The sequence below is a fragment of the Kordia sp. genome, assembly GCF_050633145.1.
Lineage (GTDB): Bacteria > Bacteroidota > Bacteroidia > Flavobacteriales > Flavobacteriaceae > Kordia.
In genome coordinates this window covers 1-53,077 of sequence record NZ_JBOEFY010000068.1, presented here as the reverse complement: position 1 = coordinate 53,077, position 53,077 = coordinate 1, and the positions used below count along the sequence as shown (strand labels likewise).

The window sequence follows — 53,077 nt, the reverse complement described above, 5'->3', positions numbered from 1 at the left end:
AAAATAAATTTATTAAAAAAATACTCAAAAATAGAAGACTTTAAAATAAATGATAAAGTAATAGGGTAATGTAGTAAAATAGGTCATAGACTGAAAAATAATTTTAAAACACTAAAAACCAATGATTAAAGCAAAATTTGATTATTGGTTTTAAACGTTCTTTGATATGTTAGTAAAAAAGAAAATCTCTTAGAAGGCTTAAAATATAGTTTTCTTAAATCGACATGTAGTAAATTAGGTCATGGAAAAAACAAACTGTCCTAATTGTCATAAAGAATCTGTTAAGAATGGTTTTCAAAATAATAAACAACGTTATAAATGTAAATCATGTAACAAGCGATTTCAATTGAATTATAATTACAAAGCTTATAATTCAGGAACAAATAAGCTAATCAAAAGTTTACTTAAAGAAGGCTGTGGAATCAGGAGTATTTCGAGAATAATTAATATTTCTAGTAAAACAGTTCTTTCAAGAATGTTGAAAATAGCTAACGAAATTAAGATTCCAGTGCAATCTCTACGACAGTTTTAAAATAAACTGTCCCATTTATGGGAAATCACTCAAATAGNNAAATAGAGTGAGTTAAGAATTACTATTTAAAATCCACTATATTTATAAAAAGGGAGGTGTCAAAAAGATGCTTCTCTTTTCTTTTTTGTTTAGTGAATTGGTTTTAGATACATCCTTTACATCTATTTTTCTTGTTTTCTATACGTCTTAGCTGTTTTTGTTGTACAAAAGATGCTTTGTAGGTATCAAAATTGCTAGGAATTCCATGAAAAGATTCCTCGGGTGTGTTTCCGTTCAGACTCATCTGTGGTCGTATTTGGTTATATATAAGAACAGACTCTTCAAGAATAGCATAAAGTCTATTTCCATTAGGAATTTCCTGAGGAAATAGAAATTGGTGTTTTATCACTTTGTTAAGAGCTTCTACCATAGAGTTAGAAAACACTACATCTTTTTGAGCAATAATATGTTCAATAGGAACATCAGAAGAATTAATGAAACTAGAAACGATGGTGTTTACATTTTCACTTCCACCATCAGTCAAAAATTGTAGCTTCTCGGGTTTGTGTATTTCATTAGCAGAATGAAGTAACTCTTTAATTGCTAGAGCAGAAGGGCTTTTACAGATTTTATAACCAATAATGTACTTTGAAAAATGATCTATCAAAAAATGAATATAATGTTTTACGTTGTCTTTCGTTTTAAAAATGGTCACATCGGCACACCAAAGTTCGTTGGGTTTTGTTGTTCTAACAGGATGATAATGATCAGATTTTCGTTTTCGAGGTCTGTTCTTAAACCCAAGCAGTCTACAGTATTTGTAAAAGGTAGCAATACAACACTTCAATTTTTCATCACGAACAGCTTTAAGATATATCGAAGCTTTTGACCAATGTTTGTAATGGTCATCATTCATATATTGTTTAATCGTTTCTACTTCTGTTGGTAATAATTGATTTGAAAATCGCTTCACACACCATTTAAAATATGAAGCATTGCACTTGTGAATTATTATAGACTTATAATTCTCAAAGGTACTTCTTGAAATATTAAACACCTTAATAGCTTTTTCAACAGGGATTGTATCTTTAACAGAGAGAATCGTATTTACGACCAACTCTTTTTGTTGTTTAATAACCGATTTAATTCCTGTTACCTTAGAAATTACCTCATGAAAGGTATCGCATAGTTTGAAGTAACTTTGATTCCCCCGCTCCCGCTAGCTTGTAGCTAGTGGCGGCAACAGTAAGAAACCTATGTTATTTAAAGTAACATCAACAATAAGTACAGTGCAATCTCTACGACTGTTTTAAAATAAACTGTCCCAATTATGGGAAATCACTCAAATAGAGTGAGTTAAGAATTGCTATTTAAAATCCACTATATTTACAAAAGGGAAGTGTCAAAAAGATGCTTCCTTTTTCTTTTTTGTTTAGTGAATTGGTTTTAGATACATCCTTTACATCTATTTTTCTTATTTTCTATACGTCTTAGCTGTTTTTGGTGTATAAAATCTGCTTTATAGGTATCAAAATTGCTAGGGATTCCATGAAAAGATTCTTCGGGGGTATTTCCATTAAGACTCCCCCGCTCCCGTTAGTTTATAACTAGTGGCGGCAAGAGTAAGAACTTATGTTACTTTTACAACAATAAGTACAACAAAAAGCTATGCGTTATGTATAGCTTTTCGTATTTTAGATTTATGAGCAGAAACTACAAATTTCATAATAAAAGCGGTCTTTACTTTGTAAGTTTTGCTACTATAAATTGGATCGATGTTTTTACACGGCAAGTATATTTTGACGTATTAGCAGAAAGCGTAAATTATTGCAGAAAAGAAAAAGGCATGGAATTGTATTGTTATTGTTTTATGCCAAGTCATGTACATTTTATATTTCGATCAGCAAATGATCAGCCTTCAGAATTACTCAGAGATTTTAAACGACATACATCCAAAGAGATCATAAAAGCCATACAAAACAATCCACAAGAGAGCAGAAAAGAATGGTTGCTATGGATGTTTGAACGTGCTGGAAAAAAGAATGCCACTACAAGTAAATACCAATTTTGGCAACAGCATAACAAACCTATCGAATTATGGAGTGAAAAGGTCATCAATCAAAAAATAGATTATATACACAACAATCCTGTGCAAAGTGGTTTCGTTATAAATCCAATTGATTGGAAATATTCAAGTGCTCAAAATTATCAAGAAGATGACACTATTTTAGAGATTGATAAAATTGGTTTTTTAGCATAATCAAGAATATACTAATCTAGCTTTAACATCATAATTAATAGTATCACGCGATTCATTTCTAGACATTGCTTTAAGCTTCGGTAGACACCAATGTAGAAGCATTTTATATCAAAGATTTTGCTATCTTTACCGTGGTAGAAACCCAAGAAGTTACTGGTTTTTTACCAGACGTTCTTTCATATAACGATTACTATCCGTATGGAATGTTACTTCCTAAAAGACATGCATCCGATGAATCCTACCGTTATGGCTTCCAAGGACAGGAAAAAGATGATAAACTAAAAGGGAAAGGGAATTCTTTGAACTATAAATATAGAATGCATGACCCTAGGCTTGGAAGGTTCTTTGCTAGGGATCCGCTTGCGCCTATATACGCATACAATTCTCCTTATGCTTTTTCTGAAAATAGAGTTGTTGATGGTGTGGAACTTGAAGGTTTAGAGTTTGTGCTTCCAATAAACCCAGCAGCATATAGACAAGGAACAGAAGCTGTGGCTACTAATATATTAGGGTTAAAAGGTGATGAAAAGGACGAGTACGTAGAGCGTGAAATGAAAATTATGTTTACTGGAGCACGAGATGGAAGTTTAATCGCTGGCGCAATTATATTCGATCTTTTTGTTACTAAAGGAAAAATGTCAATGGCTTTGGCAACTTCAGATATGTTCCAAGCTATGAATGAAACAGACAAGGCACATGCAGCAATAGTAAGGGGAGATTTAGTAGCAGCAGAGCAACATTATAAAAAATCTGCGGAATATTCTCAAAGCATGATGTTTGAATTGTTAGGAGGTTTAACTGGGTATGGTTTAGGAAAAATTACTAAAGTTGTAAGAATAAGAAGGTCATTAGGAGTTACTGCTGAAATGAAACCTTGTGGATGTTTCACTTCAGGAACTCAGGTATATACTAATGATGGATATAAAAATATTGAAGAAATAAAAGTTGGGGATTTAGTATGGGCTTATGATGAAAAAACTGAAGGTTTAGCATTAAAAAGAGTTTCTGATACTTTTAGCCGTGAATTTACACAGGTCTATAAAATATATTTTGAGGATGAAATAATAGAAGCTACGTATGAGCATCCATTTTTTATTGGAGGTAAGTGGGTAAAAGCTCAGGAAATTAAGGTAGGAGATAGTTTAACATTATATGACGGAACTACCACCACTGTTGATAAAATTGAGCTTGTAAAAGGGAAATTTAAGGTTTATAATTTTACAGTTGAAGATTATCATACCTATTTTGTTTCTCAAAGCAATGTTTTAGTTCATAATAATGACCCATGTAAGTGGATTGCAAAGTCTACTAGAGCTGGAGATGTTTTCACAGCAGATACAGCTAATTTGTTAGAAGCATTTTTCCCTGGGAAAATTAAGGTAATAGATAAGATTGTTACTAAAAGAACTGCTAGAGGGCTTATGCAAACTGATATAGATATAAATTGGGCAGATGAAGTATGGGTTGAGATAAAATCAAGTGCTAGTAGAGAAGGATATGGTACGCCAAGACAAATTAAAAATCAGTTGACATTAGCCAAAGAAAGGGGTATGGATTACATATATTACAATAAAGAAAGGCTTTCACCCCAACAATTAAAAAACTTAGATGAATGGGGAGTTGATCCAAAAAATATCATTCATGGTGATAATATAGAACTTTTAGCAAAAAAATTAAACGGTAATTAATTATGTCTGGATTTAGCACAACTATAATTTTTAAAGAAAAATTTAATAAAAAAGATTTAGTAAATATTTTAAACAATCTAACCGAAGTAAAATACTATGATTCTGAATATGAAAAAAATGGTTATGATCTTTACATTCATATAGGAGATGAAACGGATGAAAATATTGGACAGTTTGCTACAATAAATTATTATGATAATTTTTTGTCAGATGATTCTACTACTGAATCTTTTTGGGATGAAATAAATTCCTTTGAAGAAAAATTCACCTATTTTATAGATATCTTTTACATGTCAGCTAACCCATATACCAATCAGCATATGTTCAAACTATTAGGTTTACTAGGTGAAGTGTCTAAATTCTATTTTACAAATCAAATAATAGAAGGCAATGGAGTAGAAAAGCATATTATAAAAGAATTAAATTCTTATAATGAAATTCTTCTTTTATCATCAGACATAATTCCTGTAATAAACAAAAATGAAAAGTTAATTGAACAATTGGGTGTTAGTTAAAACGGATAATGGTTCAAACTGGTGCTGTGCAATCTCTACGACTGTTTTAAAATAACGTGTCCCATAAATGGGAAATCACTTAAATAGAGTGAGTTAAGAATTACTATTTAAAATCCACTATATTTATAAAAAGGGAAGTGTCAAAAAGATGCTTCTCTTTTCTTTTTTGTTTAGTGAATTGGTTTTAGATACATCCTTTACATCTATTTTTCTTGTTTTCTGTTCGTCTTAGTTGTTTTTGGTGTACAAAAGATGCTTTGTAGGTATCAAAATTGCTAGGAATTCCATTAAAAGATTCTTCAGGTGTATTTCCATTCAGACTCATCTGTGGTCTTTCGTAGTTATAAATCTGAATAATTTCTGCTAATATTTTTTCAAGACTCGTTCTCGATAAAATATGTAATGGATATAAAACCTGTTTTTTAATAACTTTGTTCAATGCTTCTACCATAGAATTTGAAAATGCCTCTAATACCTTTATAGTCAGAGGAAAATTCCATAAAAGAAGACCTGATGGCTCAACTCATCATGTATTTAACGCAGTTAAAAAAGGCAGAACATGATTTTTTGAAGATTATCAATTAGGAAAGGTACTTACAAGACAAGAAATGAATAAATTATTTTCTAATTTAGAAGCAATAGATGCTAGATAATGAAAAAACAACTTAAAAAAAATCCATATTATAAATCCATAATAGACAAAGAATATGACCAAAACTTCAAATATTATGAAGATTTTGAAGTAGGCAATTATGTGTATTTATTTTTTTATCATCATAGGTTAATTTATCCATTAACTCATGATCTTTATGGACGTGTATTAGATAGAGGTCCTATCTTAATAAATAAAGCAACCAATAGCTACGAAAAAATTCACTATAATGAAAAAATTGTTGATCATTTTGAAAAAATTAAGCCTCTTATTTCGAATATGTTAATTCAAAATGATAGTAATTTTATCAAAAATATAACATACGATTTATTAATAGACTTAGTAAAAGAAAGGAAATACTTAAATTTACATGATCTTGATCTCATTGCAAAACTTTATAGCTTAGATGAAGATAAAATACGATATAATAGTGTTAATATGGATTTAAAAAAACCGCATACCAACTATGAACACATTGCACTATATTTATACGACAACTTTTCAGTAAAATGTCATACTGATTTTTTAGATGAACTGCATATAAAATATAGTATAATTGAAGTAGATAATACACCAGTACTTCTGATTCCAGATAAAAATTTACATTATTATGAAAATGAAGATAATGGGTAATGTATGTCTTGCAGTACTGTACTATCTCCGATAGTTTTACTATGATCTGTCCTATCTTTATGGACGGCAGATTGTTAAAAAAAGCATAGTATACCTTTTTAGCGAGTGAGCCAGTTGGAAAGAGGGGAAAACAACTTAGAGTTTCAAAATCAAAATCAAAATTCTAATATAAAAGGGAAGTCTTGAAAAAGTCTTCTCTTTTTACATATAATATTTCATAAGATACGGATATCTTTTTTTATAAAAAACGCCACCTCAGAAGAGAGATGGCGCTATCGATAATTAACCTTTAGTTTAATTATCTACCATAATTATAAAGCTAACAACAACTTTATAAGTTTTTATTCCTTTATTATTTTAATTGTTTTAGATCCATTTTCAGTATATAGCTTTAGAATATACATTCCACTTTGTAATTTGTTAATTTGTATCGTTTCAAGATTATTTTTAGTAGAAAGTACTAATTGTCCATTCATATTAAACACTTCAGCCTTTGTTAAAGCTATTTCTGGACTAGAAATATATACAACATCTTTAGCAGGATTTGGATGAATTGATAGCGTTGCTAATTCATCACTTTCTATAGAAAGTGTGGTAAAAGTATACGAAGTTGTTCCAGACAATCCTGATGCGTTTGCGTTTACTACAGGAGTAAATATTGCAGTTCCATCATCTTCCATATCGGCAGACATAAAACTTTTTAAAGGCGTTACTGTCGTTGCTAGTGCAGAATTGTTTTCCAAAATACTGATGCTTCCAGAAGTAGGAGATTGGTTCAATTGAATATCCACCATTGGAGAAGCCGTTCCACTAACCGGTGAAGGCAGTGAAATAGGACTTCCCAAGGTTTCCGTAATTAGATAACCATCAATAGATGCTTGTCCTACGGCACTTCCGTCGAAATAGGTCGCTCCAGCCCCATTTCCTAAGGAAGATGTTATTGTAGCTGTAATTCCATCAGGCAAAATAATGGTAAAACCATAGCTTTGTACTGAGGTTGCAAAGTTGTTAGCACTTGTATTTGGTACAGCAGTAATTGTATAATTAAAGCTTCCATTGTCAACTAAAGAATAGGTATATCCATCTTGTGCTTGTAGTTGACTAGAAAATAGACACAAAATAATGATGTATGTTAGTTTTGAAATTAATTGTTTCATGATGCTTTGTATTTAGTATTTTTTATCAATTTGTAATTGTTTTTTATTTGATAGCGATTAATTTGATATTGTTAATTTTATTATGAATCATATTTTAATTCCTTATAATAATTGTTTGCAAGGTATAATAGATATCATTTTTTTAAAATAAGAGATAGTACGTATATACTACGTATTGGTACTTATATTTAGGGTTTTAGTCCGCCTTGCTATTAGATTTTAGATCGTGCTTTCATACTGTTAGACTTTTTTTAGTTGTTATTAGGTACTTGTTCAGTGATTTGATAGGTACTAAAGTTTAAGAAGTTTCCAGGGTGTGCCAATACATTTTGTAGAATGAAAGGCGTATCAGGAATCATTAATTGAACTTATGCAAGGTTTTGTATTGTACTCTAGTAATCGAGTTAAAAAAGAAATTCAATTCGAGGGGTGGATAACAGATAGACCCGATTCGATTTTTTATGGACTGGAAATACTGAAGTCGTTACTGCTAAGTGTAGAGCAATTAAACGAATTGATCGTGAGTAAAATAAAAGTAAAACGTAAAAAGGAAGAACAGCGAAAAAAGGAACTTAAACTGTTCCAAAAAAAAGTAGAAAAACTCCATGAAGAGAACGAAAAGGAGTGCGAAGAACTAAAAAAAGTGGGTGTTCAAAGCCCTCTTTTTTTAGTTCAAATATTGGCATCCGTGGCACAATACCAGGACAAATATAATATTTTTAAAACAGGATCCTTTTACAAAAACTACAGATAAAAAGCTCGCGAGTACTTTTGCTTGTAAACACCAACCAGCAATAAATTATACACCATTTTGACAACTGTTTTATATTACTTCAAGATTCATCGGTATAGCATAATTTTTTAAAGCTTCATCAAAAGTTACTATTGAATCTGTTCTCAATTTATCATCTTCAATCATATACAACCTTTCTTACTGTAAAAAATTGCATTTACTCAAATATGTAAATGAACATTTTTCCTTTTATGGTATCGGAGAACCTACAATTTTCGGAGTCCATAAAAAAGGTTATTTTTAAAATGTTGACTAGATGTTGACTAGGATAGTAAAAATAAACTGCAATTAATTAAAATTTAACTAAATACGGTTTTTTGTTGTGGAGTCGGAGAGAAGGAGTTCGAACTTTTTGGAGGCGAATTTGAGGTTGATTAATTCGATGTTAAAAAAATAAAAATATCATAACTAAAAATAATATGAGTCATAAATTTAGAGTAGTTTTTCTTTTTCTAAATCTTCTTTAAGCTGTTGATGTTTTTCCCAAAATTGCATTTCTATTTTCTCAATAGTTTCCTCGTATTTTGGATGATTTTGCAATTGCTTTAATAATGGGTCTTCATTCATAAACAAAATTACCCAATATTGGAAATCATCTTGTAAACTAAATTTATCATAAGCTTCTATAGCTTTGTCTGGTATATTTTCATAAAGATAAAGCACAGCTAAACTGGCTTCTTTGTATATTGACTCTTCTTTTTCTAAGTAGTCTTTATATTTATTGAGGTATTGTTCAGCTTTCTTGGAAAACCCCATTTTATTATAAGTGTATGCAATTTTTATATTCTCTGCAGGATATAAATCAATTTTATTGGCAGCAAGTATGTCAATATATTTTTCATAATATAATAGTGCACTATCATAATCTTCTTGAAAATAATACAACTTCGCTAATTCTTGTGTGATATCAGTACGTGTTGTATCTTTTTTCCATTCTATCAGCATTTTACTTGTCAAGGATTTTAAATCTTTATTATTAGCATAATCTATAAAGTTTTTTAAATAGGGAGCGTACGGATTACTAGGATTATATTTTAAAGATTCTTCAATGTATTGTGAGGCTTCTTTAGTAAACCCGTTTTGAGCTAAAGCATTACTCAAATTTAGATAGATAAAGCTCTTAGATACAGAATCATTAGCTTCAATATTCAATTTAATCCCTTTTAATGCATAAGTGAGATATTTATTTGTATTTGGAATAGCTCGAGCATATAAATCCGATAAAATTAAAACTACTGATGAAGCATTAGGGTTGTATTCTAATGCTTTTTCCAAGTAAGGTATTGCCAACTTAAACTCGTTTACATTAATATAATATAGCGCTTTTGCAATCAGAGGTAATTCAGAAGTAGAATCATACAACAAGGAATTGTCTGCATATTCATTTAATTTGTCTAAATATTTTTTATCAATTTTATTTAAATCCAAATAAAAGTAACAAATAGCAATCTGTGCATAAGCGTTAGCATATTTGGAATCTTCTTCAATAGCTTTTTCAAAATTAACGATAGCCTTATTTAATCCTACTTCACTTCGTTCATTTTGCTTTTCCAAACCTTTTAAATAAAAATCATATGCGATGATATTTTCTGTTGGTTTTTTATCAATTAGCGCTAATTCTTTTGGTGTTACATTCGCTTCTATGGCAATAGCAATCTTTTTTGCAATAGTATTTTGAAGCTCAAAAACATTATCAAGTTTGTATTTGTATTGTTCAGACCAAATAGGACTATCGGCATTAACGTCTATCAATTGAATACTTAAAAGTACTTCACTTCCTATTTTTTGTCCACTTCCTTCAATCAAATAGTTTACTTGTAATTCTTCGGCAATTTCTGAAACGGTTTTAGGGTTACTTCTATATTTTTCTGTAGAAGTTCTACTGATCACTCGTAAATCTTTAATTTTTTGAAGATTATTAAGTGAAGATTCCATAACGCCATTTATAAAATATAAATTAGAATTGTCTTCACTTAAATTTTTAAAAGGTAAAAATGCAACCGACTTTTCCTTATTTACTTTAGATTCAACCGAAGTGAATTGGTCTTTAAAAAAGTAAATAATTGCAATAATTAATATGGCTGCGATTGCTATAATATATTTACTAACGTTTGTGTTTTTTATGATAGCTTCTTTCGTTTCTTCTTCATTTTTTTGTTCTGCATTCGACTCTTCTTCCTCTTTTTTCGTTTTTGTTTCACCAGGAGGATAGCCATAATATTCACGATAGCATTTTGTAAAATATGACGGGTTGCTAAAGCCAACTTCAAATGCAATTTCTGAGGAAGTATGTTCAGTTTCTAGTAATAACTCTGCTGCTTTCTGTAAACGTATTTCTCGGATAAACTGACTCGCAGATAAATTGGTTTGCTTTTTTATTTTTCTAAGCAAACTAGAGCGACTCATATTCATTTCACCTGCCAACTCAGAAACACCAAATTGCTCGTTAGAAATATTATCTAAAACTAAGGATTTAGCTTCTGATAAAAATGAATTTGAAGTATAATTTGAAGCCATTTTTTTGTTAACTGAAACAAATATAAGTAAAATTTAAAAACGGAATTTATCCAAAGGCATTTTTTGACAATATTATAAAATGCGCCATAATTTATAGTCTTGCTGCATAATTTATACTCTTGCGTTAAACTTCATAACTGTTGATTCATAGCTGTTTACTGTTGCTTCGAAGTTGGTCGCATCTTTGTGTTATCAAATTGAAACAATAATTCTTAAAACTTAAAATCATGAAAAAATCAATTAAAATTCAAGTAAGATACTTGGCTATAATAAGTATAATGGCAATGTTGTTAACTTCCTGTTCAGAAAAAAGCGGAGCCAAAAATACAACAGCCATTTCAGAAAAGGAAATAGCTAAACCAAATATAGATATTCATGGTGCTGTATTAACCGGAAATTTGAAAGCAGTTAAGCAACATATTGAAGCTGGAACTGATATTAATCAAAAAGAAGCGATGTCTGGATCTACACCTTTAATGTCAGCAGCCACTTTTAATAAACCTGAGATTGCTAAAGTATTGATCAATGCAGATGCAGATTTGTCTGTAAAAAATAATGATGGAGGAACAGCTTTGCACACGGCAGCATTCTTTGGACGTATCGAAATTGTACAATTACTTATTGATGCAAAAGCAGATAAAACTATTCGAAATAATTTTGGAGCTACACCCAGAGAAATAGTAACGGGCGATTTTGAAGAAATGAAACCTATTTACGAAATGCTAATTCTGCAATTACAACCAATGGGTTTTACATTAGATCTTAATGAATTACAAAAAGCACGTCCTGTTATAGCAATGATGCTACAATAAACATAAAATAAGATGACAACAGAAAGAAGATACGATATCGATTGGCTTAGAGTCATTGCCATAGGTTTATTACTAATTTACCATATAGCCATTATATTTCAACCTTGGGCATTGTTTATAGGGTTTATAAGAAGTGAAGACGCTTTAGAAGGACTTTGGAAACCAATGACAATGCTTAATGTTTGGCGGATACCTTTACTGTTTTTTGTATCGGGAATGGGCTTATATTTTGCAATGCAAAAAAGAAATTGGAAGCAATTATTAATAGAGCGCTCAAAGCGAATTCTATTACCCTTTGTGTTCGGGATTTTGGCGATCACGCCTTTACATTTTTTAGTTTTTCAGAGCTACTATAATTTGCCACTGAGTTATTTTCCACACATGGGACATTTATGGTTTTTAGGAAACATTTTTGTCTATTTAGTAGTGTTGTTACCTGTTTTTTTCTATTTGAAGAAAAATGAAAATGGAAAAATCAGGAAAGCAATATCAAAAGTTATGACCTATGCTTTAGGACCATTATCTATATCAGCATTTTTTATGTTAGAAATAGGTGTTGTAAAACCACAGCTATTTGAAATGTACGCTAAAACTTGGCATGGATTTTTTATAGGCTTTCTTGCATTCTTTTTTGGTTTTCTTTTTGTGTATAGTGGTAAAGCATTCTGGCAAACCGTTTCAAAGTGGAAATGGTTGTATGTCGCTTTGGCAACCATCCTCTTCGTGATTCGTTTCACAGGGTTTGAGTCCATATCAAATATGTATATCACCACCATAGAATCAAATGCTTGGATATTAGGTTTATTCGGAATAGGCTACAGTTACCTTAATAAACCAAGTGCATTGCTAAACTATTTGAGTGCAGCTGTATATCCTGTTTATATCATTCACATGTTTGTTTTATATGCAGGTGCATTACTGATTTTGCCTTTAGACCTTCATCCTATGTTAAAGTTTATAGGAATCACTCTATTTACGTTTATCGTCTGTTTTCTTATCTACGAATTCATCCTTAAAAGAATCGCAATCTTAAGACCTTTATTCGGGTTGAAATGGAAATTTAAAAGTGTCGTACAGAAAAAATTAAAAAGTATTTAGAGTCATATTCAACACTAGGTGTTTTAAGTTGATAAACAATAAAGCCATGATAAAATTATTTAGAAAAAATAGACGAAAAATGCTAACTGAAAATAAGTTCGCCAACTATTTTGCTTATGTAGCTGGTGAAATTATTCTAGTTATTGTTGGAATCCTTATAGCCTTGGCAATTAATGAACACTCAAATAACGAGAAGAAATTAGAGTTGAGGAATTCATATATTATTCAGTTATATGATGAAGCAGATCGCAACCTAAAAAAGTTGACTCTTCTTGATGATGAGGCAGCTACAATACTAAAAGAACTAGATTCAGTATTTAAAATGTTATTGAATAAAGATTATGATAATCCAAAATTATCATCAAAATCATTTTTTCTAATTATTTCTAAAAAGTTTTACCCAGAAATGATAACCTATGAAAATTTAAAATTCTCTGGTGATTTAAAATTATTCAACGATTTAAACTTACGTAACGCCATATCTGAATCCTATGAAACATTCAATCCTATAGAAAAACTTGAAGCTTCAGAACAACAAACAATCGAAGCTTATTATGAGAATTTTTTGATGCCAAAAGTTAAATTCAGGGATATGGGCATTTCTTCAGACACTTACGGAGAAGACATTTATTTTGAGAATATGGTTTTAACTAGAATCACAACAATAGCGCAAAATAGAGAGGCTTACATCAATTCGATTGCATCATTGCAAAAATTGAAAAATACGTTTACTGAATTAATAAATACAAATTAAAAAATGAAGACTAAAAAAAACAGTTCAAAAAAGAAATCTCATCCCTTTTGGCAATTTTTCTGACTTATTTTTCTTGTCGTTTCGCTTTGGTATGCTTGGTACTCATTTTATGCACCTTCAAATGATATTACTTGGAAAGATAACCTTGAATCTGCTCAAAAACTCGCATACACTTCTGAAAAAAAAATTATGGTATTCTTTACAGGAAAATGGTGTTCTCCTTGCAGAATTATGAAGCGTGAAGTTTTTGCTGATCATGAGGTTAAGAAAGCTATGGATGCTAAAGTCGTATCAATAGAAATTGATATTGATGACCCGAATGCGGAAGCACTAGTAAAACAATATAATATTGGCGCTACACCAACAACAATTTTCATTAATCCTGAGGGAAAGGTAATTGATTACGCTGTTGGAAAAGTTGGGAAAATAAAATTCCTTGAAATGCTTTTTAACTTATAATTAAAATAGAAATCATCAATCAAAACAATCAAAACAATCAAAAAACGAACAGTAATAACATCAATTAAAATGAAAACAATCAAAAAACAAATCTTATCAAAAATGGCTTGTGTGGCCTTTGCATTAATATCTAGTATAACATACGCTCAGAACACAAATCCAGAAACAACAACACAAAGAGATGGTTTCATCTTCGAATTCGTAGTAGGTGGAGGTATTATAAGTCTAGAAGATAATGCAGGTAATCAAACGTTCGATAAATCTCAAGGAGCATTCGTTTTTCCAGATTTAAAATTTGGTTACATGCTTAATAAAAGACTCGCCATTACGGCCTCTTTACCAGGAAACATATACGAATTTCAGGATAATGATAGAAACTTTGGAGGTTTTATTCCATCGCTACAATATTGGGTAAAAGACCGTTGGTGGATTCATGGAGGAATTGGTTTAGCCATAGATTCGCCAGCACTATATGATATTAAAGATAATGTAAATGACGATTGGAATTTTGGTTGCGCTGTTATGGCAAGTACAGGTTACGAATTTTACAAAAAGAAAAACTTTGCGCTTAATGTTCAGTCTAAATTAGTGCTGGGTCGTGCTTTTTTAGATGGAGATACACATAGAGATGCAGTAATCTTTAATATAGGATTAGGATTTAGTTGGTTATAAGCTTTCACTCGAATTATGCAATAGAAAGTCATATGTAAACTTTAGCATTTACAGTATTTCTATGCTGAATTGGATTTTGTATTGCATAATTCGGGTTTGATATTAATTATTAATAAAAATGAAAACACTAAGAATTTATCTATTCCCATATATTCTATTTTAGCACTTATTTGAAAAAATGAAACGATTAACCAAATTTATAGAAAAGAATATTTCAGGAAAAAAAGTTTTAGGACTTTTTATCTTGACAAATGTTGTTTACACCTTTATGCTGACTGTTACAATTCCCAAAACTATGGAATTCTCTAACGGAATGGAATTACTGGATATGATGCCTACAGGATATGATTTGGATTATGTAAGTGAATTATTCAGTTTGCTTGGAGAAAATGGACGTTTGACTTATCTAAACAACCAAATACCTGTGGATATGATTTACCCACTACTATTCGGACTTTCTTACTGTTTGCTTTTGGGATATTTCTTAAAAAAATTGAACAAATTAAATTCCCCTTATATCTTCCTCAGTCTATTACCTATAATTGCAGGGATTGCGGATTATTTGGAGAATTTTGGAATTATTACAATGCTTAAAAATTATCCCGAATTGAAAGAGACTACAGTTTATGCAACTAATATATTTTCGGTTATAAAAAGCATTTCAACAAGTGTATTTTTTATTGTATTGATAGTAGTGTTAATAGCACTTGGAATTAAAGTATTAAACAGAAAAACAAGTACTAACAATGTATAAAAACAATTGCTTGGTCTGTACCTACTCGGAATATCCTACGGATTTTTCTTTTGTTAAATAGGTTACTTAACCACGCAACTATTCTTATACGAACCGTTATCAAACATATAAAACAAATGCTATAAAACAATTAACAACAGCTTTTTCTTTCATTTTATTTTTGGAATACAAACCCTATTTGCGCAACAAAAAACTGCAATTGATTTTAGGTTCAATCTCCATATTTCTTAAAAATAGATTTGATTTTGAATGGAATCTCGAAGAACAGATAAATCGAACAGAGGAATTTGAAAAAAACATTCAAGCAAAATTGTAACAATTGCCCTTGTAAATCTTCTTAATTAAATAATCAAGAAGTAAATATGAAAAAAGTAATTATATCAAGTCTAATCATATTGTTTTTTATAAATATTAATTACACTTTCGCTCAAACTGAAAATAATAGAATTGAAAATTCTTTAGACTATTTTAATCAGAGAAATGAGGCTTTAAGCTTAGTTAAAAGTAAAAAATGGAAGGAAGCTATTCCAATTTTAGAAAACTTGACCAAGCAATATCAAAACGATCCAGATCTCTTTTATGTCTCAGGGATTGCTTACTATGAGTTAAAGCAATATCAAAATGCAATTACATCACTCAAGCAAGTACTTAAACTAGGAGGAACAAATTTGAGAGGAATTCCAACAGGTTCTTCACCTTCCAATGATTTGATGATTAAAATTGCTAAAGCCTATGCAAAACTTAATCATAAGGAAAATGCAATGCTATGGTTACAAAAAGGCTTTGCTGCGAGGTACGACGAAAAACCGTTTTTAAAAGAGGATGATGCTTTTGAGAATTTTAATAAAGATGAAGATTTTTTAGCACTTTTTGGAGATGCTAGTCAGAAAGATATTTCAAGAGAGGAAGCTTGGATTAAGGATGTTTCGTATTTAGAAAAACGAATTACTGAGCTTCACTATAGCCCTTATCATCTTGTTTCCAAAATAGAACTAGCAAAAGCATTTCAAAAATTAAAAACAAATATAGCCACGCTAAGCGATAAACAGATTGTTGTAGCGCTATTGAAAGTTGTTGGTAGTTTAGGTAATGGACATAATTTAATTATTCCTACTTCACCTACTAAAGGGGCATTAAAAAAGCTTCCTGTTCAGTTTTATCAGTTTAATGATGGTTTATTTATTGTCGATGCTGAAGAAGACTTCGAGCAATGGATTGGTTATAAAGTAGATTTGATTGGTAATACACCAGCTGCTGAAGTTATTCAAAAAACAAATGCTGTTAACGCTAGGGATAATGATATGCAAACACTTTGGTTAGGGCCTTATTACGCAGGATTACCAGATGTATTGGAAGGCATAGGGATTATTGAAGATGCAAACAAGGTAACTCTCACTTTAAGTGACTTAAAAGGGAATACCAAAAAAGTAATCTTGAATCCAGTTGACTGGAACTTTGCTGGCTTTCCACTACTGCCTAAGCTAAAAAAAGAAAATCAGCCTTTATTTTTATCGAAAACAGAAGATTTTTATTGGTCGAAAGTATTGCCCGAACAAAATGCAATGTTTGTACAATTTAACTTAGTTCAGCAAAAAGGAGATCTGAGTTTTATGGATTTCAACATAAAGCTTCGAGAAAACATCAAGACAAATAATTCCCAGAACTTAATTTTAGACTTGCGTTTTAATAGTGGTGGAAATGGGGCAATCTTACCTCCAATTATAAAAACATTAATGATGTTTGAAAGCCTGCGACCAGAAAGAAAAATTTTTGTTTTAATGGGTAGAGGAACATTTTCTGCCGCTCAAAACTTGCTAACAGAAATAACAAAATATACGAATCCAATTCTTGTAGGTGAACAAAGCGGATCTAAGCCAAATCATATAGGAGAAGCGGGTTGGTTTAAATTACCTTATTCAGGGTTAATGGGGCTTATTTCAACTCAGTTTCATCAAACATCAAAAGCAGAAGATTTTCGCCATTGGATTGCTCCTCATATTCCAGTAAGCGTGTCATCCACAGATTATTTTAATGGAAATGACAAAGCTTTAAATATCATAATAGACATAATAAATTCTGATAAAAACTAGATATAATAATTGTTACCAAACATATAAAACAGACTAAATAATAAAATCCTATGTAGTATTTCAAAAGATTTAATTACGTTTTTCATTGGTTTCATAAGAGAAAAAATTATCCATATTATCTTTAAATTTCTCTTTTATATTTTAGTCTAATAAAGGGAACGCAGAACGGAAGTCTATTAGCACCTCTAAAAAAAAATGAAACCTTTAAAAACAGCAGATTGAAGGGGTTTTTTTGTGGAGTCGGAGAGAAGGAGTTCGAACTTTTTGGAGGAGGATGTTGAAGTCATTGTGAATATGAAAAATATAATTTCGCAAAAGCAAAAGGACTATTCAAATGAATGAATAGCCCTTTTTTTTCATAGTAAACTAACCTACGTACTACAAAATTATTTTTTTATAAACTTTTTGGAGTTGCTGCCGTTTTCTGTAAATATTTTTAAAAAGTACATTCCGTTTTGTAAACGACTGACATCTATTTTTTCCAAATTGTTGTTTTTTGTAAGGACTAATTGTCCGTTCATATTAATCACTTCTACTTTGATTAGATTTTGCACTTGATTGATGTATATATTGTCCGTAGTAGGATTCGGATATATTGAAAAATCTAGCACTACGTTATCAATAGTACTCAATGGGTCGTAATCGTGTGAGGTCGTTCCTGATAATCCAGATCCGTTCGAATCGACTACGTTAGGGAATACTGCCGCACCATTATCAATCATGTCAGCCGCCATAAAACTTTTTAAAGGAGTAACCGCAGTAGCCAAGGCTGAATCGTTTGCAAGTATGCTAATTGTTCCAGCTTCGATAGGAGTTGGTTGTAACTCAAGAGTGACCATTGGCGTTGCAATTCCGTTTGCAGGCGCAGAAAGTGAGACAGGACTTCCTAAAGTTTCGGTGATAAGATAACCGTCAATAGTTGCTTGTCCAACCGCGCTTCCATCAAAAAAAGTAGCTCCAGCTCCGTTTCCTAAAGAAGATGTTATAACGGCTGTTACTCCATCGGGTACTATAATAGTGAAACCATAGCTCTGTACTGAGGTTGCAAAGTTGTTAGTACTTGCATTTGGCACAGCTGTAATTGTATAACTAAAACCTCCGTTGTCAACTAAAGAATAGGTATATCCATCTTGTGCTTGCAATTGATTTACTGTAAAGCAAATGATAATTATGGATGCGATTTGTGAAATTAAATTTTTCATAACTTTTATTTTTGTATCGTTTTTTAGTTGTTATTAGGTAGTTGTTCTGTGATTTGATAGGTACTAAAGTTTAAGAAATTCCCTGGATGTGCCAGTACATTTTGTAGAATGAAAGGCGTATCAGGATTGGTCCCTGAGTATTGTGTCTTTCCATCCATGTTGATATCATTACTACTATATCCATTTACTATATGAGTAGGCAAATTCAGGAAGTTTCCAGGATCGTTTAATACTGTTGAAAGAATGTCTGGCGTATCAGGACTGGTTCCTGAGTACTGTACCACAGCATCTCCATTTACATTTCCTGCCCACATTCCGACAACTCCAGCGCGCATACCAAAATCAGTTTGTGCATTGCTTCCATGCGTAATTTGAAGGATAGCATTGCTAAAGTCTACAGTAGTTGTTGTACTATTTAACGCAACGGTATTGGCAGACATAATGCTTAAGTGATTACGATGTTGAATGCTTATATAGTAATTTCCGCTTGCCAAATCAAAAGATAGGGCAGAAGTACCATCAACCGAAACGACATCTCCATCACGTTGTAAGAGTGCAGATTGTCCATCGAGAACCACTGTATTATCACTTGAATTTCGCAATTCAATCCAAACCCAATCTACAATTGCATCATTTCCAGTAGTATCAAACACAGTTGCTTCACACGTAATCATATCTGCATACGGACTTCTTGTTGGAATGATTCCAGCTACACGCAAATCGTCACGCATTAAAGGTTCTTCTCCTATATTCGGATTTATACTTGCGCCTTGTAGATAGACTTTTGGTGAAATAAGGATATTGCAACCATCAGTTTGTCCAGCATCACCAATCGCCCATTGATGCGTATTTATCAATTCTTCTCTAGCGCCACCACCTAGGCAATATTTGCTGTCACCACCATCGAAATTTAAACCTGTTGGTATTGGTCCTTCTCCAGTTTCTTGGGTTGCCCAGCCTATTAATAATGCATCATAGTTTTCTGTAGAGAGTGTTACACTATAGAACATATTATCTGCAAAATCTAAACTTGTGATATCCCAATCACCTATATCTTGATCAAAAGAAGTAGCGCCATAAAACATATAACTCATATTGATTACATTAGACACATCCCAAGAATTAATATCTTGATTAAATGATTCTGCTTCAAAAAACATATAACTCATATTGGTTACATTAGACATATCCCAAGAACTAATATCTTGATCAAAAGAAGTAGCACCATAAAACATATAACTCATATTAGTTACATTAGACACATCCCATGAATTGATATCAGTATTAAATAATTCGGCTTCATTGAACATGTAAGACATGTTATCCACGTTAGATAAATCTGGTACATCTGTTGCGTTTACTATTAAGTTTTTACATTTAGAAAAAGCATAATGCATAGAAGACCACTGTATATTTCCCCATTGGTTCACCTCAAGTATTTTTTCTGGACCAGATGGATCGATAAAAGCCTCAAAATAAATTCTAGGAAAATCACCATAAATTTTCACTTCGTAAACACCTGGTGTAGTATAATCATGAAAGGCGTTACCTGTTAAGCCTTCGTCTATGGTGCCGTCTCCCCAAAGAACCGTATAATTATATACTTCTCCAGAAAATGTTGGTATTAGAATTGTAGAAGTGTTAGTTATTCCGGAAACATCTGTATTCCAAGTTGTTATAAAGGGTTCAGGATTAACACATGTTGGGTCTTGTAGACCATCATCAATAGACCAACTAAAATTTGTTATTAAACGAGCCCTTTCAATTTCTCCATTACAATAACGACTATTTCCTGCATTGAAATTAACGTTACTTGGTATTGGACCTTCTCCTGCTTCTTGAGTAGACCAACCTATTAACAAAGCATCGTAATTTTCTGTTGAAAGTGTTACACCTCCAAACATACTAGAAGCATTATCTAAACTTGTGATATCCCAATTATCTATATTTTGGTTAAAAGAGATTGCATTATTAAACATGTTTATCATATTAGAGACATTTGAGACATCCCAATTGTTAAACGAATCATTTCCTACTAGCGATGTGCATGAATTAAACATGCCCTGTAAGCTGGTTACATTAGACAAATCTGGCGTGTCAGAAGCGGTTACACTTAAATTATTACACTCTGTAAAAGCATTTAGCATAGTAGACCACTGTATATCTCCCCATTGGGTAACTTTTCTTATTTTACTTTTATTTGCTCCAGTAGAACTACTGAAATCTATTCTTGGAAAATCGCCATAAATTTTAATTACGTATGTACCTGGTAAGTCATACTGATGAGAAGCATCCCCCGTTTGATTATATTCTACAGTAGCATCTGCTATATCACTACCATCTCCCCAATCTATTACATAATCATATCCGCTACCAGTTGTTGGTATTTCTATAGTTTGGAATTCACCTGTAAGTTGCCATTCGGTAATAAAAGGCCTTCCTAAACCACAAAAGTCATCTGGACCATCACCAAAAATGTTCCAAAAATGATTAAACAATAAATTTAATCTAGCATTTTCACCATTACAATATGTATAGCCATTGGCAATGAATGAAACGCTATTTGGTATTGAACCTTCTCCTGCTTCTTGTGTTGACCAACCAATTAAGAGTGCATCATAATTATCATAAGTGAGTGCTGTATCTGTAAACATATTATTGGCGGTAACTAAACTTGTAATATCCCAATTACCAACGTTTTGATCAAGATTAGTTGCTGATTCAAACATATTATTCATGTTTGAAACATTAGACATATCCCAATTATTAAACATATCATTTTCTGTTAAAGAAGTACAATCTTTAAACATAGATGACGTATTTGTAACATTAGATAAATTTGGTATGTCAGTAGCTGTAACTTTTAAATTACTGCATTCTAAAAAAGCGCCTGCCATTGAAGACCACTCTATAGCTCCCCATTGTTTAACTTCTCTTATTTTAGTTCGATTTGCAGATGTTGAGCTTCCAAAATGAATTCTTGGGAAGTCTCCATATATTTTCACATCATATTGTCCAGTAGAAGTATACTCATGAGAAACATTACCTGTTTGATTATAACTAAAAGTACCGTCACCCCAATCTACTTGATAATTATAGCCATTTCCACTTGTAGGTATTTCTATAATTCTATTACCATTTGCATTCCATTCGGTAATAAATAATTCTTCTTCAGTAACACCACAAAATGGATCTCGGCCACCATCGCTAATAGCCCAACCGTATGTGCTCATTAATTCGGTTCTTGCAGCTTCTCCATTACAATAGAGACTCTGAGGTGCATCAAAAGCTGAACCTGTAGGTATCTGCGTTTCTCCTGCATCTAAATTTGCCCAACCTATTAATAAATTATCATAATTAGTAGTTGATAAGCTAGTATTACTAAACATTGCAAAAGCATTATTTAATGAGCTGATATCCCAAGCTCCAAGATTCTGATTAAATGACGATGCACTAGCAAACATACCATTAGCACTAACTAAATTTGATGTATTCCAAGTAGTAATATCTCCATTAAACGCATATGCATCTAAAAACATTCCAGTCATGTTAATTACATTAGATACATTCCAGTTATTAAGAGGTTGATTAAATTCTGTGGCGGATAAAAACATTCCTTCCATAGTAGTTACATTAGATACATTCCAGCCATTTAAGGGGTGATTAAATATTGTGGCAGCAAAAACCCCTTCCATATCAGTCACATTAGATACATCCCAGTTACTTATATTTTGATTGAATATACTCGCCTTAGCGAACATATGATTCATATTTGTAACGTTAGATAAATTTGGTGGCGTGACTGGCAAAGATTCTAGGTTACTACATCCATTAAATGCCTCTAACATGGTTTCCCAAACATTATCTCCCCAACTTACGACGCTTTTTAATGTTGGAGCATTTGCATCATTTAGATCTACATCTGAGAATCTGAAATAGGAAATATTTCCATATACTTTTATAGTATACTCTGCTGCAAGAGCGTAAGTGTGGTTAGTATATCCTGTATGTCCTGTTGTAGATGTTCCATCTCCCCAATCTACAGTATATGTTTCACCTGTATATGGCATAAATGGCAACTGAAAATCCTGGTTTGCTGTAGGTGATATAATTAATTCTATTGGACAACTAATATTAGATACTGATACTGATGCCGTACAAGTATCTGTATTACCTACTCCATCAACAGCAGTAATTGTAACATCATCAATATTTACAGTACTACAATCAATAAACATTGGTAAAGACGAGCTTATACTTGTATCTACAGACATTGTTCCTGTTAAATTCTCAAAAGTTGTACTTGTACTTGATGCTGCATATATGTGCATATAGTATTTTACACCTGCACTTAAGGTTGTGGTTGTATTTCCACTTACAACTTGACCTGTAGCAATATCAATTGTTGTATCGGCAATAAGACCATCTCCATTTTCTGTTGGCGGAATATTCCATATACTATACCTAAATTGAGGCACGAATGTTCCTGATCCTTCATCGTTTTTGATAAGGTCAAAATCAAACGTATACGCACCATTAGATGGCACCATGAAGATTGAAGATTGATGGTATAAGTTTGAATGTACAGGACTTGTATTGTCTATATTGATGTAAAATTGATCATACTCTGCTAAAAAATCTAATTGACTAGAATTATCGGTAGAGCCATTGTCAAAATCTGAAGGTGAAATGATATATCCAATATCAGTTGTTGGAAGTTGTGGAAGAGTAATATCTTGACAACTAATAATTGGTACCTCTGTATCTTCTACAGTTATAGTAAATGTACATTCATCTGTATTTCCACTAGCATCTGTAACTGTAAAGGTTTGGATTGTCTCACCAGTTGGGAACAATTCTCCACTACCCAATCCACTTGTTTGAGAAATTTGTAAATCTTGTGTCGTTGTACAATTATCAGTAGCATTAAGCGTAAAATTAACAATAGCACCTGCACTGTTTGGATCTATATCAACAGTAATATCTGTTGGGCAATCTATAAATACTGGTGCTACATTCTCGGTAGCATTTACACTTGGTACACAACTAGTATTTTGCCCATTATCTTCATATGCATATACGCTATTAGTTGCTATAATAGTTCCGGCATCAGAACAATCTAAATCTAACATAACCGAAGAAGACTGATTTACATAGATCAATTCTGAACTGAAAGCTAGTGTTCCTGTGAAAAATAGATCTTCACCATCTTCCAGCACAGTTATGTAATAGGTCTTATCTCGTTGTAAGGTAAAGGTATTATTGTTAGATCCTTGAGCTAGCGATCCATTTGCATTAAAACTTGCAAAGCCTACATAGCCTGGTCTTAACGCAAAATCTCCTGTATTTGGATTAAAACTATCTTCCCAAATAAATAAATTACTCGAATTATTACCAGACAAAGTAAACGAATAACTTCCTGTTGTTGGTGGTATTAACTCAAATAACTGATAATGAAAACCTGTTGGAATATTAAGAATTTGATCTGTAGGGCTATTATTATCTAATACAACCGAAACTTCTGTTCCTGTACCAAAAGCAAGATTAGCAGTTGCTGATAAATCGTTGGTAGCGCTTGCAAGTTCATTTAGTGTTAACTCATATGTACTTGTATTCTCATCGATTATAACAGAAGGTGATTGACAAGTAATTACGGGTGCGTTGTCGACAACCACATTATAACTACAAATACTACTTTCATTTCCGCTAGTATCTACAATACGATATTGTACTGTAAAATCTGAAGTAGGTACTGTACCAAAAGCAGGACCAGCATCTAATCGTTCTATAACCAATTGATTGTTAGTATCATAATTATCACTACTACCAGTAAGACTAGGTTCTTGTAATGTTTCGCCTTCTAGTAACACAACATCTGTTGTTGGGCATCCACCAAGTACAGGTGCTTCTGTATCATTTACAATGACATTGAAGGTACACGATTGTTCTTCTCCGTAATTATTAGTATACGTATAAGTAACTTGTCTTGGTTGACCTATAAAATATGTAAAACCAAAACCAGAGGCTCTATATGAACCTGTGAATGTATCACTAGGGCAGCCATTATCATTAATGGTTATGTTACTCCCATCAAAGTCTGTTGGAAGAATAGTGGCAAAACTCTGGCCAGGATTGTTAGCAACAATATAGTCGCTACATTGAAGGTCTGCATAGTTACCGCTAATAACAGTTATTGTTGCAGTACAACTATCAGTAAGACCGTTAGCACTAATGCTTAAATCAATAAAATTATTACTTCCAAGGTGAGAACAATCAAAATTAATATTTCCGTCATATATAATAAAACCACCTCGAGTAGTAGAACCATTGTTAACCTCTGATGCATTTATACTCGCTTCACCATTAGCATCTAGTATCACTGTAAGATCTCTACAACGAGCTATTGGAGGTTCATCTTTATAATGTATATGAAACTTCAAATCTCTAGGTATCCAAGCATTTGGGACTCTAAAATCAGAAAAAATAAACATATTTCCTTGTGTATATGGGTTCCTATCATCATGTTTTATATCTATATGACTACTAGGACTATCTTTTATGATTCTAATTCCATACTCTGTCCCGGATTCTACTTCTGAAGGGTTATTAAATAAAACATACTGCTCTACTCCTTGACTAGAAGCAGAATGGGTGCCGATGTTTCTTGTTCCGATTGCCAATAACTCACGATTAGTACTAAAAGGGTTTTTGTACATCTCTACTGTTACATCATTTTGTCCTTGTAAAACTTCATGAGTCCAAAAGGAGAATCCTTCAATTTCTCCATCACAAGTTGCTATAAATGAATTTCCCATTATATCGATGACCTCATCACGATCATTGGCACCAGACTGTACAATATCATGTACCGGACCACATTGTGCTTTAACTTGTTGAATTGAAAAAAGAAAAAAAGATAGTAGTAATACTAAAAAAGGAGCTTTTACTTTCATGATTATTTAAATTTTAAATCATGTGCAAGTTAGTTTGGGAGTTCGCTTTATAAAATAAGAGACGGCTCGTAGATACTACGTAGTGGTACGTATATTAGGTTTTAAATGTTGGTTTTAGTGTAGAATAATTGCATGAGAGCAAGTGATGAGCGCAGTCAATATTCTTGAAGAAGTTTTCTCGACTGCGCTAAAAATGACACTTGTTAGTTGTTGGTATTTGGTAATTGTTCTATGATTTGATACGTGCTAAAATTTAAGAAGTTTCCTGGATGCGCAATGACATTTTGTAAGATCACAGGTGAATCTGGATTGGTTCCTGAGTACTGTGTATTTCCATCCATATTAATGTCATATCTTTTATATCCACTTACTGCATAGGTAGGGAAATTTAGAAAGTTTCCAGGATCGTTTAATACTTCCGATAGAATGTCTGGCGTGTCTGGTGTTGTTCCTGAGTATTGTATTAGCGTATCATCGTTTACATTTCCTGTCCACATTCCCATGATTCCAGAAGGCATTCCAAAACTTGTTTGTGCATTGGTTCCAAAAGTTGATGTAGAACCATCTGTAAAGTCTACAGTAGTAGCTGTGGTACTTAAAGCAATTGTATTTGCAGACATAATCCCTAAATGATTACGATGTTGTATGGTTACATAGTAATTTCCAGTTGCAATATCAAAAGATAGGGCAGAAGTACCATCTGTTCCAACTATATCACCATCACGTTGTAGGAGTGCAGATTGTCCATCGAGCACCGCTGTATTATCCGTTGCATCACGCAATTCAACCCAAACCCAATCTACAATAGCATCTGTTCCTGTAGTAGTAAACACGGTTGCTTCACACGAAATCATATCTTCATAAGGACTTCTTGTCGGAATGAATCCTGCGATACGTAAATCATCACGCATAAGATGTTCTTCACCTACATTTGGATTGATTGCAGCTCCTTGTAAGTATACTTTTGGACTTAGTAGAATGTTACCACAGCTAGTGCCTCCATCCGTAATTGTCCATCCATAAGTGTCTATTAGTGTTTGTCTTTGAATTTCAGACAAACAATATTGACTGTTTCCTCCATCAAAAGTGACAGGTGATGGTATACGGATTTCTCCCGGATCTAAAGTAGCCCAGCCTATGAGTGTAGCATCATAATTCTCAGTAGATAGTGTAACTCCTTGAAACATAGCTGCAGCATTTGAAACGTTTGAGTCTAACAAGCTAGACAGATCCCAATCTGCCAACGATTGATCGAAACTAGCAGCACCTGCAAACATGCTTGTAAATTTTATAACCTTTGATACATCCCAATTGTTTAAAGGTTGATTGAAGCTTGATGCACCTTGAAATGTGGAACCAAAGTTGTTCACTCTACTTACATCCCAGTTATTAAATTGTGCATTACCTACTAAGCTATTACAACCAAAAAACATTCTGCCCATATTAGTTACATTGGATAAATCAGGTACATCAGTAGCAACTACATTTAAATTGCTGCATGTACTAAATGCTCTCAACATAGAATCCCATTGGATGCTTCCCCATTGCTCAATGGTTTGTATTTGTGTATTATGATTGGTGTGAAAATAAATTCTTGGAAAATCTCCTAAAATGGAAACCGTATATGTCCCCGTAGTAGCATAGCTATGCGTCGCGTTTCCAGTAACATCTATATCAACTGTACCATCGCCCCAATCTACTAAATAGTTGTAACCTCCACCATCTGTAGGTATGGTTATACTTTCATTATCGGATTCAGTTTTCCAAGTTGTAATGAATCTTCTATTGGTACAATCTGTTGTTTTACCAGCATCGGTAATCGTCCAATTGTACCCATGAATGAGTGCTTGACGTTCATAGTCGCTTGCACAAAACATACTATCGCCACCACTAAAAGTAACTCCTGTTGGTATTTGTGTTTCTCCTGTACTTAACGTTGCCCAAGCAAGCAATGTATTGTCATAATTAACAGTTGCAAGCATTGCATTGGTCAACATATCTTCCATAGAAGTGATGTTAGAAATATTCCAGTCACCTAAGTATTGATCGAAAGAAGTAGCGCCGTAGAACATACGGTCCATAATATTCACATTAGAAACATCCCAAGTGCTTAGATCCGTATTGAATAATAGTGCTTCTTCAAACATACTCGTCATGTTCGTAACATTTGACAAATCTGGAACATCTGTTGCTGTGATATGTATGTTTTCACAACCCGTAAATGCATTTTCCATAGATGACCAAGCATTGGTTCCCCATTGTTGAACGGTTTGTATTTTTAGTCTATCACCTCCATTATTAAAATAAATTCTTGGGAAATTTCCAGTGATTAAAACTTCATGGTTTCCAGCAACAGTATAAGTGTGTGTAGCATCGCCAGTAAGTCCACTTTCAATAGTTCCATCTCCCCAATTTACAGCATAATTGTAGGTTTCTCCAGAGAATGTAGGAATTGTGATTGTTTCGTTATCTGTTGTCGTTTCCCAAGTCGTAATAAATCTGTTAGTACAATTAGCATTCAATCCATCATCTGTGAATGACCAATTAAACGTATCTATAATGTATTGTTTTGCTTCGGCTCCTAAACAATATTCTGAAGAAATACCAAATTGAAGGTTGTTACTCAATGTCAAATCTGCCCAAGCAATTAATAAACGATCGTAGTTATCAACAGACATGGAAGTATTCAATAACATTTCACCAAATGTTTGATTAAGTGACACATCCCAACTGCTCAAGTCTTGATTAAATAGTGTTGCATTGTAGAACATACGATACATGTCAGTTACATTGGAAGTATCCCAGGTACCCAAGGGTTTGTTAAAGGATGAAGCGTCATTAAAGGTTTGATGCATGTTTGTTACATTGGATACATTCCAATTATTTAAATCCGTATTAAAACTTGTAGCTCCGCTGAATGTTCTCTGTAAAGACTGTATGTTTGAAACATTCCACTGACTTAAGTCACCATTGAAATTGGTAGCTTCTCGAAATAGATGATCTAAGTTTGTTAAACTTGTAATATTCCAAGTACTTATATTTCCATTAAAAGCAGATGCGCCCCAAAACATAGACGTCATATCATTTACGTTAGCAACATTCCAGTTATTCAAATCTTGGTTGAATGCTTCTGCAAATCTAAACATGCCTCCCATTATTTCAACCTTACTTACATTCCAATTGTTAAGTCCGCCTATTCCTTCAAATGCAGTAGCACTTGCAAACATGTAGAGCATGTTTATTACTTCTCCAGTATCCCAAGTACTAATATTTCCATTGAAAAGATTTGCTGAATTAAATAAACCAGACATATTAGTTACATTGGCTACGTTCCAATTATTTAGATCTGTGTTGAAATTCGTTGCCGAAGAAAACATATAACTCACATTCTGTATAGTAGACATATCCCAAGTATTGAATGCCGCATTTCCAAGTAAACTTGGGCAATTTGCAAACATACGACTCGTATTTGTCACATTAGATAAATCTGGCGCATCTGTAGCCGTAACATTTAAGTCTAAACAACCAGCAAAAGCATATTCCATACTGCTCCATTGGATAGTACCCCATTGTGTAATTTCTTGAATTTTTTCAGCATTACCAGATTCATCATAATTAAAATAAATTCTAGGGAAGTTTCCTGTAATTGACACTGTGTATGTTCCAGCAATTGCGTAGGTATGTGTTGCATCTCCTGTCATTACTATTTCTAGAGTACCATCTCCCCAATCTATAAGATAATGATAACCAGTGCCTGTGGTAGGAATGGTAATGCTTTCATTATCAGTTGTTGTTTGCCAAGTAGTTATAAATGGTGTAAAATCATTGAAATCCGAACAATTAGATGCTGCTCCAGCATCATTAATAGTCCAGGTATATAAATCTATTAATACTTGTCGCTCTAATACCGCATCACAAAACTGGCTATTCCCTCCCGAAAAATTGATAGTAGTTGGTATATCATCACTATCATCATTAGGGACACCACTTGTGTCTGTAGCCCAACCAATTAATGTAGCATCATAGTTTGCAGTTGATAGTGTCACATCATTAAACATATTCTGCATATTTGTTACACTACTTATATCCCAACTACCAAGATTTTGATCAAAATTAGTAGCTCCTCGAAACATACTACTCATGTTCTGAACTTTTGCTACATTCCAGTTACTGATATCTATATTAAAACTTGAGTTATAGAGAAACATATTCGCCATATTGGATACGTTGCTTACATCCCAATTACTGATATCGCCGTTAAAATTAGAGTCTCTAAACATACCCTGCATTTCCATAATGCTATTTGTATTCCAGTGCAAAATATTTTGTGTTGGAGCTAACGTACCTCTAAACATATTTCTAAAGCTTGTTAGAATTGTATAATCTGGCTCATCTACAGCAGTTACTACTAAATTTTCACATCCATAAAATGCATTTTGAAAAGTCACCCATGGCGTTGGTCCCCATTGCATAACTTCTAAAATATTGAGTCTGCTTCCTCCATTATTAAAACGGATTGATTCTATGTCTCCGGTAGCTGTTATTATATATTCACCAGCAGTTGCATACGTGTGCGATGGAAAATCTCCTCCAACGGATTGAATAGTACCGTCACCCCAATTAATAGTCATGCTACTAAATTCTATAACAGCAAAAGGAGCTATAATAGTTTCATTGTCCGAAGTTGTTTTCCATTTTGTAATGAATTCATTTGGATTAAATCCATCAGAAATGACTAGGTCAATTGCAGTTCCTGGTTGCATAAAGTTTCCAGCATCAGGATTTTGATCAATTACACTTCCTGCAGGAACTGTATTACTATAAGAAGTTGTGATGCTACCTACGGTAAATCCAGCTGTTGTTATTGTTGTTTCTGCATTTGCCTGAAGTTCTCCAACAACTTGTGGGACTTCGATAGCAGGGATGAGTGCAGGATTAATTTGGCCAAACGTATTTGTGCTAGATGAAGGAGCTGAAGTAAAGTTAGCTGAGGGAATTATATTTCCAGAAAGGTCATAGATTTGATCTGCAGCATTGATTAAATAAAAATCTCCAGTACTTGCATTTCTAAATACTAAATGAGGACGGTCATCAATATTTGGTAAGTCGGTTCCGCCCATACCTGAAGCATATCTTCGATTGATATCTATATTTTCATCCACAACTGATATTGCATCAAATATAACCCCAAGGGAGCTTATATTTTCGGCAATTCCATCATCATTTTCATCAATATTGGTAGTTCCAATAGTTCCGCTAAAAGAACTCGATAAAACTATTGTATGGCTTGGTCCAACAAGGTTTGGTACTGTTGCAGTTAGTAAACCATTAGCATCAAAAGTTCCTGAAATAGAATAGCTATTCACAACCAAACCAGTCTGTCCACTCTCTATATCTCCTTCAATAATGGAAATAACTCCGCTAAAAATTTCACCAGCACCACCAAAAATTTCTATAGTTTGTGATGGATCATCTTCATTTGGTAATTCAGGTTGATATTCACTTATTAAAATAGGTAAGGTAGCATTTGAGGTAATTGTTATTGTAGCGTTGCATTGCGCCATATTTCCTGCTAAATCAAGTATAGTAAATGTTACCTCATTATCTCCTAGATTATCATATGTAAATACAAGTTCATTAGGTTCATCATTTAGTAAGTACACACCTATCTGTACATTGTCTGAAGAACCGTTGTCTATTTGACTTGGTGAGACTTGGACAAATTCGCCAGGGTTTAATGCAAATGTTAGGTTTTGACAGATAGCAATAGGATTGATATTGTCTCGAATTAAGGAAACATCATTGCCATCTCCTCCAGTGTAGGTGATAATTCCTCTAAAGTTTCCAAAACTAACACCTGCGCCTTCAGGAAGACTATCAAACATTCCTTGTACAGGATCAGTACCATCATTATCAATCAATATGACTTCTTCGCCAGCTTGAATGTTGAATCCTCCTGTAGGTGCTAGCGTTGCATTATTCAAGATTACTGTACCTTCTACTTCTAGTAGATCTCTATCAGTACCCGTGGTCCCTTGTATAAAAGGAGCGAAGGTAGCTCCTGAAGTCATTTCTAAACTAGAGAAACTGTAGGTAGCACCTGTAGTTCCGCCTCCTGGTGTTATAGTTGCATTATTTTGAATGATGGTATTTCCTCCTGAAAGTAGCGGGCCAGCTCCCGTTATTAATGTATTGGCATCTGAAAATGTAGCGGTGTTTAAAATGTTTATCGCTATATTATCAATGAATACATCACCGGTTACATTTAAAAATCCGAAAGTGAAACTGTTATCAGCATTACTTGATGGGAAATCAGTATCACCGCCATTGATGTTTGTAATAGTTCCCGCAACACCATTATAGGTCACTTGATTTAGGAAATCATTGATTTGTCCGTTAAAATTGATTGTTCCTGCATTGTGATTGATAATGGAAGTTCCTGTTCCACTATCGGAATTAAAATTTGCATTAAAGTTACTTACACCAGATCCGTTTTTGGTGATCAGTGTAAAATCAGGTTCGATAATGAATTTTGGAGCCGTTAATGTGAATTCATCTACAATAATATCTGCCATATACATGGTGGTAGTATTTGTAAGCGAAAGATTCATAAAGGCACTCGCTGTATTGTCAAATGGATTTTGTACGGAAATTGCTAGTGCTGTGTTGTCTTGATTGAGTATGGCGTCACCTGAACCATCTCCTCGTAGAATTAAAAATCCGTTGTTAATAAAACCACTTTGTTGAAAAATTCCGTCACTACTCGCTAGTATTAAATTTGCACCTCTTTCTGTGACTTCAACATTACCATCTAACGTCAGCGTTCCTGGATATGCGGCTAGAATGTTTGCTAAAGGAACTGTAGCTGAGATGATGACTTCACTAAAGCTAAGATTAGCTCCTGCCGAGAAGGTCATTCTAGTTGCATTTAAAGCTACAGAACCGTTGAATTCATGGTTTTCTTCTCCATTATCAATTGCTATTTGATCAGAAGTTGTTAGGTTAGTAGCTCCAGCAATCGTAATTTTTCCACCAGCATCTACAACAGAGAATACATTACTTATCGTGAGACTTCCCGCAGTTGTTTGATCTAAGTTGATGATAGTATTCGTTTCTCCTGTAATTTCGAGCGCACCTTCTATATTAATAAAACCATTTTGTGTAAAATTAGTTATACTGTTAAATTTTAAATCGTTCGTAGTGCCCGTTAGGGTAAGATCGTTTGCAATAGTTATTGCATCATTTCCATTTCCAGATATAAATTCAATTCCATTGGTAATATTTGCTAATGGAATGGTTACGGTTGTTGCATCTGTAAGTGTTGGTCCACCAGTTACTGTTACAGGAGCTGTTAAACCACTAATTGTTAAGGTAGTTCCATCATTTGAAAATGTGATTTGGTCGTCTGATGCGCCACCATTTGCGTCTGTAATATCTAGTTTTCCTTGGAAAAGTCCAACAGTAGTTTCTAAAACAGAAATCGTCATATCATTTCCTCCGTCTCCACCAACATAGCTTATTACACCTGTATAGTTTCCAATTTGTATCGTGCTTCCTTCAGGATAGTTATTAAACGTTCCAATAATGGCATCCGTACCGTCATTATCAATGAGTGTGATAGGTGTATTTCCAAACGTTCCAGAATTCGTCACAGGACTAAAGGTAGCATTTGTAAGTGTTACCGTTCCTTGAACTTCAAGAATATCATAATCATTATCATTTTCGATTGTTGGTGCAAATGTTGCGGAAGAAATAGATACATCGCTTAACAATAGTGAAGCAACATCACCAATACTTCCTGGTGTAATGGTTGCATCGTTTTCTACAATAATTGGAGCGCCTACAAGCGATCCTTTTCCTTTTAGAACAGTCGTAGCGCCACTAAATCGAGCTTCATTCAATATATTGGTAGGCACATTTACAGTGAATATTTCAGCACTATTTATAGTTCCAAAAATTGGCGAAATCCCATCGGTATCTAGCGTAGTAGTTCCATCAAAATTAGTGATGACTCCATTGTTACTGTTATAGTCTAATTCACCTGAAAAATCAGTGATCGGTCCTGAAAAGTTGATAGTACCTTCGTTGTGATTTATAGTAGCTTCTCTGTTTGCACTTCCATTGATTATATTAATACTTCCATTAAAGGTTGTAGTACCTGAGCCAATTTTATTGAAATTGGTATCTTTTGTAAAGATGATATTTGGTGCTATTAAACTCAGTTGATTTGAGGTTAATTCACCTACAGTTACATCATCTACATCGTTGAAAGTGATGAAATCTATAGATTGATTGAATACTGTTTTTAAGATATTGACATCATTGTTGTTTGGTAGAAACGCAATATTACTAGTACCACTATTACTTCCTTGTAAGGTTAATTCATTGGCTGTAATATTTCCTCCAACTTGCGAAATCCCGGATTCTGCTCTTAAATGAATGTTGGAATTTCCAGCTGCTTGAACATTATCTGATAAGAATAAGATTCCTGGCCTGATATCTATTAAGTTAGTTACACTATTTGTATTAGTAGCATTTATCTCTCCAAAAGTAGTATTTGCTCCAGCAGTGAAAATTAATTCATAAGATGTTAAATTTACTTCCCCGACAAAGGTGTGCTTTCCTTGTCCATATTCTATATTAATTCCATCTAGTGCTTGCAATTGTGTGACTCCTGATATAGTTAATGCTAAATCTTGATCAAGAATTTTGTCTACACCATTTATTGTAAAATTATTTGTCGTAATTTCACCTAAGGTTAAGTCAAAACCAAAACCTGATATAGTTAAATTACCTCCAATGTTAATACTCCCTGTTTGTACATAGCCTTTTAGGCCTAATAGCGTAATATCATTATCAACTCCTGTTAATGTTAAATCGTTGGCAAAAGTAATGGAATTGAATCCATTACCGCCAATGAATTCTATTCCATTAGTGATGTTTGCTAGCGGCACAGTTACGGTTGTTAAATCTGTCAATATAGGTCCGCCAGCAACCGTTGGCAATACTAAATTGCTAATGGTTAATGTTGTTCCGTCATTTGATAACGTAATTTGATCGTCAGAATCTGTTTCAATATCAGTAATGGTTAGTTTTCCATTAGATAATTCAACCGATGTTTCATTTGGGTTTTCAAGTACCGTAACCGTAAAATAACAGAATCCTGTATTTCCAAATGCATCCGTAGCAGAAAAGGTGTTTACCGTTGTTCCTAACGGGAAAGTTCCTCCTGAGGGAATACCAAAAAAGTTTATAGTAGGTTCCGATTTTTCTAATATATAATTTCTTGCGGCATTGTTATTTATATCGTTCCAAGTTCCATCAATTCTTAACTGGGTATAATCTTCATTTCCTCCAGAGTTATTTGGTTCACCAGTATTCCAATTTTCGTAGGTAGAAGTTGTATTGGGATTGTGCCATTCAAAAGTACCTTCAGTGGCCACATCATTATATCCAATCATTACCGTTTCTGTAACACCTAAATTTTCTAATGCTCCTCTAAGCATTTCATTCTGTTCGGCATCAATAACACTGGCTACATACCCTCCAAGAGATTCTGCATTTACAAAAGCCTCACTTGGTACTAAAGGGTTTTGTGATACAAAATAACTTTTACCATCGTGAGTACCTAAAAAATCAAAGCCATCGATCCATTCAAAAGTACAATCATCATAAAGAGGCTCATCAAAGTTTACTACTGCGTTAGCGTTCCCTGCAATATCAGCATATACGGTGATATTCTCTGGACACGTTAATATAGGATCATTACCATCAGTAATCATTACTACAGATTGACAAGAACTTGAATTTCCATTTTGATCTGTTAAAAATAATGTCACCGAATTGTAACCAACATCATTACAATCAAAGGTGTTTTTTGAGATTCCAAAAAATGAAATACCAGAATCTGCATCCGTAGAGTTGTTATTGATATTTGCAACTGAGATACTCACGGTTCCGTCTGCTCCCAATGCACGTGTAATATTTCTACAGTTGGCTACTGGCGCTACATTGTCTTCATAATGAATTTGAAATCGTAAATCTCTTGTTGACCACGGACTGCTTTGATCGAAATTATTTACAAACATATTTCCGCCTGCCAATCGATTTCCTGTATGCAAATCAAGATCAATTAGTTGACCTGGTTCATTATTGATGAGTCGCACACCATATACAGTGCCAGCGACTAATGATGGTAAATTTTGAAATTCAAAGTATCGTTCAATCGATCCTTCGCTTTGAAATGAAATATCGGTTGTCACAGAAGACATTAATACACGACTACTACTAAAAGGATTTCTGTATAATTCTATCGTAACAGACGTTTGCCCAATATTACCTGGAACATTATAAGTCCAAAAAGAAACACCTTCTATAACGCCTGAACAGGTAGCTGTAAACGAATTCCCCATTCCTACATTAATATTTGTAGTAGTCGTTAGTTCTAGGTTTCTACTATTCTGTATAATATCACTGGTTCCGTCACATTGTCCTAATGTGTGTTGTAGTCCAAAAAACAGAAAGGATACAATGATTAATATGTTCGTTGTTAGTTTCATTCGATTTTCATTTTTTAAATCGATTGCAAGGTAGGTTTGCTATGATTTTCTTGAAATAAGAGACAACACGTATATACTAAGTAGTGCTACGTATTTTTGGTATAGGTATTGGTATTAGATCGCGCTAAAGCGCTGTTAGTCTTTTTCTTACTGAAGTGGTAGTTTTTTGATTGATTTTATAAAGAAATGAATAAAGAAAAACGCCTACAGTATTAATCTTTTCGAGGAGGATTAATTGTAGACGTTTTAATAAAACTAAACATTCTGTAAATTATGAAACCTTATATCCTAATTATAGAACAACTGCAAGATAGGAGTAGAGTTTTGTTTGTGAAATACGAGATAGCACGTATATTTTTCGTAGTGATACGTATGTTTTGGATCGCTTCGCGTGAATTATATTATTCTGTCATTGACTACGTCGAATCTCTGATTTCCTGCGTAGGCAGGAATCTATTTTAAAAAGCTTATTGAGAATATATCTCTAGCTAATTTTTTGTAAACAATCACTCCTGAGATCTGAAACATTCATTTATAATTAGCATTGCCACAAAAAAAAGACGTATTCATGAAGAATACATCTTTTTAAAATAGTATGATACTAACTACACTATTATAATTTTATTAATTACTAGGTAATTGTTCCTTGATTTGATACGTACTAAAGTTTAGGAAATTTCCTGGATGCGCTAATACATTTTGTAATATGATCGGTGTATCTGGATTGGAACCTGAGTATTGTGTGTTTCCATCCATGTTGAGATCATAATTTTTATATCCGTGTATAATATATGTTGGGAAATTCAAGAAGTTTCCAACTTCATTCAATACCTCAGATAGAATTTCTGGTGAATCAGGCGTTGTCCCTGAATACTGGATTATAGTATCATTATTTGCATTTCCTCCCCACATTCCCAAAATGCCTGTTGGCATGCCAAAAGTTGTTTGCGCATTGGAACCATAGGTTGGTATTGAACCATCTGTAAAGTCTACTGTTGTTGTATTAGTACTCAATGCAATGGCATTTGCTGACATGATGGCCAAGTGGTTTCTATGTTTGATGATTATATAGTAATTTCCTGCACCAGTATTAAAGGCTAGGTGAGTAATACCATCAACCGAAACTATATCACCATCACGTTGTAATAAAGCAGATTGTGCATCTACTACCAAAGTATTGTCAGTTGCATCATGTAATTCTACCCAAACCCAATCTACAATAGCATCATCACCAGTAGTATTAAATACAGTTGTTTCACACGAAATCATATCTGCATACGGACTTGTTGTCGGAATGATTCCTGCAATACGCAAATCGTCTCGCATTAAATTTTCTTCTCCTATGTTTGGGTTTAAGGCAGCACCTTGTAAACATACTTTTGGAGCGACCTTAGCTGTACAATTAGGATCATAGTTTCCATCTGAAATAATCCAACCATAGGTAGCTATTAATTCTTGCCTTTTTGTTGCTGCTTGACAATATTGACTAAGACCACCATTAAAAGCGATGTTAGAAGGAATTTGAGACTCACCAGCCTCTAATGTTGCCCAACCAATTAAGGTATTATCATAATTTGTGGTAGAAAGCATGGCACCTTCAAACATGTTTGTTGCAGTGAGACTTAAAGCATTATTCCCTAGATTGCTGATATCCCAACCTCCTAAATCTTGATCAAAACTTAAAGCATTTTGAAACATATAAATCATTTGTTTTACATTGCTCGTATTCCAACCACTGATATTACTGTTAAAAGTGCTAGCACGTAAGAACATACGAGACATATTAATCACATTTCCAGTGTCCCAACTACTAATATCTCCATTGAAAGCCGTAGCATCTTGAAACATATTTCCCATATTGGCTACATTGCTTGTATTCCAACCACTGATATCTCCAGTGAAATTAGTAGCACCTCTAAACATTGAATTCATCTCTTGGATGTTACTTACATCCCAATGACTTAAATCTCCATTAAAATTGACAGCTTCTGCAAACATGAAAGCCATTGTAGTAATTCCCGATAGATCAGGTGCATCCGTTGCTGTTATTGTTAGATTATGACAACCTGAATAGGCTGAAGACATAGATGACCATTGGTGATTTCCCCATTGTTCTACAGTAAGAATTTTTTCTTTGTCACCTATATTATTAAAGCCAATATAAGTGAAATCACCAAAGATCCTTACTGTGTATATTCCTGGAGTAGCATAGGTGTGAGAAGCAGTACCTGTAAATCCATATTCAATGGTGCCATCACCCCAATCTACTGTGTAATTATTACTATTCCCATTTACTGGAATTAGAATACTATGATCATCTGAAGTTCCTGGGTTGTCTGTTTTCCATGTAGTCACATATGCAAATGACGGCTCATAGGTTAAGGAAATATCATTTCCGTCACCACCTTCATAGCTAATCGTGCCCACAAAATCACCATAAGTAAAAGTAGCACCTTCTGGCAGTCCAGTAAAGGTTCCTATAATGTCATCGTTTTCATCGTTATTGATCAAAATGATTTCTTGATTTATACCAGAATAGGTAAAACTTCCCGTAGGTTCAAAATCAGCATTTGCTAATTCTATTGTTCCAAAAACATTCAATATATCAAAATCAGTATCACTATTGATAAGCGGAGCAAAGTTGGCTTCATTATCACTACTATTTGCTGTTTTGAATAATTTTAGATCTCCATTAATGGTTAAGGTTCCTGTACCAGTATCTGTTCCTGGATTTAGGGTTCCTTTGTTACGTAATTCAACGTTTCCATTGACGATTCCTGTTCCTTCTAAAGAAGTTCCGTTAAGGTTAAAATCACCTTTGTTAAGGAAGTTAACGGTAGAACTTGCAGCTACTGTAAACGGCTCAAAATACATTTCCAAGGTACCAAATGTTTGTATATGATTTGGTGTATCGATCAATACTTCGGCATTTCTAATATCTGTTGTCGTTCCAGAAACTGCTGTATATTGGAAAGCTCCTGTAAACGCATACGAATTTGAACCATGCATAGTTAACTTCCCTCCATTATGATTGATTTGTGCAGGCGAGCTATTATTTGTAGCTGTTTGGTTGATTCCTCCATTTAAAAGACTATTAGAGCTAAAAGTAAGATTGGTGTCTTCCGTAAAGGTATATGTATTCGCCGTGAAAGAAATAGTACCTGTATTGATGATACCTAATTCAACAGTATCTATGTCTTTAAACAACGCAGCGCTTGTCAAATGATTGGTTGTGTTTGAAGTAAGTTTATTAATATTATTTGTAGCTGTATCTAAGAGATATACACTCGTTTCAGGGGTATTTCCTTCTAAGATAAGCTCATTAGTTGTAATAGCGCCATTGCTGCTTTGTTGCACAAAATTTCCTCGAATTGTTAAATTAGAATTACCAGCAGTCTGCACAGGAGATGAAAACCAAATATCATCTGCGTTATAGATATAATTCATATCTGTAGCGGCTGTTCCTGTCGCTGTAATATTTCCTAAAGTAAGATTGTTTTGATTGTTGGCTCTGATGTCAATGGTGTTTCCAGTTAGCGTTACGGTACCACCAAAAGTGCTATTTGCGATAGCAATGTCAGCATTTCCTGTAGTGGAGTCAATGCCGTTTGCTGTTAATATTACGTTACCACCAAAAGTGCTATTTGTGATAGTAATGTCAGCATCTCCTGTCACGGCGAAATTACCTTCAATATTTAATGCGCCGAGCTGTTGATAGCTACTTATATCATGAATTGTTAAGCTATTATTAGCACCTGTTAACGTAAAGTCTGGTAAAATGGTGATTCCATTCGTTCCTTGACGTCCATTGAATACGATACCATTGGTAATGGCATTCATAGGTACGGATACTACATTTCCTGTATCACCTTCATAGGACAATTGATTTCCTATAAGCTCTACAGAACCATTTAAATCGCCAATGTATAATGTATTTCCATCGTTGGATGTAGACAGTGTGATTTGGTCATCATCAGTGATGGTGTTCCAATCGGATATGGTAAGTTCTCCTTGTTCTAGATTGATTAAAGTTTCTACTGGATTTTCTACTACGGTAACATCAAAAGAATAGGTAATACTAATGTTGTTGTTACTGATTTCAAATGTATTTGTAGTAGTTCCTGCCGGGAATTGATCACCAGAAGCAATTCCTGCTATTAGAATTGGTTGTGAAAATGATGGACAATCCGCTACAAAAGTACTTACATCATAAGTGTATGTTGGTAGTGCAGCTCCGCGATCAAAATATAGTGTTGCAGCTTCTATTTGTGGGTAGGTTACTTGTGGATTCACACGAATTGTAGTGCTACAGCTAATTGGAGTTCCTCCAGGCGTACCTATTTCAAGAGTAATCGGATAATCTCCTATATCATTACAACTATTAAATTGTATCGAGTTTGAACCGTTTATAGAAGAAGAAGTAAAAGCGCCTTCTGCAGTGTCAACAATGTCATAAAAATTTAGCGTTAATTGTCCGTTGGAATCTAACATAAACACTAAATCATCTTTACAAGTTAGTTGTAGTGGTGCTAATGCTTGACCTTTGACATCAAAGCTGTAGCTTGGATTACTTGGATCATTACTGTTAATTGTAATGGTGGCATTTTGATCTCCTACTGTTGTTGGTGTAAAGTTCACTGTAAATGTCGCGCTATTGTTTGGAGCAATAGTTAGACTGGTTGTTGCAATTGTATATTGAATATTATTGCTTGTGATGTCAGTAATTATCAAATTATCAGATCCTGTATTGGATATGGTAAACGTTTTGCTACTGGTCGTACCAATTTCAGTGTCTTCCATGTATGTACTTACTATGCCTGTATCTTCATCACATACTTCAGATAAGTTGACACGAAAAGCGGCATCACGATCAGACCATCGATAATAGCGTCCTCTTGTGTAGGTATCTGTGATATAAAATGCGAGTCCCCAATTGGTAGTTGTTGGATCGGTAATAGCAAATGTATACACTTCATCTTCTTGTAAATATACATTTTCATCAATAGAGATGGTATTAAGTACACTTAATGCTCCTGCCAGATTTTTAGTGTAGATGATCTGACCGTTATCGCCTTCACCACGGTGAATAGTTAAGGTAGCATTTTGAGGGATTATATATCCACTTTGATTATCAGGAGCAATTTCGAAATATAAGCTATTCATAATTCCTGAACTTTCGGGTGAGAACGATTGCCACTGTGTATGAGCTCCATTAAGCCTATAAAATGTAGAGCTGATACTTTCTATGAGTTCCGTATCTGTTGATTCACAATTATTTACATCTATTATTGGTGCTTTTACATTGATAGTCATTTCGTGTTGGCAGGTTACAGTACCTGCAAAGGATACCAATCCTATTTTTTGAGTGTATGTACCTACTGTGAACGTTTTTTCTTCGCCTTCGGCAATAGTACCATCTCCATTTAAAAATTGGAAGTTAAACCCTTCAATTAAGTTAGTAGAAGTTCCTGTTAGGGTGACTAAATTTTGTGCGTTATAGGTAACAGAACTTGTAGTAGTTAATGAAGTTTCTACTAGATTTTGCCATTGAAATTTTGGAAATACAATTGTTCTACTTGTAATAATTGCATCATTAGAAACAACTGGTGAAGATTCTGAAAGTATAATATTATACTCAACATCTTTTTCAATATATGCATTTGCTGCAGCTGCGGTAGTTGTATTTTCAACTGAATAAGGAATGCTTAAATCCCAAGTGCTTTCTTCATTATTATGTATTACTAATCTCGCACCACATGCAGAACCTAACAACGGATCTGCTACTACATTTAGCCATACAAAGTCAGATGAAGGATCACAGTCATTTGTATTTAGAGTAACAATATCAGTGATTTGCACATTTGGTACTGCACCAGAACATCGTACCTGAAATTCTGCAAAACCATGCCCAGGAGATGTGGTGCTTCCATTTTCTACAATAGAATGCCATACAGCATAGGTAGTATTTACATAGCTTCCACCGCCACCGCCAGCGCAATCACCATTCAAGTTACCGCCGCCGCCGCCAGAGTAACCACCTCCTCCGCCAGTAGCAGTACTAGTGAAGCTTGAGGTGTAACCACCACCGCCACCAAAACCAAAGGTTCCTGTACTGTTATTACCTGTATCATTAGGTCCAGTGGAACCTATAGGTTCACCACTTGCATTCAAAGAACTAATATATCCTTTACCGCCTCGTCCGTAATCACTATTATTTGTACCATTTCCACCATTTCTTCCGTTATTTTCATTAGTAGAAGTACGTCTTCCCCAGTAGCCATCTGTGTGTGCACGTCCTGGGCGTGGTTGTCCGTATGCGGGAGAGTCCCCAGCAGCTCCACCACCTCCAGCGACTGCTAAAATAGTCCACTCACCTGTGTTGGGATTTCGAAAAGCCAATCCTGTTCCACCACCTCCAGCTCTCCATTCTTCACCTTCTCCTATGATGATACGGAATGTACCGCCTGTCGGAATTTCGTTTGGACCATTACCAATATTGAATGTGGCCATTACAGTAGCACCTTCACCACCTCCAATAGCATCACCGTGATCCGTTTCTGCATCATCTCCATCGGCACCTTCTATCCTAAAATAGATAGATTTACCATTTAATGCGCCCGGAACGTTATAATCTTTTACAGCATCCCAGGCTGGGTTACTTGTGCCATCTGGGTATTCTACAAGTACGATGTCGTTATTGTCGTTTATTGTAATAGATTGTGCAATAGTAGTATTACTTTTTAGAAAGAATCCTATGAGTAATATGGCTAGTACCGTTTTATTCAAACACAGGGTCTTTAAGAATGTATAATTTTTCATGAGTAACTTATTTAAAGTATCAATATGGTTGGTATAAAATTTTTTATTTCAGCAATAGGATTATAGCGTGTAAAGCCTTGACCTATATTTTTTTTACAGATACAAAGTTATATGTACGGAGTGTGATACGGAATAAGTGTCGACTCGTATTTACTAAGAGGTAGTACGTATGTCTTTGATAGGCTCGCATTGCTTTTAGAGTGCTGCGCCGTTAGATCGTGCTTAGGCGCTTTTAAACTTTTTGTTTGTTAGGTGTTAGGTGTTAGGTGTTAGGTGTTGGGAGTTAGGTGTTGGGAGTTGGGAGTTGGGTGTTGGGTGTTGGGTGTTGGGTGTGAAAAAACGCCACAATATTCATATCTCTTTTCGCCCGTGAAAGGAATGAAATATTGCAGCATTTTATCGAAAACTAAACAATTGGATTATCTATAATGACTTATTTTTTATGGTTGCAAGATAGGAGCAAAGTTGTTTTTATTAAATACGAGATAGCACGTATATTTTTCGTAGTGACACGTATATTTTTGGTATTAAGTCTTTGGTGTTAGTTGTTAAATATGTTTCGTTATTTAGCTTTTTTGAAGTTATACTATATATTTTGGACATACTTTCAAAGTGTTTAGAAAACTTGTTGCATTGTTGCGAGAAGGTTTCGTGATGTGTTTTAATGCTAATTCTTCAAAAAACATATTTTACTGTATTTAGTGACTTACTATTATATGATATTTATATAAAAAGGGATATTCTTTACCAAGAATATCCCTTTTTATAAACTCCTAGCTAACTACAATTAAGGAATTATATATTTAGTCATTTTCAGGAAGTTGTTCCATGATTGGATACGTACTAAAGTTTAGGAAATTCCCAGGATGCGCTAATATATTTTGTAATAGTATCGGAGTATCTGGATTGGTACCCGAGTATTGTGTGCCTCCATCCATGTTGACATCGTAATTGTTATATCCGTTTACTATATACGTTGGAAAGTTTAGGAAGTTTCCAGCATCGTTTAATACTGTTGAAAGCATATCTGGTGTATCAGGATTGGTTCCTGAATATTGTACTACAGCATCTCCATTTACATTCCCTGTCCACATGCCCATAATACCTGTTGGCATGCCAAAAGTTGTTTGTGCATTGGTTCCGTAGGTTGGAGTAGAGCCATCCGTGAAATCAACAGTTGTAATATTTGTAGCACTTAAGCTCATTGGAGTTGCACTCATAATGCCTAAATGGTTTCTATGCTTTACAACGACATAATAATCACCATCAGGTACGCTTAGTTCAATTGCGCCTAAAGTATTATCATATATATTTCCTAATCGATCTAATAAGAAAGAGCGACTAAATACAATGTTTGTATTGTCTGTGGCATCTCTTAATTCCATCCAAATCCAATCTACAGCAGCTTCTTCGTCATCAAAATCAGTAAATATAGTAGGATCACAAGTTAACGCATCTGGATACGGACTTGTGGTAGGAAGCAAACCAGCGACTCTTAAATCGTCTCGCATTTCGTTTAGACTTCCTCCTCCATCGTTTAAAGTGGCTCCTTGTAGGTAAACGCTAACTCTGAATGTTAAACATGCTTTCCCTTGATCATTAATAGACCAGCTATGTGTATCTATTAAATTTTGCCTTTGTACTTCGCTATCACAGTAATTACTTTTTCCTCCACCAAATATGATATTTTGAGGAATATCGTCAATTCCGTCATTTGGAATGCCACTGCTGTCTGTGTTCCATCCGATTAATGTGTTGTCGTAGTTTGGTCGTGAAAGACTAATTCCAGAAGGACCAGCACCAAACATGTTTCTCAATCCTGAAGATGAACTTCCAGTATCTATAATATTGCTTAAATCCCAATTCCCAAGGTTTTGATCAAATACGTCAGCGCCTCTAAACATATCAGACATGTTTGTAACATTGCTTACGTTCCAATTTCCAATGTCTTGATTAAAAGCATTTGCGCCATTGAACATAGATTCCATGTCTGTTACAGCGCTTACATTCCAGTTGCTGATATCTTGGTTGAATACATCAGCACCATCAAACATATTTTCCATAGTTGTTACGCTACTTACATTCCATCCAGAAATATCTTGATTGAACGTAAAAGCTCCATCAAACAGATCTCTCATATCTTCCACATTGCTTACATTCCAAGAAGATATGTTTCCATTAAATGCTTCAGCAGCATCAAACATTTCGTACATAGAAGTTACATTGGATACATTCCAATTATTTAACTCTTGATTGAATGATTCTGTTTCAGAGAATACACCTTCCATAAGCAACACATTGCTTGTATTCCAGTTGTTTAATGGTTGGTTGAACGCCAATGCTTCATAAAACATATACGATAAGTCTGTGGCACTGCTCATGTTCCAGTTTCCAATAGGTTGATTGAATACTTCACAATAGCCAAACATTTCATTAAAATCTTGCACATTGCTTACATCCCAATTGGTGACATCACCATTAAAAGAAGTACAATCGTAAAACATGTCTTGCATATTGGTCACATTTGACAAATCTGGAGTATCAATTGCTGGATTGGTAATATTTAAATTAGAACAACCTTCAAAAGCACTGTCCATAGAAGACCATTCTATATCTCCCCATTGTTCAATAGTGAGTAACTTTTCAGCGTCTCCGCCACCATTAAAATTCATTCTTGGGAAATCACCTGTGATTCTTACTGTGTAGGTTCCTGGTGTTGTATACGAGTGGACAATGTTAGAGCTTCCGACTCCATAATCGAAGTTCCCATCTCCCCAATCTACATCAAAACTGTATCCGCCTCCTGTAGTAGGTAATGTGATTTGATTGTCATTAGAAGTTCCTGGATTATCGGTTTTCCAAGTAGTTATAAAAGGAGCAGCATTTACAACAGTAACTGTTGCTGCGCAAGAGGTCATACGACCCAAATCGTCTGTAAAATACGCGTATAAGGTGTTGTTACCTAAATCAGCAGTTGTATAGGTGTATTCGTCTAAATTTTGAGATGTACCTCCAAAACCTCCTGTAAAAGTAGCTGTAGATAGCAACGAACTATCACTTTGATTTATGATGGCAACTTGCATATAATATGTTGTTCCAGCAGTTAAAGCTACTTCATCATTACCATCAAAAGAACCTAAATAGTTTGCTGGTGCTTGGTATACAAATCCATTTAAAAACCCGGTTCTGTTAGGTGCAGCTCCTACATTAGGTGTTACAGGTTGGTCACTTATAAAGGCAAATAATAAATCGTCTGTAGTGGAAGAACTAAAATTAAAATTAGGTAAGTAATTTCCATCTACTGGTACTGTAAATGAAAATTCTTGATAGTATACGGCATTTCCATCTGCAAAAACATCATCTGTAGGGCTGTTTATAGTTGTTTCGCCATCGAATAAACCGCTAGTTCCATTACTAGGATTCGTCGGAGACACATAGAATTCAGTTCCTTCACCAATACAAGCACCGCTTATTCCATTTGTAATGTCATAAAATGTTACAATGGCTTGCCCATTAAAACCTAAATCAACTGTTATATCTTGGCAAATAAGTTGAGGTGCTGCTGGTATAATGTTAATGGTTGCGGTACAAGTATCTTTATTTCCAGCAGCATCATACACTGTTAAAGTTACTAGATTATCTCCTGCGTCAGAGCAGAAATATGAACTGTCGTCTAATTCCATAAATGTAATTCCAACATCATCAGAAGAACTGTTGTTTATAAGATTTGCATCTACTGTAAAATTACCTTGATCGATTTCAAAAGTAATGTCTTGACAAACTGCTATAGGTGGAACTTCATCATACGGTTGCCCATAAGTGCCTGTTGGAAAAGGTACAGGAGCATTTCCATTAGTGATACTTAGGCCAGAAATGATATTTGGACCAGGAATTCGCCAGTTTTCAATGACAAAGCCTCCATCGGGTCCAGTTCCTGTTTTTCTATATGCCCAACTGTTGTTATATTCCCAAGCTGTTCCGTTTCCACTTTGACCTACAGTACCATAACTATCAACCAGTGTTGGAACGTTATTAATATCTATAAATAATTCTACGGCATCATTTCCAGAAGGAAGCAAGGCATTGGTTCCTCCCATATCAAAATCTGGCGCAAAGCCAAAGAAGTTTTGAAAAGCAGTTGGATATTCGGCTAAATATAAAAAGTCGCCCGCAGTAGCAGATCCAGATAAATAATATTCTGCTCCATCCGAACCATCATGATCATTATCCACACCAATAGCATGGATACTTAAATCTGGTATATCACTAGTTACATACAATTCAATAGCGCCTAAGAGTTCATTGGATTTAGCAACAATTCCTGTAATTATTAACGGGGAGTTTTCTAAAGATGTTTCATCATTACATTCTTTGTGTTTAGCTATTGTATTAGCATACATAGCGTGGTTTATTCCTGTCATAGATAGAAACACTATAAAAGTTTTTACAAGTAAATTTGCTTTCATGAGTTTAGTTTTAAAATCATTTGCAAAGTACTTGATAAACAAAATTTAGGAAATACGAGATAACACGTATATACTACGTACCAGTACGTACTGGTACGTATTTTTAAGTGTTAGTTGTGATAAAAAACCACAATATTTGTATCTCTTTTCGCCCGTGAAAGGAATGAAATATTGCAGCATTTTATCGAAAACTAAATAATCGGATTATTTATAATGTCTTATTATTTATGGTTGCAAGATAGGAGCAAAGTTGTTTTTATAAAATACGAGATAGTACGTATATTTTTCGTAGTGACACGTATATTTTTGGCATTAAGTCTTTGGTATTAGTTTTTGAATATGTTTCGTTATTTCGCTTTTTTGAAGTTTTACTATAGATTTGGGGCATACTTTCAAAGTGTTTAGAAAACTTGTTGCATTGTTGCGAGAAGGTTTCGTGATGTGTTTTAATGCTAATTCTTCAAAAAAACATATTTTACTGTATTTAGTGACTTACTATTATATGATATTTATGTAAAAAGGGATATTCTTGGTAAAGAATATCCCTTTTAAAAACTCCTAGCTAACTACAATTATACATTTATTCATTTTCAGGAAGTTGTTCCGTGATTTGATACGTGCTAAAGTTTAGGAAGTTTCCAGGATGCGCTAATACATTTTGTAATATAAAAGGCGAATCTGGTTCCGAACCTGAATATTGTGTTTTTCCGTCCATGTTTAGATCATAATTACTATATCCGTTTGTTATATAGGTTGGGAAATTTAAGAAGTTACCAGGATCATTCAATATAAAAGAAAGAATATCTGGTGTATCAGGGTTAGTTCCTGAGTATTGTACAATTGTATCACCATTTGCATTTCCAGTCCACATCGCCATTATTCCACTAGGTGTTCCAAATGATGTTTGTGCATTGCTGCCATAGGTTGGAGTAGAAGGATCAGTAAAGTCTAGAATTGTAGCAGTAAGCTTTAAATCCTTTGGATATGTAGACATAACTCCTAAATGAGTTCTGTGTTTTATAGTGACATGATAATTTCCAGGTGGAAGATCAAAAGCTAGAGATGAAGAAGAGCCATCATTCCTCATGATATCACCATCACGTTGTAATAGTGCTGATTGTGCTGCAAGAACAGATGTTTTATCGTTTTCATTTCGCAATTCTACCCAAACCCAATCTACAATTGCATCATTACCAGTAGTATTGAATATTGTAGGATCACAGGTAATCATATCTTCATAAGGACTAGTAGTTGGTAATAGATTTGCTACACGTAAATCATCACGCATTAAATTTTCCTCACCAACATTTGGATTAAGAATTGCTCCTTGTAAGCTTATTTTTGGTGATACTACAATTTTACCGCAATCTGAATTCAATCCATCATCAGTAATGGTCCATCCATAAGTATCTATTAAATACTGTCTAGCTGTTGCAGAAGTACAATAAGAAATACTAGAAGCACCTAAGTTTAAAGAAAAATCTGGATTAGTTGGATGTACAAAAATATCATCAATGCCATCATCTTGTTGACCACTATCGTCTGTTGCCCATCCAATTAATGTTGCATCATAATTTTCTGTTGTCATACCTGATTCTCCAAACATAGTATTAGCCCATCTTAATTCAGAAATGTTCCAACTACCTAAATTTTGATTAAAATTAGATGCGAACCTGAACATTTGTGAAGTAGCTGAGAGTTTGCTCGTATCCCAAGCGTCTAAAGGTTGATTAAACATGCTAGCAGAATTAAACATATCTATTGTGTGTGTAGCTCGTGTCATATCCCAATCATTTATAGGTTGATTAAAGACTTGACAACTTAAGAACATAGCTGAAAACGTTTTTACATTGCTAACATCCCATGAATTAAAAGCTGCTGTACCTATTAGGTTTTGGCAATATGCAAGCATGAAATATAGCGTATCTACATTATCTAAATTGGGAGTATCTGGAGCTGTAATATCTAAATTATAGCAGCCATAAAAAGCTTTTTCCATTGATGACCAACGGTTATTTCCCCATTGTATAATGTCTTTTATTTTATGACGAAATTGAGCACTCGAGTTGTTATTAAAATAAATTCTTGGAAACTGACCAATAATAGAAACTGTATATGTCCCAGCTGTTGTATATATATGTGATGCATTTGTAGTGGCATCTGCATTACTATGAAATGTTACGGTTCCATCTCCCCAATCTACCTCATATTCATACGTTTCATTTTCATATGTTGGAATTGTGATGGATTCATTATCTGTAGTGGTTTCCCATAAGGTGATAAAAGGTGTAAAACCTGGAAGAGGAGGAGGACCTCCTTGCGCATTTATAGTGTTTGGACCAATTAGCAAATAAAAAAATACTATTATAAAGTAAGTTGTTGATTTCATTACATATGTGATTAATAATAGTTTGCAATGTAGCTCTGTATTGTAATTCTTGAAATAAGTAACAACTCGTAAATATTAAGTGTTAGTACGTACAGAAGAAGTGTTTTCTATGCTTTTTTAAAAGTGATACGTCCACAACATTAAATTCAAGAACCCCACTTAATTTATTTTAACATGTTGCAGACGTATTTTTTTAATGGATGCCTTTATAGGACAAGAATTGAAAAGTTTTATGATGTGGAAATGTCTAACCTAAATTGTGTTTTTATTTTTTTAGTAATTATTGATGGAGGTGTTTTTTGATATGCTTTGATGATGATGATTTCTGGTTTTATATGTTTGAATATGAGCGCATTTTTAATATCTTCTGCATTGAGTCCAGGAAGATTTTCCTCAATAATAACAATATTACTTCGGTGTTGGATGATATGCTTTAAAGTATGGAAGCCATCGGGAAAAATATGAATGTCTGTGACACCTTTTTCCAAAAAGTATAGTTTTAAATGCGTAGTATATTTTTTATCGCTATGTGCAAGTACTATTTTCATTCGCAGTTCATTCATGTTTCAAAGTACTGCAAGATAGGATGCATACATAGCGTATCCTATAAGCGCCAACTCGTAAATACTACGTGTTGGCACGTATATTTTATTGTGAAAGAATCACATTTCGGTTTAATAGTGCCCAATTGGTCAATACGTTGTTACCTTTTTTTAGGCTTAATTTTTCTATGATGTTACTTCGGTGCTTTTCAATGGTACGAATAGAAACCGAAAGCGTATCGGCTATTTCCTGATTAGAGATTTCTTGAGCAATGAGTTTTAGGATTTTGATTTCGGAAAGTGTCAATAAGTTCAAACGCTTTAATTCCTCACTAGCATTTTGTAATGGGTGATCGTCAATAGATTTGCTAAAGTATACATTGCCATTTAATACTTCGTTGATACAGTGTTCTATTTCAAAAAAAGTATCTTCTTTGAGCAAGTAGCCATCAATTTGAAAAGCTTTTGCCTGTACAATATAATAGGATTCTTTATGAAATGATAGAATGACAAATTTGGTTTTAGCACCTTTTTCTCGTGCCATTTTAATAACTTCAAAGCCTGTTAAGATAGGCATGTCTATATCTAACAAGGCAATATCAGGTTGTAACTTTAGGATTAATTCCAAGGCTTGAATTCCATTGGTAGCTTGTCCAATAACATTGTAACTATTGGCAGTGAGCTCTTCAGTTAAGCCTTTTAAAAGCATTGGATGATCGTCTGCGGTAACTATTGTTATTTTTTTATCCATGGTGTATTGGGATGCTTATAATTAGTTTAGTTCCTTTTCCTATGTTACTTTGTAAATCAATATAGGCATTGATGATTCGTGCACGCTCAAATAGAGTTTTTAATCCTAGGCTGATGTTCTTTTGTTTTAAAGCAATATCAAATCCTTTTCCATTATCATTGATGGAAACAGTAACATTTTCTTTTTCTTTTTGAATGCCTAGTCTTACAGCTTTTGCTTCTGAATGTTTTACAATATTACTCAAACTTTCTTGAATTATACGATACAAATGCAATTCAGATTCCTTGGATAATAGATTATCAACATTTTCAATGTTTTCTGTGAAAAATAAATCTGTATTTACGTTGATATCGTATATCAGAGCATTCACAGCTTCGGTAATACCCAAGCGTTCTAAGTTAGAAGGATGCAAGCCGCGTGATATTGTGCGAACTTCTTCTAAGGTTGAACTTGCCAAATTTTCCATATTTGGATTGTTTATTTTTTTGGTTTGTTTGGAAAGTAGCATCAATTTTTGACCAACACTATCGTGTAATTCTCTAGCCAAACGTGAGCGTTCTTCTTCTTGTCCTTTAATTAAATCATGAGAGAATTGTTCTTGTAATGTTTGTTTTGAGATGGCAAATCTTCTAGAACGCACTAAGTAGATGATAGAAAATAACGCAGCTAATCCCAATCCGCCAAAGAATAACCATTGTCGGTTGAGTTTGTTTTTTGCTTCAAGCAATTCCACTTCAGTTTCAGCAACTTCTCGTTCTTTGACGAGTTGCATACTGTCTTTTACTTTTTCTTTGCGAAATTCATACGTCAGTTCTAATTCTTGAATTTTTTTCACATTTTCAATATCTAAAGTTGAATCTCTATACGTATAATACAGTTCTTTGTTTAGATATGCTTCCTTATAATTTTTAAACTTTTCATAGACTTTTGCTTTTTGTAAATATGAGCTAGAAATCATTCGTATAAGTTTGCCTTCTTGAGCAGTTTTCAATGCTTTTTCTGCAAACTCTTCTGCCTTTTTATAGTTGTTCAATTTTATATAGACATTAGAAATTCTAGCGTAAGCAGAAGATATTCCTTGATCATAACCTACTTTAATTTTGTTATCTAAATCTTCAAAATAGTACTTTAAAGCCTCTGTATACTTTCCGTCTTCTTCTAATATTTTAGCTATTTTACTATTGATTCTGCGCCATCCATCTTCTCTGTTTATTTCTTGAAAGAGTTGTTTCGATTTTTGATAATAGTACAGTGCTGAATCTATGTTTTCTTTTTGTTTGAAAATATCACCTATCAAACTATAATTGAACGCAAGTCCTTTTTTCTCATTGATTCGCGAATTAATTCGAATGGCTTCTCTAGCATATGCTTCACTTTTTTCATCATCTCCCATGCTGGAGTATAAAACTGCAAACAGATGATCTATTCTAGAAATATCTATGGAATCACCTACTTTTATATAAATATCTTTTGTTTTTTGATACGCTTCTAGTGCTTCTTTAAAGTATCCTGAACGTCTATAAGTTATACCATAATACCGTTGAATTGTGGCTTCTGTAATTGGTTTAAAATTGTATTTTCCCGATTGATAAATTTGGTTGGCTTCCTGTAAAACTCTTTTTGCATCATCGACATCTCTGTGCATTTGGTACGCAGCAATTTCTAGTAAAACATGGCATTTAATAGAATCATTTTTTGCCTTTTGGTAGTTATTGTTTAATCGTAGTAAGGTTGTATCTTTATTTTTAATAGAAGTATCTTGAATGTTATCTATGCTTGCTTGCGAAAGTACATTCACTGAAAAGAGAACGAATGTCCAAGAAAGGATACAACGTATATGTACGATGATTTTATTCATTGTTTAGTTTTGTATGGGGATGCTTAACTTCATAACGGTACCTTCTCCTTTTTTTCCATCCAAACTCAATACTGCATTTAATATTTTTGCGCGTTCAAATAAGGTTTTTAAACCTAAACTTAGATTCTTCAATTTCGATTCAAAATCAAAACCTTTTCCATTATCACTAACGA

24 protein-coding genes and 2 pseudogenes are annotated in these 53,077 nt (G+C 33.8%); 13 read left to right on the top strand and 13 right to left on the bottom strand.

The window, feature by feature from the left end:
* Nucleotides 1-241: 241 nt before the first annotated feature.
* Nucleotides 242-508 (top strand): annotated as a pseudogene (locus ACRBBL_RS24085) (IS1/IS1595 family N-terminal zinc-binding domain-containing protein); the annotation flags it as partial.
* Between the two features lie 166 nt (nucleotides 509-674).
* On the opposite strand, the gene ACRBBL_RS24080 reads toward ACRBBL_RS24085, so the two are convergent.
* Nucleotides 675-1,484 carry a transposase gene (locus ACRBBL_RS24080; protein WP_431371651.1) on the bottom strand — a complete coding sequence of 270 codons (810 nt, stop codon included), beginning with the start codon at nucleotides 1,482-1,484 and terminating at the stop codon, nucleotides 675-677.
* A 729-nt stretch (nucleotides 1,485-2,213) separates the two neighbouring features.
* Here ACRBBL_RS24080 and ACRBBL_RS24075 point away from each other — a divergent pair.
* From ACRBBL_RS24075 to ACRBBL_RS24065, 3 genes are all read left to right on the top strand, one after another.
* Complete coding sequence (locus tag ACRBBL_RS24075) at nucleotides 2,214-2,771, top strand: REP-associated tyrosine transposase (protein WP_431371650.1); 558 nt, start codon at nucleotides 2,214-2,216, stop codon at nucleotides 2,769-2,771.
* 131 nt (nucleotides 2,772-2,902) lie between these two features.
* Nucleotides 2,903-4,459, top strand: a complete 1,557-nt coding sequence (locus tag ACRBBL_RS24070) for a polymorphic toxin-type HINT domain-containing protein (protein ID WP_431371649.1) — start codon at nucleotides 2,903-2,905, stop codon at nucleotides 4,457-4,459.
* A 2-nt stretch (nucleotides 4,460-4,461) separates the two neighbouring features.
* Nucleotides 4,462-4,974 (top strand): hypothetical protein, encoded by a 513-nt coding sequence (locus ACRBBL_RS24065; protein ID WP_431371648.1) that lies wholly within the window; start codon nucleotides 4,462-4,464, stop codon nucleotides 4,972-4,974.
* Between the two features lie 184 nt (nucleotides 4,975-5,158).
* Here the strand turns inward: ACRBBL_RS24065 and ACRBBL_RS24060 are convergent, their stop codons facing one another.
* Complete coding sequence (locus ACRBBL_RS24060; RefSeq protein WP_431371653.1) at nucleotides 5,159-5,455, bottom strand: integrase core domain-containing protein; 297 nt, start codon at nucleotides 5,453-5,455, stop codon at nucleotides 5,159-5,161.
* 171 nt (nucleotides 5,456-5,626) lie between these two features.
* Between ACRBBL_RS24060 and ACRBBL_RS24055 the strand changes: the two genes are divergently transcribed.
* Nucleotides 5,627-6,259, top strand: coding sequence for a hypothetical protein (locus ACRBBL_RS24055; RefSeq protein WP_431371647.1), 633 nt, complete (start codon nucleotides 5,627-5,629; stop codon nucleotides 6,257-6,259).
* Between the two features lie 341 nt (nucleotides 6,260-6,600).
* On the opposite strand, the gene ACRBBL_RS24050 is transcribed toward ACRBBL_RS24055, so the two are convergent.
* Nucleotides 6,601-7,416, bottom strand: coding sequence for a T9SS type A sorting domain-containing protein (locus tag ACRBBL_RS24050; RefSeq protein WP_431371646.1), 816 nt, complete (start codon nucleotides 7,414-7,416; stop codon nucleotides 6,601-6,603).
* A 520-nt stretch (nucleotides 7,417-7,936) separates the two neighbouring features.
* Between ACRBBL_RS24050 and ACRBBL_RS24045 the strand changes: the two genes are divergently transcribed.
* Nucleotides 7,937-8,170 carry a hypothetical protein gene (locus ACRBBL_RS24045; RefSeq protein WP_431371645.1) on the top strand — a complete coding sequence of 78 codons (234 nt, stop codon included), beginning with the start codon at nucleotides 7,937-7,939 and terminating at the stop codon, nucleotides 8,168-8,170.
* Between the two features lie 471 nt (nucleotides 8,171-8,641).
* Here the strand turns inward: ACRBBL_RS24045 and ACRBBL_RS24040 are convergent, their stop codons facing one another.
* The gene (locus ACRBBL_RS24040) at nucleotides 8,642-10,726 is read right to left on the bottom strand and encodes a helix-turn-helix domain-containing protein (protein WP_431371644.1); all 2,085 of its coding nucleotides are present in this window, start codon (nucleotides 10,724-10,726) and stop codon (nucleotides 8,642-8,644) included.
* Between the two features lie 227 nt (nucleotides 10,727-10,953).
* Between ACRBBL_RS24040 and ACRBBL_RS24035 the strand changes: the two genes are divergently transcribed.
* The 7 genes from ACRBBL_RS24035 to ACRBBL_RS24005 all read left to right on the top strand — a co-directional run bounded on the left by ACRBBL_RS24035 (nucleotide 10,954) and on the right by ACRBBL_RS24005 (nucleotide 17,365).
* On the top strand, nucleotides 10,954-11,538 hold the full coding sequence (locus ACRBBL_RS24035) for an ankyrin repeat domain-containing protein (protein WP_431371643.1): 585 nt from the start codon (nucleotides 10,954-10,956) through the stop codon (nucleotides 11,536-11,538).
* 12 nt (nucleotides 11,539-11,550) lie between these two features.
* Nucleotides 11,551-12,636, top strand: coding sequence for an acyltransferase family protein (locus tag ACRBBL_RS24030; RefSeq protein ID WP_431371642.1), 1,086 nt, complete (start codon nucleotides 11,551-11,553; stop codon nucleotides 12,634-12,636).
* Between the two features lie 46 nt (nucleotides 12,637-12,682).
* The gene (locus ACRBBL_RS24025) at nucleotides 12,683-13,390 is read left to right on the top strand and encodes a hypothetical protein (RefSeq protein ID WP_431371641.1); all 708 of its coding nucleotides are present in this window, start codon (nucleotides 12,683-12,685) and stop codon (nucleotides 13,388-13,390) included.
* A gap of 66 nt (nucleotides 13,391-13,456) precedes the next feature.
* Nucleotides 13,457-13,849, top strand: a complete 393-nt coding sequence (locus ACRBBL_RS24020) for a thioredoxin family protein (RefSeq protein ID WP_431371652.1) — start codon at nucleotides 13,457-13,459, stop codon at nucleotides 13,847-13,849.
* Nucleotides 13,850-13,918: 69 nt separating this feature from the next.
* Nucleotides 13,919-14,521: a hypothetical protein gene (locus tag ACRBBL_RS24015; RefSeq protein WP_431371640.1), complete on the top strand. Its 603-nt coding sequence runs from the start codon at nucleotides 13,919-13,921 to the stop codon at nucleotides 14,519-14,521.
* Between the two features lie 178 nt (nucleotides 14,522-14,699).
* The gene (locus ACRBBL_RS24010) at nucleotides 14,700-15,275 is read left to right on the top strand and encodes a hypothetical protein (protein WP_431371639.1); all 576 of its coding nucleotides are present in this window, start codon (nucleotides 14,700-14,702) and stop codon (nucleotides 15,273-15,275) included.
* 362 nt (nucleotides 15,276-15,637) lie between these two features.
* Complete coding sequence (locus tag ACRBBL_RS24005) at nucleotides 15,638-17,365, top strand: tetratricopeptide repeat protein (RefSeq protein ID WP_431371638.1); 1,728 nt, start codon at nucleotides 15,638-15,640, stop codon at nucleotides 17,363-17,365.
* Nucleotides 17,366-17,751: 386 nt separating this feature from the next.
* Here the strand turns inward: ACRBBL_RS24005 and ACRBBL_RS24000 are convergent, their stop codons facing one another.
* The 9 genes and pseudogenes from ACRBBL_RS24000 to ACRBBL_RS23960 form a co-directional block, all read right to left on the bottom strand.
* A complete protein-coding gene (locus ACRBBL_RS24000; RefSeq protein ID WP_431371637.1) occupies nucleotides 17,752-18,567 on the bottom strand; it encodes a T9SS type A sorting domain-containing protein in 816 nt (271 codons plus the stop codon).
* 23 nt (nucleotides 18,568-18,590) lie between these two features.
* Nucleotides 18,591-25,520, bottom strand: a complete 6,930-nt coding sequence (locus ACRBBL_RS23995) for a BspA family leucine-rich repeat surface protein (protein WP_431371636.1) — start codon at nucleotides 25,518-25,520, stop codon at nucleotides 18,591-18,593.
* A gap of 203 nt (nucleotides 25,521-25,723) precedes the next feature.
* Entirely contained in the window at nucleotides 25,724-36,079 is a 10,356-nt protein-coding gene (locus tag ACRBBL_RS23990; protein WP_431371635.1) for a BspA family leucine-rich repeat surface protein, read from the bottom strand.
* 624 nt (nucleotides 36,080-36,703) lie between these two features.
* Complete coding sequence (locus ACRBBL_RS23985) at nucleotides 36,704-42,898, bottom strand: BspA family leucine-rich repeat surface protein (RefSeq protein WP_431371634.1); 6,195 nt, start codon at nucleotides 42,896-42,898, stop codon at nucleotides 36,704-36,706.
* 803 nt (nucleotides 42,899-43,701) lie between these two features.
* On the bottom strand, nucleotides 43,702-47,364 hold the full coding sequence (locus ACRBBL_RS23980; protein WP_431371633.1) for a BspA family leucine-rich repeat surface protein: 3,663 nt from the start codon (nucleotides 47,362-47,364) through the stop codon (nucleotides 43,702-43,704).
* Between the two features lie 1,585 nt (nucleotides 47,365-48,949).
* Nucleotides 48,950-49,753: pseudogene (locus tag ACRBBL_RS23975) on the bottom strand (BspA family leucine-rich repeat surface protein); the annotation flags it as partial.
* A 230-nt stretch (nucleotides 49,754-49,983) separates the two neighbouring features.
* Complete coding sequence (locus tag ACRBBL_RS23970) at nucleotides 49,984-50,301, bottom strand: hypothetical protein (RefSeq protein ID WP_431371632.1); 318 nt, start codon at nucleotides 50,299-50,301, stop codon at nucleotides 49,984-49,986.
* Between the two features lie 100 nt (nucleotides 50,302-50,401).
* Nucleotides 50,402-51,046: a response regulator gene (locus ACRBBL_RS23965; protein ID WP_431371631.1), complete on the bottom strand. Its 645-nt coding sequence runs from the start codon at nucleotides 51,044-51,046 to the stop codon at nucleotides 50,402-50,404.
* Nucleotides 51,039-52,904 carry a tetratricopeptide repeat-containing sensor histidine kinase gene (locus tag ACRBBL_RS23960; RefSeq protein ID WP_431371630.1) on the bottom strand — a complete coding sequence of 622 codons (1,866 nt, stop codon included), beginning with the start codon at nucleotides 52,902-52,904 and terminating at the stop codon, nucleotides 51,039-51,041. The genes ACRBBL_RS23965 and ACRBBL_RS23960 overlap by 8 nt, the downstream gene beginning before the upstream one ends.
* Nucleotides 52,905-53,077: the final 173 nt, after the last annotated feature.

What these genes read in the sequence shown, in the direction of transcription:
- ACRBBL_RS24015 (WP_431371640.1), top strand. Translation starts at nt 13,919, where the DNA reads ATGAAAACAATCAAAAAACAAATCTTATCAAAAATGGCTTGTGTGGCC.
- ACRBBL_RS24055 (WP_431371647.1), top strand. Translation starts at nt 5,627, where the DNA reads ATGAAAAAACAACTTAAAAAAAATCCATATTATAAATCCATAATAGAC.
- ACRBBL_RS24005 (WP_431371638.1), top strand. Translation starts at nt 15,638, where the DNA reads ATGAAAAAAGTAATTATATCAAGTCTAATCATATTGTTTTTTATAAAT.
- ACRBBL_RS24000 (WP_431371637.1), bottom strand. Translation starts at nt 18,567, where the DNA reads ATGAAAAATTTAATTTCACAAATCGCATCCATAATTATCATTTGCTTT.
- ACRBBL_RS24030 (WP_431371642.1), top strand. Translation starts at nt 11,551, where the DNA reads ATGACAACAGAAAGAAGATACGATATCGATTGGCTTAGAGTCATTGCC.
- ACRBBL_RS23980 (WP_431371633.1), bottom strand. Translation starts at nt 47,364, where the DNA reads ATGAAAGCAAATTTACTTGTAAAAACTTTTATAGTGTTTCTATCTATG.
- ACRBBL_RS24040 (WP_431371644.1), bottom strand. Translation starts at nt 10,726, where the DNA reads ATGGCTTCAAATTATACTTCAAATTCATTTTTATCAGAAGCTAAATCC.
- ACRBBL_RS23995 (WP_431371636.1), bottom strand. Translation starts at nt 25,520, where the DNA reads ATGAAAGTAAAAGCTCCTTTTTTAGTATTACTACTATCTTTTTTTCTT.
- ACRBBL_RS23960 (WP_431371630.1), bottom strand. Translation starts at nt 52,904, where the DNA reads ATGAATAAAATCATCGTACATATACGTTGTATCCTTTCTTGGACATTC.
- ACRBBL_RS24065 (WP_431371648.1), top strand. Translation starts at nt 4,462, where the DNA reads ATGTCTGGATTTAGCACAACTATAATTTTTAAAGAAAAATTTAATAAA.
- ACRBBL_RS24035 (WP_431371643.1), top strand. Translation starts at nt 10,954, where the DNA reads ATGAAAAAATCAATTAAAATTCAAGTAAGATACTTGGCTATAATAAGT.
- ACRBBL_RS24050 (WP_431371646.1), bottom strand. Translation starts at nt 7,416, where the DNA reads ATGAAACAATTAATTTCAAAACTAACATACATCATTATTTTGTGTCTA.
- ACRBBL_RS24010 (WP_431371639.1), top strand. Translation starts at nt 14,700, where the DNA reads ATGAAACGATTAACCAAATTTATAGAAAAGAATATTTCAGGAAAAAAA.
- ACRBBL_RS23990 (WP_431371635.1), bottom strand. Translation starts at nt 36,079, where the DNA reads ATGAAACTAACAACGAACATATTAATCATTGTATCCTTTCTGTTTTTT.
- ACRBBL_RS23970 (WP_431371632.1), bottom strand. Translation starts at nt 50,301, where the DNA reads ATGAAAATAGTACTTGCACATAGCGATAAAAAATATACTACGCATTTA.
- ACRBBL_RS24075 (WP_431371650.1), top strand. Translation starts at nt 2,214, where the DNA reads ATGAGCAGAAACTACAAATTTCATAATAAAAGCGGTCTTTACTTTGTA.
- ACRBBL_RS23965 (WP_431371631.1), bottom strand. Translation starts at nt 51,046, where the DNA reads ATGGATAAAAAAATAACAATAGTTACCGCAGACGATCATCCAATGCTT.
- ACRBBL_RS23985 (WP_431371634.1), bottom strand. Translation starts at nt 42,898, where the DNA reads ATGAAAAATTATACATTCTTAAAGACCCTGTGTTTGAATAAAACGGTA.
- ACRBBL_RS24025 (WP_431371641.1), top strand. Translation starts at nt 12,683, where the DNA reads ATGATAAAATTATTTAGAAAAAATAGACGAAAAATGCTAACTGAAAAT.